Raw genomic sequence first — 57,671 nt, forward strand, 5'->3', positions numbered from 1 at the left:
GGCGCAGCGGACGGGACTCGAACCCGCGACCCCCGGCGTGACAGGCCGGTATTCTAACCGACTGAACTACCGCTGCGTATCGCTCGGACTTGCGTCCGTTTGAAACTTTTAAAACCTGTGACTGAAGAGCTTCGGTGCTTTTCAATCGCAAACCAGGCGAACCTGATTTGTACAAATATGGCGCAGCGGACGGGACTCGAACCCGCGACCCCCGGCGTGACAGGCCGGTATTCTAACCGACTGAACTACCGCCCTTTGCTTCGTTGAGGCCGCGAAATTTACGCACCTATCGAAGCTAAGTCAAGGACAAGATTGGTTTTTTTCAAAACAAGCAAAAATAGTGGCCTGGCCTTAATCGCCATAGATCATCTTCTTGCTCATGCCGCCATCCACCACAAACTCCTGACCCGTGACAAAACCGGAGTTGCGCGACAACAACCAGGCAACCATCGCGGCAACGTCCTCCACAACCCCTGCCCTGCCAGCAGGGTGCTGAGCGTGATCGGCGTCCGTCAACGGCGCTGCACGCCTTACAGATGGATCACGGGCGTCGATCCAGCCCGGGCTGACAGCATTGACCCTGATTTGCGGGCCAAGGCTGATGGCCAGCGCATGGGTCAATGCCAGCAACCCGCCCTTGCTTGCCACGTAAGCCTCGGTATCAGGCTCCGACTGGCGCGCACGGGTGGAAGCCAGGTTGACGATCGCCCCGCAATGGGCACGCAGATACGGCGCACAATGCTTGGCCAGCAACATCGGCCCGGTGAGATTGACCGCCAGCACGCGGTTCCAGTGCTCCAGATCGAGGCTTTCCAGGGGCGTGTTGTGCGGGTCCGCAATCGCGGCGTTGCACACCAGCCCGTCCAGCCGTCCGAACTGCCCCAGCACTTGCGCGACACACTGGATGACATCGTCTTCAACCGACACATCCATGCGCACAAACCAGGCACTGTCGCCCAGCGCCTTGGCCACTTTTGTGCCCCGGGCGCGGTCAATGTCGCTGAGCACCACTTGCCAGCCTTCACTGACCAGCCAGGCTGCAATGCCCAGGCCAATGCCCCGCGCAGCACCGGTGACCAGTGCTACACGGCCATTGCCGCTTACCGGCGCCTCGAGCATCCAGTCGGTCACAGCGCGGCCAGGCCTCGTGCGAGGTCGGCTTGCAGGTCACTGACATCTTCCAGGCCTACGGCGATGCGGATCAGGCTGTCACGAATACCGGCCGCTTCACGCTCTTGCGGTGCCAGGCGACCATGGGAAGTGGTCGCCGGATGAGTAATCGTGGTTTTGCTGTCACCCAGGTTGGCAGTGATCGAGATCAGACGTGTCGCGTCGATAAAGCGCCACGCGCCTTCTTTGCCGCCCTTGACCTCAAAACTGACCACGGCACCAAAGCCGCGCTGCTGGCGCAGGGCCAATTCGTACTGTGGATGGCTCTTGAGACCGGCGTAGTGAACCTTCTCTACGCCATCCTGCTGCTCCAGCCACTCGGCCAGGGCCTGGGCACTGGCGCAGTGAGCGCGCATGCGCAGGTTGAGGGTCTCCAGACCCTTGAGGAAGATCCACGCGTTGAACGGGCTCAGAGTCGGCCCGGCGGTACGCAGGAAACCGACGATTTCTTTCATCAGCTCGCCACGACCGGCCACTACCCCACCCATGCAACGACCCTGGCCATCGATGAACTTGGTTGCCGAATGCACCACGATGTCTGCACCCAGCTTCAGCGGCTGTTGCAAGGCTGGCGTGCAAAAACAGTTGTCGACCACCAGCAAGGCACCCTTGGCGTGGGCGATTTCAGCCAGCGCGGCGATATCGACCAGCTCGGCCAGCGGGTTGGACGGCGACTCGACAAACAGCAGCTTGGTGTTGGGCTTGATCGCCGCGTCCCAGCCAGCCAGTTCGGCCAACGGCACGTAATCGACCTGCACGCCAAAGCGCTTGAAGTACTTCTCAAACAGGCTAATGGTCGAACCGAACACACTGCGCGAGACCAGGATATGGTCGCCGGCGCTGCACAGGCTCATCACCACCGACAGAATGGCTGCCATGCCCGTCGCCGTGGCTACAGCCTGCTCGGCACCTTCAAGGGCGGCGATGCGCTCTTCGAAAGCACGAACGGTGGGGTTGGTGTAACGCGAATAAACATTGCCTGCCACCTCGCCCGAGAACCGCGCTGCCGCGTCTGCCGCTGTGCGGAACACGTAGCTGGAGGTCAGGAACATTGCATCACCGTGCTCACCTTCCGGCGTACGGTGCTGGCCAGCACGCACCGCCAGGGTGTCGAACGCTACGCCCTCAAGGTCGCTGTCCAGCCGACCCGCATCCCAATCCTGACTCATGCTGCCCACTCCTTGCTCTACTTTGTATTGGATAAACGCAAACCGGCCCATCAGGGCCGGTTTGGTGAACACTTAGTTGTTGTACAAGCCTATCGTCGCACCGACGCCCTGGGCAATCACCTTGGAAGCATCGTTGCGCGCACGCTCGATTCGCTCCAGGTAGTTGTCGTCAATATCGCCGGTGACGTACTTGCCGTCAAACACTGCACAATCGAACGCATCGATCTTGATCTTGCCACCACCGACAGCGTCGATCAGGTCAGGCAGGTCCTGATAGATCAGCCAGTCGGCGCCGATCAGCTCGGCCACTTCCTGGGTGCTGCGGTTATGGGCGATCAGTTCGTGAGCGCTTGGCATGTCGATGCCATACACGTTCGGGTAACGAACCGCCGGGGCCGCCGAGCAGAAGTAAACGTTCTTGGCGCCGGCTTCGCGGGCCATCTGAATGATCTGCTTGCAGGTGGTACCGCGCACGATCGAGTCATCCACCAGCATCACGTTCTTGCCGCGGAACTCGAGTTCGATGGCGTTGAGCTTCTGGCGCACGGATTTTTTACGTGCAGCCTGGCCCGGCATGATGAAGGTACGACCGATGTAACGGTTTTTCACGAAGCCTTCGCGGAACTTGACGCCCAGGTGGTTGGCCAGTTCCAGTGCAGCGCAGCGGCTGGTGTCCGGAATCGGGATCACCACGTCGATATCGTGCTCAGGACGCTCACGCAGGATCTTCTCGGCGAGTTTCTCGCCCATGCGCAGACGGGCCTTGTACACCGACACACCGTCGATGATCGAGTCCGGGCGCGCCAGATACACGTGCTCGAAGATGCACGGGGTCAGTTTCGGGTTTACCGCACACTGACGGGTATGCAGCTTGCCGTCTTCAGTGATGTAAACCGCTTCACCCGGCGCCAGATCGCGGATCAGGGTAAAGCCCAGTACATCCAGGGAAACGCTCTCGGAGGCGATCATGTACTCGACGCCTTCGTCGGTATGACGCTGACCGAAGACAATCGGACGAATGCCGTTCGGGTCGCGGAAACCGACGATGCCATAACCGGTGATCATCGCAACCACGGCGTAACCGCCACGGCAACGGTTGTGCACGTCAGTCACGGCAGCAAACACGTCTTCTTCAGTCGGCTGTAATTTGCCGCGCTGCGCCAGTTCGTGAGCGAAAACGTTAAGCAACACTTCCGAATCGGAGTTGGTGTTGACGTGACGCAAATCAGATTCGTAAATCTCCTTGGCCAGCTGTTCAACGTTGGTCAGGTTGCCGTTATGCGCCAGGGTGATGCCATACGGCGAGTTGACATAAAACGGCTGGGCTTCAGCTGAAGTCGAGCTGCCAGCGGTTGGATAGCGCACGTGGCCAATGCCCACGTTGCCGACCAGGCGCTGCATATGACGCTGATGAAAGACGTCACGAACCAGCCCGTTGTCCTTGCGCAGAAATAACCGGCCATTATGGCTGGTCACAATACCGGCAGCATCCTGGCCGCGGTGCTGGAGGACGGTTAGCGCGTCATACAGCGCCTGATTGACGTTCGACTTACCGACGATACCGACGATGCCACACATGCGACGCAACCCCTACTTAATGGATCTGAACTGAACACCACTCACTTGGGCTGGGTAGCCGGCAAGAGATGCTCCTTGAACGGAATGTCAGCGGGTACGCTGATTCCGCTGGCCAGCCACTGACTGCTCCACCCCAGAATGAGGTTTTTGGACCAGTCGGCAACCAATAGAAATTGTGGCACGAGCCGTGACTCCTGCCACCATGAGTCCTGCTGTACCGGCCCCAGGCTCAACAGCCCGACCGCAGTGACCACCAGCAATGCGCCACGCGCAGCACCGAAGGCCATGCCGAGAAAACGATCGGTCCCGGACAGGCCGGTGACGCGAATCAGTTCGCCGATAAGAAAATTGATCATTGCGCCTACCAGCAAGGTGGCCACAAACATGATGGTGCACCCTGCGATAACGCGGGCGGAAGGTGTTTCGATGTATCCGGAGAGGTATTGCGACAGCGAACCGCCGAACATCCAGGCAACGACCCCGGCAATGATCCAGGTGCACAGCGACAATGCTTCTTTTACGAAGCCGCGCTTCAAGCTGATCAAAGCGGAGATGGCGATGATTGCAACGATCGCCCAGTCAACCCAGGTAAATGGCACAGTTCAGCCTACGGATAGATGAGGCGGCGCATTTTAGCAGAGCGCCGCCGCTCAGGTAAGGCGATTTATCCGTGCTTGTGCAATCAGATTGAACCTTTTTACGCTGTCAGCCACGTTCAGGCTGGAAGCGCACCACAAAACCCTTGAGGTTTTGCTGCTTGCCAAGCAAATCGCGCAGGCGATCGGCCTCTGCACGCTCAAGCAATGGGCCGACAAAAACCCGGTTCATCCCGCCGGAAGATCGCACATAAGCGTTATAGCCTTGATTGCGAAGGGTTTTTTGCAGGTTATCAGCACTGGCCCGATTGGACAGGCTCACCAGTTGCACCGACCAGCTGATTGGCAAGCCATTGGGGTCGACACGCTTTTGCGTGGTGTCCAGCTTGGCCGGTGCCTGGGCAACGGTTTGCGCCGGCGTGACAGCCGGAGGCTTGGGCGCAGCCACTGCAGGCTTTGCCACGACCGGTGCGACCGGGGCTGGTGCCTGCTGCTCGACAACCGGCTGCTCAACCGGAGCCGGTTCCTCAGGGATCACCTGAGGCTCAGGCACGGCAACCGGCTCGACCTTGACCTGCGGCATTACCGGCATCTCAGGGGCGCTCGGTGCATCCACCTCAATCTGACGCAGTTCGTCCTGTCGGGAGAACAGCATCGGCAGAAAAATAACCGCCAGCGCCACCAGCACCAGGGCACCCACCATCCTTTGTTTGTACGCCTTATCCAGCAAAGCCATTTGCAGCCTCCTGCGTGGCACGCCGCTCCAACCACTCGAGCGCTTCGGCAACACAATAAAATGATCCGAACAACAGGATTTCGTCGTCAGTCGTGGCCCGTTCGCACTGTGCCTCAAGCGCTTGCTCCACGCTGGCATAAGCCGAAACAGCCGCCCCAAAACCCTGCAGCGCGGCCTCGACTTCAGCGCCCGGGCGCGTGCGCGGGGTATCCAGCGGCGCAACTGCCCAATGCGCGACCGAGCCCGTCAGTTGTGACACTACGCCATCCAGGTCCTTGTCGGCCAGCAAACCGAACACCGCCAGGCGCTTGCCTGCCACCGGCCGCTGCGCCAGGCGCCGCGCCAGATACTCGGCGGCATGGGGGTTGTGCCCTACATCCAGCAGTGTATGCAAGGGCTTGCCCTTCCAGCTGAACTGGCGACGATCCAGGCGCCCCGTGATGCGAGTACCTGCCAGCGCCGCGACAATGCGCTCCGGCTGCCAGGGCAGATCGGTCAACGCATAGGCCTGCACGGCCAGCGCCGCGTTTTCCATCGGCAGATCCAGCAGCGGAATATCGCGCAGCTCGATCAATTGCCCCCGGGCATCCTGACCACGCCAATGCCAGACCTGATCGGTACTGGCCAGATCAAAGTCACGACCGCGCAGAAACAGCGGGCAACCTAGCTCTGCAGCCTTGTCGAGCAATGTATGCGGCGGGTTCAGATCGCCACACAGGGCCGGCTTGCCGGCACGGAAAATCCCGGCCTTTTCAAAGCCCACGGATTCGCGGGTGTTGCCCAGATACTCAATATGATCGACACCGATACTGGTCACCAGCGCCAGGTCGGCATCCACCAGATTGACCGCATCCAGGCGCCCGCCCAGGCCGACTTCCAGCACCACGGCATCCAGCTGGGCACGCTCGAACAACCAGAAGGCTGCCAGCGTACCCATTTCAAAATATGTAAGGGATGTCTCGCCGCGCCCTGCATCCAGGGCCGCAAAGGCCTCGCAAAGCAGCTCGTCCGAGACTTCAACACCCTCAATTTGTACGCGCTCGTTATAGCGCAGCAGGTGGGGCGAACTGTAAACCCCCACCTTGAGCCCTTGCGCCTGCAGCAACGAAGCCACAAACGCACAGGTCGAGCCCTTGCCATTGGTACCCGTAACCGTCACCACCCGAGGCGCAGGCTTTTGCAGCCCCAAGCGGTTCGTTACCTCGCGTGCGCGATCCAGACCCATATCGATGGCCGATGGATGCAACTGCTCAAGATAGGCGAGCCACTCGCCAAGGGTGCGCTGGGTCATAGGTTCGCAGGTGCCGGCGGAACAACGATGGTTTCAACAGGCGCGGCCACGAACACCGGAGTCGGCAAGCCCATCATTTGCGCCAGCAGGTTGCCCAGGCGCGGACGCAGCTCCTGACGTGCAACGATCAGGTCGATGGCGCCGTGCTCCAGCAGGAACTCGCTGCGCTGGAAACCTTCCGGCAGTTTTTCGCGAACGGTCTGCTCGATAACACGCGGACCGGCAAAACCGATCAGCGCCTTAGGCTCAGCCACGATCACGTCACCCAGCATCGCCAGGCTGGCCGAAACACCGCCGTATACCGGGTCGGTCAGTACCGAGATGAAAGGGATGCCTTCTTCACGCAGACGCGCCAGTACCGCCGAGGTCTTGGCCATTTGCATCAGGGAGATCAGGGCTTCCTGCATCCGCGCACCGCCCGAGGCTGCGAAGCAGATCATCGGGCAGCGGTGTTCAAGGGCGTAATTGGCCGCACGCACGAAGCGCTCGCCAACAATGGCACCCATAGAGCCACCCATGAAGGAGAACTCGAAGGCCGACACCACCACCGGCATGCCCAGCAAGGTACCGCTCATGGAGATCAGGGCGTCTTTTTCGCCGGTCTGCTTTTGCGCGCCGACCAGACGGTCCTTGTACTTCTTGCTGTCACGGAACTTGAGACGGTCAACCGGCTCCAGGTCTGCACCCAGTTCGGCACGGCCGTCGGCGTCCAGGAAGATATCAATGCGGGCGCGGGCGCCGATACGCATGTGGTGATTGCATTTCGGGCAAACGTCCAGGGTCTTTTCCAGCTCCGGACGATAAAGCACAGCGTCGCAGGACGGGCATTTGTGCCACAGGCCTTCAGGTACCGAGCTCTTTTTGACCTCGGAACGCATGATCGAAGGAATCAGCTTGTCTACCAACCAGTTGCTCATGCTTTCTTTCTCCAGTACCGGTGGCCAGAACAGTTCAGTTCAGGCCCCGTGTATGCCCTTGAGCTAAATTAATCAGGTGTGTGGCGATAATTGCCGGAACCGCGGTCCGCACTCGGCAAACCAGCAAAACCCTGCAACCCTCAGCCTTACCGACAGCACGCACCAGAGCGGCCGCCACTTAAATTTCTGCCCGTCTTCTCACCGGGCCCGCCTGCTTCGCAGAGCGGTATTGATGGACGGCGGCAGAGTGCCAGCCGTCACATCCGCATCAGTTTGCCGTGCGCACTGCCCGCATAAAGGCACGAATCCTGTCGTGATCCTTGATGCCCTTGCTCTTTTCAACGCCGCCACTGACATCCACGGCGTAGGGCTGCACCCGGGCGATGGCGCCTGCAACGTTGTCGGGCGTCAGGCCGCCGGCCAGGATAATCGGCTTGTGCAAACCCTGAGGTATCAAAGACCAGTCAAATGCCTGACCAGTTCCACCCGGTACACCTTCAACATAGGCATCGAGCAAAATACCGCTGGCCCCTGCATAGGCCTTGCAGGCACCGGCGATGTCATCACCGGCCTTGACCCGCAACGCCTTGATATAAGGACGGTGATAGCCTTCGCACTGCTCCGGGGTTTCATCGCCATGAAACTGCAGCAGATCCAGCGGCACGGCATCCAGGGTTTCGTTCAGCTCACAGGCGCTGGCATTGACGAACAACCCCACCGAAGTCACGAAAGGCGGCAAGGCGGCAATAATGGCCCGCGCCTGCGCGGCCGTGACTGAGCGCGGGCTCTTGGCGTAGAACACGAAGCCTATGGCGTCAGCCCCGGCCTCGACCGCAGCCAGTGCATCTTCTATGCGGGTAATACCGCAGATCTTGCTGCGAACAACGGACATCTCGATAACACCCCGAACGCGAAAGCCCCGGATGGTAACAAATGCTTATCCGGGCGTCAGCCGTCCAGGCCGCTAAAACCGGTCAAGAAATGTGGACCAATGTAACGTTCCGGCAACTGGAACTCGTCGCGGTATTCAACTTGCACCAGATACAGGCCGTAGGGATGGGCCGTCACACCGCCCGAGCGCCGCTCGCGGCTCTCCAGCACTTCCTTGATCCACTCCACCGGCCGCTCGCCCGTGCCGATAGTCATCAGCACCCCGGCGATATTGCGCACCATATGATGCAGAAAGGCACTGGCACGAATATCCAGCACAATCATGTTGCCGTGACGGGTCACGCGCAGATGGTGCATTTCCTTGATCGGGGATTTGGCCTGGCACTGTCCGGCGCGAAAGGCACTGAAATCATGCACGCCCAACAGGTGTCGAGCTGCCTCGGCCATACGCTCGACATCCAGCGGGCGGTGGTTCCAGGTGATTTCCTGATTCAGATGGGCCGGCCGGATCTGATCGTTGTAGATCACATAGCGGTAGCGCCGGGCGATGGCCTTGAAGCGGGCATGGAAGTGCGCGGGCATGACCTGGGCCCAGGTGACGCTGATGTCATGGGGCAAATTGATATTGGCGCCCATGACCCAGGCTTTCAGGGAGCGCTCGGCCCGGGTGTCAAAATGCACCACCTGCCCGCAGGCATGCACACCGGCATCCGTACGCCCGGCGCACATCAGGGAGACCGGTGAGGCGGCCACTTTGGACAGGGCGTTTTCCAGGGTTTCCTGGACGGTCAGCACACCATTGGCCTGGCGCTGCCAGCCGCTGTAGCGCGAACCTTTGTATTCCACCCCAAGGGCGATTCGGTAAAAACCTTCCGCGGCCATTTCAGCGGCCGGGTTATCTATATTTGCCAAGGACTTGCAGCCTGCTCATAAACGCAAAGGCGGCCATTATAGGGCGCACCCGGCAAGACGCCATGAAACATTTCACCGGAACGTCAGACAAACCAGGCTTCGTATCAGCTGCCAAAGGACATTTCAACTGTGGGAGCGAGCCAGCTCGCGAAGGTCGTTCGCGAGCTGGCTCGCTCCCACAGGGAGGGTTGACCGGCAACAGAGTATCTAAAGGAGTTTCACTCAGGTCAGGCGTGCCATCATTTCCAGGGCTTCGGCCTGCTGCTGTGGATTACCCTCCTCCATGACCTCGGTCAGAATATCCCGCGCACCTTCGTCGTCACCCATATCGATATAGGCCTGGGCCAGATCGAGTTTGGTGGCCGTTTCATCGGCGCCAGAGAGGAAGTCGAATTCCGGCTCATCATCGGCAAAGGGCTGTTCCAGCGATGATTGCTCAAGGCTTTGCGACAGGCGATGCAACTCGGCATTGACCTTGTCGAGCTCAAGGGCAAAGCTGTCCGCCGCCACAGCGGGTGGAGCGCTTTCTTCAGCCAGGGACAGGTCAAAGTCCGCCGGCAGGTCCAGATCAAAGTCCGACGCCCCTTCGTGAGCTGCCTGAACCTGAGCCTGCTGTTCAAGCACCGCTTCGAAACTGTCTGCCGCCGGCTTGTCGAGCCCTGCAGGTTCTGGCGTCACCACCGCAGGGGAAGCCGCTTCCAGTTCATCAAGGCTCAGATCAAAATCGTGATCGAACGCTGCAGGTGCAGGTGCAGCAGGCTCCGGCTGAGGTTCGACCTCGCGATCGTCGCGCATCATGTCCTGGACAAATTGCGCTTGCAGCTGGGTGGCCACCGCTGCGGTAGCAATGCCGGCCGCTGCCGCCACCGCCATGCCAGGATAACGATTTTTGAGCTGCTCGACCTGAGCGTGATTCTTGCCATTGGCTACCAGTTGGCGCTCTTGAGCGATAAAAGCGTCACGATCACCCAGTTCGGCGTAAACCCGCATCAACTCAAGACGCAAATCACTGCGCTGGGGCTCCCGATCGATCGCAGCCTTGAGCAATACAACGGCCTCGCTCAACTGACGCTGCTCAATCAACCGCTCGGCCTGATCCAGCACATCAGCCGCAGGCTTGGCCAGGGTAACCGGCGCGACCACCGGAGCTACTGCCTCCACGACCGGTGCAGGTGCAGGTGCAGGATCGATACTGCGCGACGGCGTTTCAAGCCCCTCAAAACTGCTTTGCGGCAGATCCAGATCGGCTGCAAACCCGGACTCATTTTCAAGATCCCGAGCCATTCGCGCATGTTTTTGCGCTTCTTGCAGCGCCTTGCGCCGACGCACGAGCAACAACAGCAAGAGCAGCAACAAGACCGCCCCGCCGCCGACAAGCCCCAGTAATAGCGGGCTGTTCAGCAGGTCCTGAATGTTTCGCTCATGGCCTTGCGTCGCCCCGGTGTCTTCAGGACTTGGTGCCACTGCAGTGGCCGGCGCACCTTCGATTGCCGGCGCAATATCGGCTTCAGGCGCATCAGCGGCCTGCACGCCGGCCAACGCAACTGCCGGGTCGACAGGCGCACCTTTGCCGGCCTCCAGCCTGGCCAGTTGATCGTTCTTCAATTCAATCAAACGCTGCAGCTTGTCCAACTGGCTTTGCAGGTCTTTCATCCGGTCTTGCAGCTCGGCATTTTCACGACGGCTGCTGTCCAGACCTTCCTGAGTCATCGCCAGCTGGTCAGCCAGTTTTTTCGCATCCCCGGCAGCACCCTTGCCTGCCTGAGCGGAAACCAGACTCAAGGCATCCTGATGCACAGCCTTGGCGGCAGGCGCCGGTACAGGCTTGCGACCGGTTGCATCGAGTTGCTGGGCCAACGGTACGGTGCGACGGCCACTGCGCCAGTCGGCATTTTGCGACGCCACTTCGTTGATGGCCCTGGCCTGGGGCAATTGCACACTTTGCGAGGCATCTGGCAGGCGCAGCACCTGGCCGGTTTTAAGCCGGTTGATATTGCCGTTGATAAACGCATCAGGGTTCAGGGCCTGAATTGCCAGCATGGTCTGCTGCACCGAGCCGCCGTTGCGCGCCTTGGCGGCGATCTCCCACAGTGTGTCACGGGACGTGGTGGTGTACTGCACGGGCGCAGCAGGCGCAGACGTTGATGCCGCCGACGCGGCCTGCGGCGAGAACCGGGCGGGATCGAGCAACACGCTGTAGTCGCGCATCAAGCGGCCGTTGGGCCACATCACCTGCACCAGGAAGTTCACAAAAGGTTCGGACAGCGGCTGGCTGGAGGTGACGCGCAATACGCTCTTGCCATCGGCGTTGATGATCGGGGTAAAGCGCAAATCATCCAGAAACGCCGGGCGCGGAACTCCGGCCTTGCTGAACTCCTGTTCGGGGGCAAGGCTTGGCACCACTTGCGCAGCAGTCAGGTCCTTGACATCGAGCAGCTCGATTTCTGCCAGCAGCGGCTGGTTCTGCGCCGACTTGAGCGTCAGCTCCCCAAGCTCAAGCGCCTGCGCCATACCGGATGACAGCGCCGAAGCGGCAGCGATTGCCAACACCAATTTGCGAACCTGAACCATAGCCTCTTCCTTATTGGTACAGGCCTCGTCCCACGAGACCTGTATAGCAGCCAAGTATCTTTTACAGTTGGTCTTTTATCAACAACTCAGCCAACTGCACGGCGTTCAATGCGCCACCCTTGCGTACGTTATCTGACGTCAGCCACAGATTAAGTTCAGATGTGTCGTCCACACCGTGACGCACTCGACCGACATACACCACATCCTGACCTACGGCATCGCCAACAGCAGTCGGGTAGTCACCGGCTTCCACCAGCTCGATACCCTCACCTGCCTCGAGGGCGGCATTGACTTCAACCAGATCCACCGGCCCGGCCAGTTGCAGGGACACGCTGAAGCTGTCACCAAAAAATACCGGCACTTGCACACTGCTGGCCGATACCTTCAGCGTAGGCATAGCCAGAACTTCGCGCAGCTCATTGACCAAACGTTTTTCCAGCGGCACATGGCCCTGTGCGTCCGGCGTGCCGACCTGGGCCAGGACGTTGAAGGCCATCTGACGATCAAAGAAGCTGGTTTCCAGCGGATGCAGGTTCAGCAGCGCGGTGGTTTGGCGTGCCAGCTCCGAGACCGCTTCACGGCCTTGAGCGGAAACTGCCATGCAGGCCGTCACATTGACCCGCTGAATTTCCAGCACTCTTAGCAAAGGCGCCAGCACCACGGCCAGTGCGGTGGCCGAAGGACTCGGGCTGCTGACTTGCAGTGGCTTTTTCAAGGTTGCCAGCACCTGCGCGTTGGCTTCAGGTACCACCTGCGGCGCCTGTGCAGACGGCAAAGCCCCGGACAGGTCGACCACCATGCAGCCGGCTGCACTGGCTTTGGCAGCAAAACTCAAGGTCACGGCAGGGCCTGCGGCAAAGAATGCCAGCTGTACGCTGCTGAAATCGAACGTGTCGACATCGCGCACCCTGACGTTTTTACCGCGAAAAGGCACCGAATGCCCGTCAGATTCACTGCTGGCCAGCAAGTGCAACTTGCCAACCGGAAAATCACGCTCTTCGAGCATTTGTACGATGGTTTCGCCGACAGTGCCGGTGGCGCCAACGACGGCGATATCAAAGGACTGGTTCATGTATCTACCTCAGGCGAAACGTGGGGAGCGGCACTGTACCGGGCACAACCCCGACAGGCAACGCGCCCGGCCGATTTGATGGATGATGACAATTCGTAGCAGCTGATCATCCAATAAAAAGCCCGCGCCTCTTGCGAGACGCGGGCTTGAACCTGCCGGTGGCGAATTAACGCTCCAGCAAAATCCGCAGCATGCGGCGCAGCGGTTCTGCCGCGCCCCACAGCAACTGGTCGCCCACGGTAAAGGCACCGAGGAACTGCGAACCCATGTTCAGCTTGCGCAGACGGCCAACCGGTACATTCAGGGTGCCGGTAACCTTCGTCGGGCTCAGTTCCTGGATGCTGGCTTCACGCTGGTTTGGCACCAGCTTGACCCAGGGATTGTGCTGGCTGATCAAACCTTCGATATCGGCGATAGGCACATCTTTGTTCAGCTTGATGGTCAAGGCCTGGCTGTGGCAACGCATCGCACCGATACGTACGCAGATACCGTCCACCGGAACCGGGTTCTTGAAGCGACCCAGGATCTTGTTGGTTTCTGCCTGCGCTTTCCACTCTTCACGGCTTTGACCGTTCGGCAGCTCTTTGTCGATCCACGGGATCAGGCTGCCGGCCAATGGCACACCGAAGTTTTCGGTCGGGTAGGCATCGCTGCGCATAGCCTCGGCCACACGACGGTCGATATCGAGGATGGCGCTGGCCGGGTCGGCCAGTTGATCGGCGACCGCCGCATGGGTGGTGCCCATCTGCTTGATCAACTCGCGCATGTTCTGCGCACCGGCGCCCGAAGCCGCCTGGTAGGTCATGGCGCTCATCCACTCTACCAGACCGGCTTCGAACAGACCGCCCAGACCCATCAGCATCAGGCTGACAGTGCAGTTGCCGCCGATATAGTTTTTGGTGCCGGCATCCAGCTGCTGGTCGATGACCTTGCGGTTGACCGGGTCCAGAATAATGACCGCATCATCCTGCATGCGCAGGGTCGACGCTGCATCGATCCAGTAACCTTGCCAGCCCGCCTCACGCAGCTTGGGGAACACCTCGCTGGTGTAGTCGCCGCCCTGGCAGGTCAGGATTACATCGAGGGTTTTCAGCTCTTCAATGTTGTAAGCATCCTTGAGCGGGGCAATATCCTTGCCCACGGACGGACCTTGTCCACCGACATTGGAAGTGGTGAAAAACACCGGTTCGATCAGATCGAAATCCTGCTCTTCCAGCATCCGCTGCATGAGCACGGAACCAACCATACCGCGCCAACCGACCAGACCTACACGTTTCATCGCAACTACACCTTTAACAAAAAGTGGGGTCGTTACTTCCACCAACAGGAAGTAACGGGCCCGAGAGATTACAGATTCTGCAGCGCCGCGACTACTGCATTGCCCATTTCCTGTGTTCCGACCCGGGTGCAACCCGTCGACCAGATATCACCGGTACGCAAACCCTGGTCCAGAACCAGGCTTACGGCCTGCTCGATGGCATCGGCAGCAGCGGTCTGGTTGAAGCTGTAACGCAGCATCATCGACACCGACAAAATGGTCGCCAGCGGGTTGGCAATGCCCTGCCCCGCGATGTCCGGCGCCGAACCGTGGCAAGGCTCGTACATGCCCTTGTTGTGGGTGTCCAGGGATGCCGATGGCAGCATGCCGATAGAGCCGGTGAGCATCGAAGCCTGGTCGGACAGGATGTCACCGAACATGTTTTCGGTGACGATCACGTCAAATTGCTTGGGTGCGCGCACCAGTTGCATGGCCGCGTTGTCGACGTACATATGGCTCAGCTCGACGTCCGGGTAGTCCTTGGCCACTTGCTCGACCACTTCACGCCACAGCTGGCTGGACGCCAGCACGTTGGCCTTGTCCACCGAGCAGAGCTTTTTGCCACGCACGCGGGCCATGTCGAAACCGACGCGGGCAATGCGGCGGATTTCGCTTTCGCTGTACGGCAGGGTGTCATAAGCCTGACGCTCACCGTTTTCCAGCTCGCGGGTGCCACGGGGGGCGCCGAAGTAGATACCACCGGTCAATTCGCGAACGATGAGGATATCCAGTCCGGAAACGATTTCCGGCTTGAGGCTCGATGCATCAGCCAGTTGCGGGTACAGGATTGCCGGGCGCAGGTTGCCGAACAGGCCCAGTTGCGCACGGATTTTCAGCAGGCCGCGCTCGGGGCGAATGTCGCGCTCGATCTTGTCCCATTTCGGGCCACCCACGGCGCCCAGCAAGACAGCGTCGGCCGCACGGGCGCGCTCAAGGGTCTCGTCGGCCAACGGTACGCCATGCTTGTCGATGGCTGCGCCGCCGATCAGGTCGTGGGTCAGCTCCAGGCCCAGGTTGAACTTGTCACTGGCCAGCTCCAGCACCTTGACCGCTTCGGCCATGATTTCCGGACCAATACCGTCGCCAGGGAGAATCAGAATCTGCTTGCTCATGGGTTCCTCTTTCTTGTCTGTTGATGCCCCCGCAGGCGCACCCGGAAATATTCAGGTTACTTCTCGGCCCACAGCACCAGCACATCGGTGCTGAACGAACCATCGGCTTCAATTTCAAAATAATCGCGTACTTCGGCGCCCATCGACTGCTGCAACTGGCGGATGGCCGCGCTCATAACCTGTGGCGTACGCATGCGCTCGATCCAGGAGCTGAACTCTAAACGCAAACGCTGACGCTGTGTGCTGCGCACGTGCAAACCGGCTTCGCTGACCTGACGCAGCCATTCGGCGCTCGAATAGTCGCGCACATGGCTGGTGTCGCGCAGCACTTCGACACTTTGCAGGTAGGTGTCGAATAACGGGCTGCCGGGTGAGATCACATCGATAAATGCCGCTACGCCACCCGGCTTGAGCACCCGGCGCACTTCGCGCAGGGCAACGCCCAGATCGCTCCAGTGATGGGCCGAGTAACGGCTGAGCACATAGTCGAACTCGCCATCGGCAAACGGCAAACGCTCTGCCGCGCCGCAAACGGTGCTGATATTGCCCAGCCCGCGATCGCTGGCGGCAGCACTGACCACATCGAGCATTTGTTGCGACAGGTCGTATGCCACCACGTCCTTGACCAGTGCAGCCACATGAAAGCTTACATGGCCCGCGCCACACCCCAGGTCCAGCACCCGCGCTTCAACTTTACCCGCCAGCTCGGCCTTGAGCAGACCGAACTCGGTGCCTTGCGCATGCACGGCGCTGCTCAGATAGGCCGACGCCTGTTCGCCGAACTGCTTTTGTACGACCTGGGTGTGCTGGGCGGTACTGGTCATTAAAACTTCCTTTTAGCGTCAAGACTTGGGTTGTCCACACTGCCGTCATCGCGGGCAAGCCCGCTCCCACATTTGAAATGCATTCCCCTGTGGGTGCCGGGCTTGCCCGCAAAGAGGCCATTCAAGCGTCGCGAAACAACCACGGCTGGCTCGCACGGTGCTTGCTTTCAAACGCGGCAATTGCATCGCCGTCCTGCAAGGTCAGGCCGATATCGTCCAGGCCGTTGAGCAGGCAATGCTTGCGAAACGCATCGATTTCAAAGCCCAGCACCTTGCCATCCGGGCGGGTCACAGTTTGTGCCTCGAGGTCGATCTTGAGCTGGTAACCCGGCTCGGCTTCAACCTGGGCAAACAGCTCATCGACTTCGGCGTCGCTCAGGATGATCGGCAACAAACCGTTCTTGAAGCTGTTATTGAAGAAGATATCGGCGTAGCTCGGCGCGATGATGCTGCGAAAACCGTACTCTTCCAGCGCCCACGGCGCGTGCTCACGGCTGGAGCCGCAACCGAAGTTTTCCCGGGCCAGCAACACACTGGCGCCCTGGTAACGCTCGGCGTTAAGCACAAAATCCTTGTTCAGCGGGCGCTTGGAGTTGTCCTGGTAGGGCTGACCCACATCCAGATAACGCCACTCGTCAAACAGGTTAGGGCCAAAGCCGGTACGCTTGATCGACTTCAGGAATTGCTTGGGAATGATCTGGTCGGTATCGACGTTGGCACGATCCAAAGGCGCGACCAGACCGGTGTGCTGAGTAAAAGCCTTCATGCTGCGCTCCCCTGGATCAATTCACGGACATCAATAAAACGACCATTCACGGCGGCGGCAGCGGCCATGGCCGGGCTGACCAGGTGAGTACGGCCACCGGCGCCCTGACGGCCTTCAAAGTTGCGGTTGGAGGTCGAAGCACAATGCTCGCCCGACTCAAGGCGGTCCGGATTCATCGCCAGGCACATCGAACAACCCGGCTCACGCCATTCAAAACCGGCCTCGATAAAGATCTTGTCCAGACCTTCAGCCTCGGCCTGGGCTTTAACCAGACCCGAGCCCGGCACCACAATCGCCTGCTTGATGGTGGACGCCACCTTGCGCCCCTTGGCAATCACTGCCGCAGCACGCAAGTCTTCGATCCGCGAGTTGGTGCACGAGCCGATAAATACGCGATCGAGCTGGATATCGGTGATCGCCTGGTTGGCGGTCAGGCCCATGTACTTCAATGCACGTTCGATCGAGCCACGCTTGACCAGGTCGGCTTCCTGTGCCGGATCCGGCACGTTCTGATCAACCGCCAGGACCATCTCGGGCGAAGTGCCCCAGCTGACTTGCGGCTTGATCTGCGTAGCGTCCAGTTCAACCACGGTGTCGAACTGCGCATCGCTGTCGGACACCAGGTCTTTCCAGGCTTCGACCGCCAGGTCCCATTCAGCGCCTTTAGGCGAAAACGGACGGCCCTTTACATAATCGACAGTTTTCTGATCGGCGGCCACCAGGCCTACACGGGCACCGGCTTCGATGGACATGTTGCAGATGGTCATGCGGCCTTCGACGGACAAGTCACGAATCGCGCTGCCGGCGAATTCGATGGCATGACCATTGCCGCCCGCGGTGCCGATCTTGCCGATCACGGCCAGTACGATGTCCTTGGCGGTTACGCCGAACGGCAATTGCCCTTCGACCGACACCAGCATGTTCTTCATTTTTTTGGCGACAAGGCACTGGGTGGCGAGCACATGCTCGACCTCGGAAGTGCCGATACCGTGGGCCAATGCACCGAAGGCGCCGTGAGTCGAGGTGTGCGAGTCACCGCAGACCACGGTCATGCCCGGCAAGGTCGCGCCCTGCTCCGGGCCGATCACATGGACGATACCCTGACGCACGTCGTTCATCTTGAATTCGGTAATGCCGTATTCGTCACAGTTGTCATCCAGGGTTTGCACCTGCAGACGGGAAACCTGATCGGCAATCGCTTCGATCCCGCCTTTACGCTCCGGCGTGGTCGGTACGTTGTGGTCCGGGGTGGCGATGTTGGCATCGATACGCCAAGGCTTGCGCCCGGCCAGCCGCAGGCCTTCAAAGGCTTGCGGCGAGGTCACTTCGTGAATGATGTGACGGTCGATGTAGATCAGCGCCGAGCCATCGTCACGCTGCTTGACCAAATGCGAATCCCAGAGCTTGTCGTAGAGCGTTTTGCCGGCCATCAGACGGTTTCCTCATCAGCTACTTTTCTGTGCCAATAACCACTTGGCTTGTGAGGTCGATCCTATGGGGTTACAGTGAATAACTCAAATTCATAATTTTTATGCTTTGGATAACCAACAGGAATTCGAATAGATGGATCTCGCGAATCTCAATGCGTTTATTGCAATTGCTGAAACCGGCAGTTTTTCCGGGGCCGCCGAACGGCTGTTCCTGACCCAGCCAGCCATCAGCAAACGCATTGCCAGCATCGAGCAGCAACTCAAGCTCAGGCTGTTCGACCGGCTGGGCCGTGAGGTCAGCCTCACCGAAGCCGGCCGGGCCTTGCTGCCGCGCGCTTACCAGATCCTCAACGTACTGGATGACACGCGCCGGGCACTCAACAACCTCAATGGCGAAGTCAGCGGGCGCCTGACCCTGGCTACCAGCCATCATATCGGTCTGCACCGCCTGCCACCTTTACTGCGCGAGTTCACCCGCACTTACCCCAAGGTCGCGCTGGATATTCAGTTTCTCGATTCCGAAGTGGCCTACGACGAGATTCTGCATGGCCGCGCAGAACTGGCTGTAATCACCCTCGCGCCGGAGCCTCATTCACTGATTCGTGCCGTGCCGGTCTGGGATGACCCGCTGGATTTCGTGGTGGCCCCGGAGCACCGCCTGACCCGGCAAAAAACCGTAAGCATGGCCGATATTGCACGCCATCCAGCGGTGTTTCCCGGCGGCAATACCTTTACCCATCATATTGTCCATCGCCTGTTTGAAGCCCAGGGCCTGACGCCCAACATCGCCATGAGCACCAATTACCTGGAGACCATCAAGATGATGGTGTCCATCGGCCTGGCCTGGAGCGTGTTGCCGCGCACCATGCTGGATGAGCAGGTGGCATCGATTGCCCTGCCCGGCATCCAGCTGACCCGCCAGCTGGGGTATATCCTGCATACCGAACGCACCTTGTCCAATGCGGCCCATGCCTTTATGACCCTGCTCGATGCCCAGGTAGATGCCCTGCCCGCACAAACGGACGACGCCCAAACCGTACACCGGTGAAATAATCCCGCGCATTTGGCCCGATAAAACAATAAGGACCCGCCATGCAAACTCCTGAAATTTTCATCCTCAGCGCCCGGCGCACGGCCATCGGCACCTTTGGCGGCTCGCTCAAGGACGTGCCCCTGGCCGAGCTGGCCAGCACTGCGGTCAAGGCCGCGTTGCACAGCAGCCAGGTCGACCCCGGGCGCATCGGTCATGTGGTGATGGGCAACGTGATTCCCACCGAGCCCCAGGATGCCTATCTGGCGCGGGTTGCGGCGATCAATGCCGGGATCCCCAAGGAAACCCCGGCCTACAACGTCAACCGCCTGTGCGGTTCGGGCTTGCAGGCGATCATTTCTGCCGCCCATACCCTGATGCTCGGCGACGCCGACTTCGCCATTGGCGCCGGGGCCGAAGCCATGAGCCGCGGCCCCTACCTGATGCCCGCCGCCCGCTGGGGTGCGCGCATGGGCGATACGCCAATGCTCGACTACATGCTGGGTATTTTGCACGACCCGTTCCACGGCATTCATATGGGTGTAACGGCCGAGAATATCGCCCAACGCAACAGCATCAGCCGCCAGGCCCAGGACGCCCTGGCGCTTGAAGACCAGCAACGCGCCGCCCGGGCTATCGAGCAAGGTTACTTCGACAGCCAGATCGCCACCGTCGAGGTACGCAGCCGCAAAGGCAGTGTGATGTTCAGCCAGGACGAGCACCCGCGGGCCACTACCCTGGAGCAGTTGGCGCTGATGAAACCGGCCTTCAAGAAAGACGGCAGCGTGACTGCAGGCAATGCATCGGGGCTCAATGATGGGGCGGCGGCGCTGGTGCTGGCCACTGGCGCGGCAGTACTGGCGGGCAATCTTGCGCCGATGGCGCGGCTGGTGGCCTACGCCCATGCAGGGGTTGAACCCGAGCTGATGGGGTTGGGGCCGATACCGGCAACGCGGCTGGCATTGAAGCGGGCTGGCTTGAAGATCGGTGACATGGACGTGATCGAAGCCAACATTGCCTTCGCCGCCCAGGCGTGTGCCGTGATGCAGGAACTGGATATGGACCCGGCCAGGGTCAACCCCAACGGTTCGGGCATCGCCCTGGGCCACCCGGTGGGGGCCACGGGCGCGATCATCGCGACCAAGGCCATCCATGAACTGCATCGGACACAGGGTCGTTATGCCCTGGCGACCATGTGCATTGGCGGCGGCCAGGGCATAGCGGTGATTTTCGAACGGGTGTGAAACACGACCAAAACTCGTAGCAACTGCCGCCGAACGCAGCCTGGTTCCTTCGGCAGCCGCTACGAGCCCAACGGTTATTTACCGGCTGTCAACGTGGAGTAGCTGGTGATCAGGTTGCGATAGTCCGGGATATGGTTGGAGAACAGCGCGCCCAGGCCTTCAATGTCATTGCGCCAGTCGCGATGCAGCTCACAGGCCAGACCAAACCAGGTCATCAGTTGCGCACCCGAGGATGACATGCGATCCCAGGCCGAATGGCGGGTGATTTCGTTGAACGTACCCGACGCATCCGTCACCACAAACACCTCATAGCCTTCAGCCAGTGCCGACAGTGCCGGGAATGCCACGCAGACCTCAGTGACCACCCCTGCGATGATCAGTTGCTTTTTACCTGTTGCCTTGACCGCCTTGACAAAATCCTCGTTGTCCCAGGCATTGATCTGCCCCGGGCGGGCGATATAGGGCGCTTGCGGGAACAGCGCCTTCAACTCGGGCACCAGCGGGCCGTTGGGTCCGGTTTCGAAGCTGGTGGTCAAAATGGTCGGCAACTTGAAGTACTTGGCCAGATCAGCCAGCGCCAGCACGTTGTTCTTGAATTTGTCCGGTTCGATATCCCGCACCAGCGACAGCAAACCCGCCTGATGGTCCACCAACAAAACGGCGGCATTGTCCTTGTCCAAACGCTTGTAAGAAGTTGTCACAGGGTTTACCTCTCTGGGATAAGACAGAAAAGGCCAGGCCATGACCCTCATGGCCTGGCATTGCGCTTCGGTGCAGCATTGCTACGCGGGCATGCGGCCAAACTTGCCCGACTGGAAGTCCACAAACGCCTGATGGATTTCGGCGTCGGTGTTCATCACAAACGGCCCATGGCCCACGATCGGTTCGTCGATCGGCTCGCCGCTGAGGACCAGCAGCACGGCGTCGTTATTGGCTTCAAGGCGGATGCTCGAGCCATCACGCTCAAACAGCGCAAGCTGCCCTTCACGCACCACGTCCTGACCGTTGACCTCGACCGCACCATGCAGCACTACCAGCGCAGTGTTGCGGCCCGGGTGCAGATCCAGCGTAGTCGACTTGCCCGCATTCAAGCGGATATCCCACACGTCGATCGGCGTAAAGGTATGGGCCGGGCCGCGTTTGCCATCGAACTCACCGGCAATCAGGCGCAAACGGCCGGCATCGTCCTTGAGCGCCAGGTCGGGGATGTCACGGTCGACGATGCCCTGATACCCCGGCGCGGCCATTTTGTCCTTTGCAGGCAGGTTGACCCATAGCTGCACCATCTCCAGCGGGCCGCCACTGCGGGCAAACGCCTCGGAATGGAACTCCTCGTGCAGGATGCCGGACGCTGCGGTCATCCACTGCACATCACCCGGGCCGATCACCCCGCCGTTGCCGGTGGAGTCACGGTGTTCCACTTCGCCCTTGTAGACGATGGTCACCGTTTCAAAACCACGGTGCGGGTGCTGGCCTACACCACGACGCTCTGTAGTAGGCGTGAACTCGGCTGGCCCGGCGTAATCCAGAAGCAGAAACGGGCTGATGTGTTTGCCCATGCTGTCGTAGGAAAACATCGTGCGAACCGGAAAACCATCGCCGACCCAATGAGGGCGGGGGGCCTGATAAACACCAAGAATTTTTTTCATGTTGCACCTCCTGTAAATCATGGCAACAACTATAGATTCGTCGCACGCATAAGACTAGACAGGTTTTTTGGTACTGATCGTTCTATGGATGGAACAATTATTCCGCCCTGCATCAGCGGGTCAAGCCTGTAATGGCCGGAGCAAAACCAACTAAATCAGAAACTTGTTTCTGGTTTATCAATCGTGCTGCGTCTAATAACTATTCCTATTAACAAGAATGAAATTTCTTACTTCGGAGCCTAGGCACGCGATGCAACGACCCAACTTGAGCCGGACCCCTCTTTCGATCGCCACCCAACGCCGGACGGTACGTCACACCTTGCTGTCCAGTGCCCTGATGGCCTCGGTCATGCTGGGGGCATCCCTTGCCAGCGCGGCGCCGGTGGCCCTGAACATTCCGTCGCAAGCCCTGGCCAGCGCGCTGAATGAACTGGGCAAGCAGGCCAACCTGCAGATCCTCTACAGCCCGGATCAGGTGCAAGGCATCAAGTCGCGTCCAGTGAGCGGTTCGCTGGAGCCGGTCAAGGCACTGGAGTCCCTGCTGCAGGGCAGCGGCATCTCGTATCAGCTCAACGGCGACACGGTGATTTTGAGCGCCCCCCAAGGCAAAGGTCTGGAACTGGGTGCAACCACTGTCACAGGCCAGGGCCTGGGCGACTCGCTGACCACCGAAGACACCCATTCCTATACCACCGGCGCCAGCAACAGCTCGACCAAACTGCCGCTGTCGATTCGCGAAACCCCGCAGACCGTCACGGTAGTCACCCGCCAACTGATGGACGATCAAGCCGCACAGAGCATCGGCGATGTACTGCGCAACGCGCCGGGCATTTCCACCCAGGCCTACGACAGCGACCGCATGGAGTACTCGGCCCGCGGCTATGCCATCACCAACTTTCAGTACGACGGGGTCAACACCCTGTATGACGGCGTGTTCGATGAAGGTGCGACCAAGGTCGATATGGCCCTGTATGACCGCGTCGATATCGTCAAGGGCGCCACCGGCCTGTTGTCCGGCTCGGGCGAGCCGTCGGCCACGGTCAACCTGATTCGCAAAAAACCGACCCGCGACTTCAAGGCATCGGTCACTGCCAGCGCGGGCTCGTGGGACAACTATCGCACCGAAGGTGATATCTCCGGGCCGTTGAATGACGATGGCAGCGTGCGCGGGCGAATGGTGGCGGTTTACCAGGATGCCGACTCGTACCGCGACCACTACTCACGTAAAAATGACGTGTTCTACGGCATCATCCAGGCCGACCTCACCCCCGACACCCTGTTCACCTTCGGCATGGACTACCAGAATATCAAGCCTCGCGGCTCGTCCTGGACCGGCAACCCGTATTACTTCTCCAACTACACCAAAACCGACTTCAGCCGCTCGTTCAACCCGGCCACCGACTGGAGCCGCCGCGACGTCCAGATCCAGTCCACCTTCGCCTCCCTGGAGCACCGTTTCGCCAATGACTGGAAAGTCAAAGGCACCCTCACCCAGCAAACCAACGACCACGACACCCTGCTGGGTTCGGCCAGCGGCGGGATGCCAGATCCGGTCACGGGTGACGGCATGTTCTTCTACTGGGGCCAGTGGGAAGGCCATCGCGTCCAGAACACCTTCGATATCAATGCGACCGGCCCGTTTACCCTGTTTGGCCGCGAACATGAACTGGTAGTGGGCGCAACCTCCCAGACCTCCCGCCAGACCGGCGCGACCTTCGACGGCAGCGAATTCCGTGAGCTGTCGAGCAGCATTTTTGACTGGAACGGCAAATACCCGAGACCGGACTTCCCGAAAAACGGCAAATACGAAACCAACCAAAATCAAAACAGCGCCTATATCGCCGCACGCTTCAAGCCGGCAGACGACTGGTCGATTATCCTTGGCAGCCGCGTAAGTGATTTCCAGTACAACAGCACCTACAAGTACTACGAGCAGACCAGCACGTTCCAGGACAACAAGACCACGGCAAAACAGCACGGCGAGGTGACGCCCTACGCCGGGGTTGTCTACGACATCAACGACAACTATTCGGTGTACGGCAGCTACACCTCGATCTACAAACCTCTTACCGAGCAGAGCAGTTCCGGTGCCACCCTGGCCCCCACAGAAGGCAACAGCTATGAACTCGGTTTGAAGGGCGAGTACTTTGATGGCCGCTTGAATGCCAGTGCGGCCGTGTTCCGTACCGAGCAAAAAAATGTACCGATTCAGGTCGGCACCAACGCCAACACCAACCTGGGCATCTATGAATCCCTTGATGGTGCGACCACCAACGGCATCGAGCTGGAACTGGCCGGTGAACTGATGCCGGACTGGAACCTGATCGCCGGCTACACCTACGCCCGCACCCGCTCTGATGATGGCGAACGTGTCTACGGCTACCCGCTGGAAACCACCAAGCCGGAAAACGTGGCGCGTCTGTTCACCACTTACCGCCTGCCGGGGGTGCTGAACAAAGTCACCGTGGGCGGTGGCGTGAACTGGCAAAGCCCGTTCTACGGCAAGATCTACAACGATGCCAAGGGCGACTACGACATCATCGAGCAGCACAGCTACGCGCTGGTCAACCTGATGACCCGCTACGAGTACAACGAACACCTGACGTTTAACCTCAACGCCAACAACGTGTTCGATAAAAAGTACCTGTCGGGGCTGGGTAACTTCAACACCACCTACTATGGCGAACCACGCAGCCTGATGCTGACGTCCAAGTACACCTTCTAAGTCAGCAGCGGCAACGAGCCTGCTCGCGAAGGCCAAGCGCATCGCGAGCAGACCGTGTCAGGCACTCACGGCTTTTTTCAGCGCCACCGGTTGCAAGTCAAAACGCTCCGCCAGAAACGGCGTGACCTCCAGCGGCAGCGGCTCTTGCCGCACCAGTGCGTCGAGCATGACACCAGTGATCGCCGAAGTCAGGATGCCGGTACGGAAATGCCCGCAGGCATTCAAATACCCCTCAATCCCCTTCATGGGCCCCAGGATCGGCAGCTCATCGGGGGAGCCTGGCCGCAACCCGGCCCAGGTACGCTTCAGGTTGGCGTCCTTGAGTTCGGGAATACAGCGCATCGCTCCCTGTACCAGCCCGGTGATTTCAGGGAAGGTGGTGGTCACGTCGAAGCCTTTGTCTTCGGTAGTGCTGCCAATCAGGATTTCGCCGTTGTCCTTTTGCGCCAGGTAGCAATCACTGGTGGTCAGGCAGCCGTTCAGCAACTTGGGCATGCGCTCGGTCAATACAATCTGCCCCTTGACCGGGGCCACAGGGATACTCAAGTCAGTGGCCATCACGCTGAGTTCTGCCGCCCAGGCGCCAGCGGCATTAATCAGGGTTTTGCAGTGGAACGCGCCCTGGCTGTCGGTGCGCACGCCGGTCACCTTGCTGCCCTGACGCATGACCTCGATGACGTTGGTGTTGAAGTACAGATCGACTCCATTTTGCCGGGCCCCTTCGGTGTAGGCATCGGTCAACCGGAACGGGCTCACCTGGTGATCGCACAAAAACTCCAGCGCACCTTGCGCATCGTAACTGACGCTCGGCTCCGCCTCGCGCAGGGCCGCCTGGTCGAGCCAGCGCACCTCATCGGCCAGATGCGGGATATTGGCGACAATATGCTCGGCATAGAGCCGGTCTTCATCGTCATAAATCACGTACTTGAGCCCGGTGCGCTCGAACTTGAAATCCATCCCGTGGTTTTCCAGCAGTTCCTTGTGCAAGCCGGGGTACAAGGCATTGGATTGCAGGGCAAAGTCGAAAAAACACGCTGGCAGGATATGCGCGGTACTGGCGTCGACAATCACGGCCGAACCCTGGGCTTCACGCTTGCGTTCGGCAGACATCATGCGAAAAAAAATCACCCCGCAGCCCAGCCCCACGGACTCGCCGATGGCCCACAGCCCGCCTGCCGACGCGCGGCTGGCATTGCCGGGGCGCTTGCAGTCGATCAGGGCTATTTTAAGATCCTTGCGCCGGGACAGGTGATACGCACAGGAGGCGCCAATAACACCGCCACCGGCGATGACAACGTCATAGGTCTTGATCATGTCAGGCATCCTTGCTCGCGTTGATAAAAGCCGAAAACGGCACGGGTTCCAGCGGGAATCGCGGGCGCAACCAGCCCACATCCTTGCGCCCGGTGGCTTCACGCAGGCGGTCACTGCAATAACCGACACACATGCGGCCCTGGCAGTCGCCCATGCTTATGCGTGTACGCATTTTAAGGCTGGCCATGTCCTGCACGCCCTGGCTGAGCGCAAGGTCGATATCGGCGCGGGTGACATGCTCGCAACGGCATACCACCGTGTCGGCCTGGGGCAGATCGATCTGGCGCGTACCACGCCGGGTATAACGATCAATCCCGCCGCGAAAGCGCATGAGGGTGTTGAGCCTGGACAGGTACTCGCGGCGCTGTTCAAGCGCCTGCTTTGCACTCAGGACCCCACGCTGCTGCAAGATCGACAACGCGCCAATCCGCCCCGTGAGCATCGCTGCCTCGCCCCCGCGCATGCCCGTGACATCACCGGCCAGGTGGATTGATGCCTGACTGCTCTGCTGCCAGTTATCGGCTTTGGCCGCCAGATAACCGTCGACGTTGTAAGCATGATCCAGACCCATCTGCTGGCTGAGCTGAGTGCGTGGAATAAAGCCATAACCCACCGCCAGGGTGCAGGCTTTCACCGCCTGCGCCTGGCTCATGTCGGCCTGCCAGGTGTTGGAATAGGGAGCCACGATCACTTCGCTCAGTTCCCCTTCGCCAAACGCCTGCACCACACCCCAGCCGTAATGCACGGCCACGCCATGGCGCTTGAGGTAAACCAGCATGCTCAGGCCGTCGAGGAACAACTGGGGCTGGTTGAGCAGCGCCAGGCTTTCCTTGGCAATGCGGCCAAACTCGCACGCTTCATATACCCCGGCCACTTCCACACCCGCTGCGTGCAACTGGCACGCCACCAGCATCAGCAAGGGCCCGGTGCCCGCAATCAGCGTCGGCCCACGGGGTTTGACAACACCACTTTTGATCTGCAGCTGCAGGCCACCCAGCATGATCACACCCGGGGTCGTCCAACCCGGGAACGGCACGCTGCGCTCATGGCAGCCAGCGGACAGCAGCAGTTGATCGAAGCCGATTTGCTGCAATTGCTCATGCTCATCCAGCACTTGCAGGCTTTGCTGACCTTGCCCGCCGACAACGCGATGGTTGAGGCGTACATCCACTGAGTGGGCAATGACCGAAAATTCGCCGTGCAACTTGTGCAGCGCAGCCTTGTAGCGTTCTCCCAGATAGTCGAGTTCGACACCGTCGCGCAAAGGCCCGCGATAAACTACACCACCCAGCCGCGAGGCTTCTTCGAACAACGTGCTTTGCACGCCATGCTGCGCCAGCTCTATTGCCGCCGACATCCCTGCCGGTCCGCCACCGACAATCACCGTACGGGCGCTCATAGCACCAGCTCCTGGCTGGCGACGCGGTTGATCCCGGTCTCGACCTGCATACCGGGCTTTACCACGGTCTGGCAGGCGCGTCGCTTGTGCCTGCCATCAATATTCACCAGGCAGCAGTAGCACACGCCCATGCCGCAATAAGCGCCCGTCATCCGCCCGTGGTCGTTGCGCGACAGTTGCCGCACACCCACTGAGTTCAACACGCTGAGCACGGTTTCACCTTGAGCGGCATTGACTGGCTGACCATTGACCAGAATGGACATGTCGGCCTGCCTCAAGGGTTGAATATCGTACTGTCGCTTCAAGTCATCCATGTCTGTCATCCTTTTTATGTGGTGTTGCCCGGTCAATCACTGGCACCGGGTACCAGGGCCGACGACCTTAGCCTGCTCCTGAAAACAAACATTGATGCGTGCCAATAAACGTCGCGTTTCATGTGTTTTCCAGCCATTACCCTTACACTGCAAGCCCCTTGCACACTGGCGCGCTTATGGACCTCGACCTGGCCCGTACTTTCCTTGAAATTGTCCGCTACGGCAGCCTGGTGGGCGCGGCCGAAAAGCTGCACGTTACCCAGACGGCCGTGACCGCACGGGTACACAAGCTCGAAAGCCTGCTCGGCGTCACCCTGTTTACCCGCAACCGCGCCGGCGCAAAACTCACCCCCGAAGGCGAGGCCTTTGTGGTGTACGCCAACCAGTTGCTGCACACCTGGGAAGCCGCACGGCGCGATCTGCCGCGCCCCGAAGGCTTGCATCAGTTGCTGCATATCGGCGGGGAAGTCAGCCTGTGCAACCCGCTGATCCTCAACTGGGCCAAAGCCCTGCGTCAGCACCTCACCACCCATGCCTTGCGCATACAAATCAGCGATGCCGAACAATTACTGCGTCAGATCGAGATGGGCCTGCTGGATGCTGCACTGGTCTATCAGCCCGCCTACTGGCCCGGTGTGCAAGTGGAGCAGTTGCTGGAGGAAAAACTGATCCAGATCCGCCGCCCCGAACAACCTGAACCTTATGTATACGTAGAATGGGGTGAGGGTTTTCGCCGCCAGCATGACGCCGCCCTGCCCGACAGGGCGCGAGCGGCCATCAGCTTCAACCTGGGCCCGGTGGCCTTGCATTACATCCTCGACAACGGCGGCAGCGGCTACTTCCGCACCCGTGTGGTCGAGCGCTATCTGGACAGCGGTGCCCTGGAACGGGTGCCCAAGGCCCCGGAATTCAGCTACCCCACCTACCTGGTGTACTCCCGCGAGCGTGACTGCGCAGCCTTGCAACAGGGCATCGCGCTGCTGCGCGAAATCGTCAGACAGGACAGCGACTGGTCACAGCCCCGGGAGCCGGAAATTTAAGTCGCCAGGCTCCGGATGAAAGCTTTCAGCTTTGTGTCATATCCCTTAGTCTGCGAGCGTTGAATCACCCATAAAAACAATACAGGTGGCACATGACCGACCTAACCCGGGCCAACGAAAGCTGGCTGACATCGCCGACCCATCAACAGTGGCTGCGCGATCAGGGCCAGGCGCTGGTGGATTTCGCCAAGGCCGCCCGCGTGCCCTGCGGCTTCGCCGCGCTCGACCCGTTTGGTCGCCGCCCGGACAACGCCCCGGCAGACACCATCACCACCGCACGCATGGTGCACAGTTTTGCCCTGGCCCATATTCAAGGCCTGCCCGGTTGCGCGCCGCTGATCGACCACGGCCTGGCCGCACTGGCCGGGCCGCTGCGTGATGCCGTGCATGGCGGCTGGTTTGCCCGCCCCGGCGCGCAGGACGGCAACACGCGCAAAGCGGCCTATCTGCATGCCTTTGTCGCGCTGGCCGCCAGCTCTGCAGCGGTGGCCGGGCGCGGTGGTGCGGCCGAGTTGCTGGGCGATGCGGTGGCCATTCTTGAAGGCAATTTCTGGTCCGAGGCAGAAGGCGCCCTGCTGGAAAGCTTTGCTGGCGACTGGAGTGACTGCGAGGCCTATCGCGGAGCCAACAGCAATATGCACGGTGTCGAAGCTTTTCTGGCCCTGGCCGATGTCCTCGATGAAGACCTGTGGCTCGATCGCGCCCTGTCGATTGCCGAAAAGCTTGTTCACCAGCATGCAGCGCAATCCGGCTACCTGCCCGTGGAGCATTTCGACAGCCAGTGGCAGCCATTGCCCGATTACAACCGGGACAACCCGGCAGACGGTTTTCGCCCGTTCGGCAAAACGCCCGGCCACGCCTTCGAATGGGCGCGCCTGCTGTTGCACCTCGAGGCGGCCCGCAAGCAACGCGGCCTGGCGGCGCCCGAATGGCTGCTGGAAGACGCGCGGCGGTTATTCGCCAGTGCATGCCAGTTCGGCTGGAACGTCGATGGTGACTGCGGAATCGTCTACACCGTGGACTGGAACCACCAGCCGCTGGTGCGTGAGCGTCTGCACTGGACCCTGGCCGAAGCCTCGGCAGCTGCGGCGGCGTTGTTGCAACGCAGCGGTGAGCATGAATACGAAGTCTGGTATCAACAGTTCTGGGACTATATCGACCTGTACATGATCGACCGCCAGAACGGCAGCTGGCATCACGAACTGGGGATCGACAACCTGCCTTCGCAAAACATCTGGCCGGGCAAGCCGGACCTTTACCATGCTTACCAGGCCACGCTGCTGCCCCGTTTGCCGTTGGCTATCAGCCTGGCCAGCGCGCTCAAGCTGCGGCGCTGAGCAATCCCGCCCCCGTGCAGAGCGCTCCCTCACCAATCGTATTTAACCTCCAGCGACGCCGTGCGCTGCTGGCCGTAGTAGCAGCCAAAGCTGTAGTTGCACGAAGATACGTACTCTCGATCAAACAGGTTCTGCACGTTCAGCCGGGTACTGACACCCTTGAAGCTCGCATCCAGGGCCGCCAGGTCATAGCTGAGCGTTGCGTCATACACCACAAACGACGGCGTCTTGAAAGTGTTGTCCGAGTCGCCGAAGTTTTTCCCGGTATAACGTGCACCGCCGCCCAGGGTCACGCCCGCCAGGGCCTGTCCGGTGAAGTGGTAGTCGGCCCACACGCTGGCTGCCCAGGGTGCCTGTGCCTCGCTGCGGTTGCCTTCATTGCCATAGTTGGACTTGGTGTAGAACACGTCCAGATACGACAGCGAGGCGATCAGGTCGATGTTGCTGAAACTGCTTTTGCCTTCAAGTTCGATCCCCCGCGACCGGACCTCGCCTTCCTGGATTTGATACTCCTGGTACTGCAAGTCACCGGTCAGGACGTTTTGCTGGGTGATTTCAAATACCGAGGCGCTGAGCAAAGTGCTCTCATCGGGCTGGTATTTGACCCCCACTTCATATTGCTTGCCCGTCATGGGCACGAACGCCTTGCCACCTCGGGCCGGTGCCGCAGTGCCCACGGAAGGCAGAAAGGATTCGGTGTAACTGATATACGGCGCCAGACCAAACGAAGTGACATAGGTCAGGCCCACACGCCCGGTGAACTTGCTATCGCTCTGGATCTCGTGGGAGTTGGCCAGCAAGTCATTGTTGTCGACCTTGGCCCAATCCTGGCGACCGCCAATGGTCAGGATAAAGTTGTTCAGTTTGATCTGGTCCTGCACATAAAAACCGGTCTGCTTGACCCTGTTATCCCATTTGGTAGTCAGGGTCGGCACACCCGTGGTGCGGTAGTTGGTGGGGTTGTAGAGGTCAATCACCTCGCTGCCGGACAGGTTGTAGCCCTGGAACTTGCGGGTGAAGTCACGGTAGTCGAGCCCCACCAGCAGGGTGTGCTGCACAGGCCCGGTGGTGAAGTCACTTTGCAGGTGGTTGTCGAAAGTATAAGAGCTGTTTTGCTGGCGCCAGTCGAGCTTGGTGCGGCTGGCATGGGTATCGGTGGCGCCGTCCGGGGCGGTGACGAAACGGTTCAGGTAAAAGCCCTTGTAACGGTCATTGACGTCGATGTAGCTCAGGCTCTGGCGATAGGTCATGACCTCGTTGAAGGCATGGGAAAACTGGTAGCCGAGCACATATTGATCGCGCTTGTAGTCGTTCCATTTCGAGTCGCCCGAGAAGAAGTCTCGATCTATCTTGTTGCCTTGGGAGTTGCGGTACAGACTGCCCACGGCCGGCAAGGACTGGTAGTCGGCCAGGGCATCGTCCCGTTGCACTTGCGCGTAGACCGTCAGTTCATTGCGGTCATCCGGCGCCCAGGTGAGACTGGGCGCCAGCAGCATGCGGGAATCTTCCGTGTAGTCGATTTGCTCGCTGCCGGTGTTGCCGACGCCGATCAGCCGATAGCTCAGGGTTTTGCCTTCATCCAGCGGGCCGGTGGTATCGAAGGCCAGGTTGTAACGGTCAAAGCTGCCGGTGCCGACCTTGATTTGATGCCTGGCCTCGGTGCTCGGGCGCTTGGCCACCATATTGATCATGCCCCCCGGCTGGTTTTGCCCGTACAGAACGGAGGACGGCCCCTTGAGCACTTCGATACGCTCCAGGGTGTAGGGGTCGATCTGCGGGGTGCCGCCCAGGCTGCCCGCCGAAGGCAGATAGGCGCCATCAAGGTAGAGCAGGGTCGGGGCAAAACCGCGGCTGGTGATTTCATCGGCAATGGTGTTGCGGTCGGTATAGCCGTTGGTGCTGAGCCCCGGGGTGTAGCGCAGGGCCTGGGTCAGATCGTGGGCGCCCTGCACTTCAACCTGATCAGCAGTGACCACGTTGATGGTTTGCGGAATCTCGAGGATCGGTGTGTCGGTCTTGGTGGCGGTGGCCGAACGGGTGGCGACAAAGCCGTCAACATGGCCACGACCATCCTCACCCAGACGCGCAGACACGTTGGTTGCGCCCAGATTCAGTACCCCGTCACCGGCATTGGGGTAGACACTCAAGGCACCGCTACCGGTCAACCCCAGGCCCAGCCCGCTGCCCGCCAGCGCGCGTTCGGCGGCCTGTTGCGGGGTGTACATGCCATTGACCGGCGCGGAGGTTTTACCCTGCAACAAGGCCGGAGCCACCGACAGGGTCAGGTTGCTGTCGCGGGCAATGCGGCTCAGGGTCACGCCCAGGGGCGCGGCAGGCAAGTCAAAAAAACGCGTGGCATTTTGCTCGCCAGACAGGGTTTCGGCCACCGCGCTCAGCGGGTAACCGCCAATGCTCAGGGTGATGGCCAGCGCCAGCAGGCAGGTTTTGGGATGGGCGTACGGCATGGGGCATCCTTTCTCGTTGCAAGGTAGGCAGTTGTAACCTTGACCAACGAGAAAGCCTTTCCCCTCACCTTATCTGCAATTAATTCGCATTCATTGGTTTTTACTGGCGCACATCGATCAGGGTCAGCCACGGCCCATAGCGCGTGATCTTGATCGGCAAGGTTTGCGCCAGCGTATTCAGGGTGTGTGCGGTGTTGTCCAGCGGGAATACACCGAATACCCGCACCCGCGCGGCTTCCGGGCTGATACGCAGCATGCCGGTCTGGTAGGGCCGCAGCGCCTCGACCAGGGCTGACAGAGGTTCGTCGTGCAGCTCGACCCGGCCCGCGAGCCAGTCGGGCTGGCTACGGGATGTCGGGGTTTGCGGGTTTATCCGGGTGGCGGTAAATGACGCCGCCCGACCGGTTTCGAGGTGGAGTTGCTGACCGCCCAGGGTGTGCAACTGCACGCTGTGCTGTTGCACGCTGGCCAGGCTTTCAGTGCTGCCCTGGCGCACCATAAAGCGCGTGCCAAGGGCTTGCACCTGGCCCTGGGCAGTGCTCACCACAAAAGGACGCTGGGCGTCGGCTGCCACATCCACCTGCAACTCGCCTTCACGCAGGTGCACCCGGCGCTGATCGCCATTGAAGTCGATATCCACCGCGCTGCGGGCGTTGAGGGTGAGCAGGCTGCCATCGGCCAGTTCGACGGTTTTGCGCTCGCCGGTGGCCGTCTGGTAATCGGCCGTCAACCCCGTCAGGGGCGTCACGCGATCCACCAGACCCGCGGCACCCAGGCCGAGCACCAACAGCAGCAGGCCGCCTTGCAGGGTCTTTTTGCCCGATGGCGATGTACCGGCCAGCAGCGCCCGACGTACCGCCTGCAATTGCCCCGGGCTGCGCCGCTCAACCGATTGCAGATCGGCTACGGGAGCCTTGAGCACCCCGGCGACCCGCTGCCACGCAGCCAGATGTGCCGGGTTTTCGGCCAGCCACGCCTTGAACACCTGACGCTCCGACGGGCAGGCCTGGCCGGACTCGAGGCGCAGCATCCAGTCAATGGCGGCACGGGTGGTCGGGTCAACCTTGGCTGTACTCATGGGCTCTCCGCCGTTTGCGACAGGCAATGAACAAAAGCGCGGCGCAAGTCGCGCTCAACGGTGGCCAGGGATACGCCCAGTTGCTCGGCAATGGCCTGCTGGGGCATACCTTCAAGACGATTGAGCAAAAAGGCGCGCTTGACCCGCGATGGCAAACCTTCGAGCAGGCAATCAATGGCTTCGATCGCCTCACGGACCAGGGCAATGTCTTCTGCAGAAGGTGCGTAGGCCAGAGGCAGCTCGGCCAGTTGGTCGAGATAGGCTTGCTCAAGCTTGCGCCGCCGCCACAGTGAGCAGAGCAAGCGCCGGGCAACGGTACTCAGGTAAGCCCGAGGCTCCTGGATACGTTCCAGTTGGCGGGCATCCCAAGCGCGCAAAAATGTGTCCTGGGCCAGATCGGCCGCATCCTGCGGGCATCGTACCTGTCGCGACAACCAGCCGCGCAGCCACGCGTGATTGTCGTGATATAGACTGGCCAGCAGCCTTTGGGGATCCACAGGACTCGACACGATAGATAACCATACTTAAATAGCAATAAGTCGCATTATCGTCGGATCAAGCATAAATGCAAGCCATGTGGGAGCGGGCTTGCCCGCGATGCAGGCGGCGCGGTTACTCAGCCTGACCGCGCTGATGCCATCGCGAGCAAGCCCGCTCCCACAAAAGCACGACCTTCAGCGCCCGCCGCCCAGGTCGAGAAAGGTGCCGGTGGTATACGACGCCTTGTCCGACAGCAGCCAAACAATGGCTTCGGCCACTTCTTCCGGCCGCCCGCCACGCCCCATGGGGATGATAGGTTCAAGCTTGCTGACCCGGCCCGGATCGCCGCTCAAGGCGTGAAAATCGGTGAAGATATAGCCCGGCCGCACCGCGTTGACCCGGATCCCCTCGCCCGCCAGTTCCTTGGACAGCCCCAGGGTGAAAGTGTCTAGCGCGCCCTTGGAGGCGGCGTAATCGACGTATTCACCGGGCGAACCCAGGCGGGCCGCCACCGACGACACGTTGACGATATTACCGCCCTGCCCGCCGTAACGTGGCGACATGCGCAGCACGGCATGCTTGGCACACAGAATGGGCCCCAGCACATTGGTTTTCAGGGTGTGCATGATGCGCAGGTCGGTCAGCTCGTCGACCCGCGATTTGAGCCCCACGGTGCCGGCGTTGTTGACCAGCGCGGTAACAGGCCCCAACTGTTCGTCAACTTCGAGAAACAGGCGAATGATTTCCTCTTCGTCGCTGACATCGGCACGCACGGCAATGGCCTTGGCGCCCATGGCGCGAACCTGCGCCAGCACCTCATGGGCCGCAGCATCATCGGTCAGGTAGTTGATGCAGATCCGATAACCCTGCTTTGCAGCCAGCAAGGCCGTGGCAGCGCCTATGCCGCGGCTGCCGCCGGTGATCACGATGACTTTATCCATAAATACGTGTTCCCCTTACACCGATCCAAATCTGGCTGTCAGAATAACCGCGAAGGCCCGGTTTTGTCAGGTCGCTGTTTTGTTGCCCGGCCCGGCGGGTTCGGCACCTTGGATATCGGCCATGAATTGCTCCGCCGGCAGCGGCTCGCCCAGCAGAAAACCTTGCAGGGCATCACAGCCAAGCGTGGTTAAAAAACTTTGCTGGGTATCGGTCTCCACCCCTTCGGCGACGATACGCAAACCCAGGGCCTGGCCCAGCGCGACAATGGCCGAGACAATCGCCGCATCGTCGCTGTCGTGCTCCAGGTCGCGCACAAAACCGCGGTCGATTTTCAGTTCATTGGCGGGCAGGCGTTTGAGGTACATCAGGCTGGAATAGCCAGTGCCAAAGTCATCGATGGACAGGTCCACGCCCATTTGCGACAACCGCTGCAACACCACCATGCTCGCATCGGCATCGCTCATGGCGGTGGTTTCGGTGATTTCCAGGGTCAGGCTGTTGGCCGGTAACCGATGACGCTCGAGCGCCGCGACCACGCTGTCAACCAGCCCTGAATAGCAGAACTGCAATGCCGACAGGTTGACCGCAATGCGCCAGTGGCTATAGCCCTGATCGAACCAGATGCGCATCTGGCGGCAGGCTTCATTGAGCACCCAGTCACCAATGGGGATGATCAGGCCGGTTTTTTCCGCCAGGTCGATAAAATTTTCCGGCAGCAGCAACCCTTGCTGCGGATGCTCCCAGCGCAACAGCGCTTCGGCCCCCACCGGCCGGCTGTTGCTGGCATCGAACTTGGGCTGGTAGTGCAGGCGAAACTGCTGCAGCTCCAGGGCCTGACGCAAGTCCTGCAGCAGCTGCAATTGCTTGCGGGCATTGGTGTTCATCGACGCGTCGAAAAAGCTGTAGCCATTTTTGCCCGCGCCCTTGGCGTGATACATCGCCGCATCGGCGTTCATCAGCAGCTCTTCGGCGGTCAGGCCATTGCCGGGGTACAGGGCGATACCGACACTGGCGGAGATCAGCAGCTCATGCTCATCGACCCGAAACGCCCTGGACAACAGACCCACCTGCCGCGCTGCCACTTGCGGTGCGTCATCAGGCTCCAGCAGACGCACCAGCAGCACAAATTCGTCGCCGCCAATACGCGCCAGGGTGTCCTGGCTGCGCAACTGCTCGCGCAGGCGCAGGGCAACTTCCCGCAGCAAACGGTCGCCCAGATGATGACCAAAGGCATCGTTGACCGGCTTGAAGCCATCGAGGTCGATAAACATCAGCGAGAAGCAGCCGCCCTGCTCCGCCACCTTGCTCATCGCCTGACCGATACGGTCAGCCAGCAGGATGCGGTTGGGCAACCCGGTCAGGGTGTCGTGCAGCGCCAGTTGGGTCAGCTCTTCGTTGGCCAGGGTCAGGGAGTCCGCCAGCGCAGCTGTACGGGCATCGAGGCGGGCATCAAAAATAGAGGTCAGCAAGGCGATGACCAATACCGCCAGGCTGGACACCAGTACCAGATTGTCCAGGCCGTTACCGCTCAGACCGTCGATGGCGGCACCGCAAAAACTGCCGATGGGAAAATTCGCCGCAGCCATACCGGTGTAATGCATGCCGACAATGGCCAGCCCCATGATTACCGCAGCACCACCGCGCATCAGCCGCACGTAAGGGGTTTGCCGGCGCAGACGAAACGCGATCGACAACGCGGCCGCCGAGGCCCCCACCGCAATCACCAGCGACAGGCCAAACAGTGCCGGGTCGTAATCGATGCCCGGTTGCATGCGCAACGCGGCCATGCCGCTGTAGTGCATGGCGCTGATGCCCGCGCCCATGATCAGGGCGCCGAACAACAACTGCAGCGCCGGCAAACGCGGCTGGCTGACCAGCCACAAGGCAAAGCCCGAAGACAGGATGGCAACCAGCAATGACCACAGAGTCAGCCCCAGGTCGTAGCCCAGCGCCAGTGGCAACTGCAACGCGAGCATGCCGATAAAGTGCATCGACCACACGCCAAAGCCCATTGCCAGTGCACCGCCGGCAATCCACAGGTACTGGGTACGGCCGCGCGCCGTGGCGATGCGACCACTCAGGTCAAGGGCGGTATAAGAGGCCAGAATGGCCACACACAGGGAAATCAGGACCAGCGCGGGGGAGTAACTAGCGGAAACCATGGGCCTACTCGTGAACAGATGCCGAACAGCGTCCATGCCCGGTAAAGAAGCGCAATTGTACTGCTTCCCTGCATTTACGCACCTATCCGCGCGACTAAATCCTTAAGCTCCATGCCCGCTCCCACAAAGAAACTGTCCCCCTGCCTTCAGCTCAGCTCAAACAACCCCGCCGCCCCCATACCGCCGCCAATGCACATGGCAACCACGACAAACCGCGCACCACGGCGGCGACCTTCGAGCAGGCTGTGACCCACCATCCGTGCACCCGACATGCCGAACGGATGACCAATGGCTATCGCCCCGCCATTGACGTTCAGGCGGTCATTGGGGATCTGCAGAAAGTCACGGCAATGCACCACCTGACAGGCGAACGCTTCGTTGATCTCCCAGAGGTCAATATCCGCAACGGTCAGGCCAAAACGCTTGAGCAACTTGGGAATCGCATACACCGGACCAATGCCCATTTCCTCCGGTGCACAACCACTCACGGCAATCCCGCGATACACGCCCAGCGCTTCGATACCGCGCTGCCTGGCTTCGGCACGGCTCATCAGCAATACCGCAGCGGCCCCATCGGAAAACTGCGAGGCGTTGCCTGCCGTGATGAACTCACCCTGTTCAATCCACTTGCCGTCTTTCCACACCGGTTTGAGGGTCGACAGGTCTTCAAGGGTGGTGGAGGGACGGTTGCACTCGTCACGGTCCGCGATCACGTCCTGATGACCGGCGGGCTTGCCTTCCTTGTCAAAGCACAGCTTGCGCGCCGCCAAGGGCACGATCTCATCGGCAAACAGGCCCTCAGCCTGGGCGGCGGCAGTACGTTGCTGGCTCTGCAACGCATACTGATCCTGTACCTCGCGGCTGATGTTGTAGCGCCGCGACACGATTTCCGCGGTTTCGAGCATCGGAATATAAGCCGTCGGCATGCACTCAAGCACGGCCTCGGACTGGGCGCGGTAGGTGTTTTTGTACTTGTTCTGGGTCAGCGACAATGACTCCACGCCACCGGCCACGGCAATCTTCATTTCGCCGGTCATGATGCCATTGGCCGCCACGCCGATACTCATCAGGCCCGAGGCGCACATGCGATCGAGCGCCATGCCCGGCACAGTATCGGGCAAACCGCCGGTGTACGCACACAGGCGGCCGATGTTGTAACTCTGAGTGCCCTGCTGGGCGGCGGCACCCATGATCACGTCTTCCACCGAACCCGGCTCGATACCCGCGCGCTCGACCACGGCACGCACCACGTGACCGCCCAGCACAGGCGCCTCGGTATCGTTGAACGAGCCACGAAAGGATTTGGTCAAGGCAGTGCGGGCGGTGGATACGATCACAACGTCATTCAAATTCATGTTCAAGGCTCACAGTTCAAGGGGGTTGAAGGTGTAGCGGCTGATGGTGTCCACCACGCAGCCGGGGCGTTCGCTGCCCTCGATTTCGACGCTCATGCGCACTACAGCCTGCACGGCCTGGCCCTGCATCTCGACCCGCACCAACTGGCCATGGCCGCGAATCCGCGAACCGACCTTGACCGGCGCAGGGAAGCGCAGCCGGTCACTGCCGTAGTTGACGCCCATGGCCAGGTTCTCGAACTGCATCAGTTGCGGCATAAACAGATTGGCCAGGGCCAGGGTCAGGTAACCATGGGCGATGCAGGCGCCAAATGGCCCGGTGGCGGCGCGCTGAGGGTCGACATGGATCCACTGGTGATCGCCCGTGGCTTCGGCAAACAGGTTGATCCGTTCCTGGGTCAGCAGCAGCCAGTCTGTGCGCCCCAGATCCATGCCCTCGGCCGCCAGCAACTGCCCGGTGCTGCTGAAAACTGTGCTCATGCTCTGTTCCTCACGCTTGTTGCGAGCTGACGGGCAGCACTTCGCCGACCATGTACGAGGCATAGTCACTGGCCAGAAACACCATGACATTGGCCACTTCCCACACTTCGGCGGCGCGGCCAAAGGCTTCGCGGCTGGTGAGCTGGTCGAGCAATTCGCTGCTGGCGGCTTTTTTCAGAAAGTCGTGCAGGGCGATCGACGGCGCCACAGCGTTGATCCGCACGCCGTTTTCGGCGGCTTCCAGGGCGCTGCAGCGGGTCAGGGCCATGACTCCGGCCTTGGCCGCAGCGTAATGGGCCTGCTCCTTTTGCGCGCGCCAGCCCAATACCGAGGCGTTGTTGACGATGGCTCCGGCGCCACGGCGCTCCATATGCGGGAGCATGGCGCGAGTCATGCGCATGGTGCCGGTCAGGGTGATATCCAGTACCGACGACCACTGCTCATCGGTCATTTCGGTCAGGCGTACCTGACCGCCAAGCCCGGCGTTGTTGATCAGCACATCGACACCGCCCAGCGCCTCCTCAGCGGCGGCGACCAGGGCTTGCACGTCGGCTTCGACGGTGACGTTGCACAGCTGCCCGTAGACCGCCTGCAAGCCGGTTTCGGCCTTGAGCCGCTCGACTGCCTCTTCGAGACGACGCGGGTGGATATCGGAAATCATCAGGGCGCGACAGCCCTCTTCCGCGCAGCGTTTGGCCGCGGCATAACCGATACCGGCGCCGGCTGCGGCAGTGATCAAAATCGACTTGCCAGCCAGTAACTGGTGGCCGGGGACATAGGGAGGTGCTTGTCTCATGGTTGAATTCTCTTGTTAAGCGGCAAATCAAAAGCCCCTCACCCTGGCCCTCTTCCAAAGGGAGGGGTTGGGGTGAGGGCCAGCGGTATCAGCTACCCCACACCCGCTGCGGTGCAGGCGCTTCGGCCAGAATCTGGCCCAGGGCAACCCCCACTTCTTCGGGTTGCCATTGCGCGCCCTTGTCGCGGGTCACCCCGGTGCGCCAGCCATCGCCCAGGGACAATCGCCCACCCTGGCTTTCGATGATCTGCCCGGTAACATCCCCCGACAGTTCGCTGCCCAGCCATACCACCAGCGGCGCGACGTTTTCCGGTGCCCATGAATCAAAGCCACCGTCTTCAGGTTTTTTCACCATGTCCGGCATCGCGCTTTCGGTCATCGAGGTCCGCGCCGCCGGCGCCAGGGCATTGGCCGTCACGCCGTAGCGCCCCAGCTCGGCTGCCTGCACCAGGGTCAGCGCGGCAATCCCGCCTTTGGCTGCGCTGTAGTTGGACTGCCCCACCGACCCCTGCAGGCCCGCGCCGGAACTGGTGTTGATGATCCGTGCCGCCACCGGCTGGCCGGCCTTGGCCAGGTCGCGCCAGCGCTTGCCGAGGATATTGGCCAGGCAAAAATGCCCCTTGAGATGCACACGCATGACCGCATCCCAGTCCTCTTCAGCGAGGCTGATAAACATGCGGTCACGCAGGATTCCGGCGTTGTTGACCAGCACATGCACTTCGCCAAACGCGGCCAGGGCGGCGTCGACGATGTGCTGTGCCGTGGCCAGGGTGGTGATGTCATCGGCATTGGCAATGGCCTGCCCACCGGCCTGGAGGATTTCTGCCACGACCTCTTCGGCGGCTTCGCGACGAATATCGTTGACCACCACATTGGCGCCCTCCCCGGCGAACGCCAGCGCGTAAGCGCGGCCCAAACCGCCGCCCGCGCCGGTAATGATGACGGTACGTTCTGCACAAATTGCCATGTCGTTGCTCCTAGAGGCGTTCAATAATCGTCACGTTGGCTTGACCGCCGCCTTCGCACATGGTCTGCAAACCGTAGCGGCCACCGCTTTGCTCAAGCTGGTTGAGCAGGCCGGTCATCAACCGTGCACCGCTTGCCCCCAACGGATGGCCGAGAGCAATTGCACCGCCGTTGGCGTTGGTCCTGGCCGGGTCGAAATCCAGCTCCTTGGCCCAGGCCATCACCACCGAGGCGAAGGCTTCGTTGATTTCAACAAGGTCAATGTCCTGCATGCCCATGCCAGCCTTTTTCAGTGCGGCACGGGTAGCGGCAATCGGGGCCCTGAGGTGCCAGATCGGGTCGTCGCCCAGCACCGACAGGTGATGGATCCGTGCCCGAGGGGTGAGGTTGTAGCGTTTGAGCGCCGCCTCGGAGACCACCAGCAAGGCAGCCGAGGCATCGCAGGTCTGGCTGGATACCGCAGCGGTGATCGACGCAAACTCGGCAAACACCGGCTCCAGTTCGGCCATTTTGGCCAGGCTGGTTTGGCGCGGTGTTTCATCGTCCCATACCCCTTCGCAGGGCACGATTTCGTTGACGAAACGGCCGGCGGCCATGGCGGCCAGCGCCCGGCGATGGCTCTCCAGGGCATAGGCTTCCATGTCCTGGCGGCTGATGTTCCAGTGGTCGGCGATACGCTGGGCAGCGTAGAACTGGTTGACCGGCTGTTTGCCAAAGCGCGCTTGCCAGCCCTTGCTGCCGGAGAACGGGTCGGCAAAGCCCAGTGGCTGCCCGGCCAACATCGCCGAGGAAATAGGGATCTGGGTCATGGTTTGCACACCACCCACGGCAATCACATCCTGGGTGCCACTCATCACCGCCTGCGCGGCGAAGTGCAGCGCCTGTTGTGACGAACCGCACTGGCGATCGATGGTGGTGCCCGGCACGTTCAGCGGCAAACCGGCGGCCAGCCAGCTGGTGCGGGCGATATCACCGGCCTGGGAGCCGATGGTGTCGACACACCCAAAAATCACGTCGTCATATTCGTCGGCCGGAATTGCGTTGCGCTCCACCAGTGCTTTGAGCACATGGGCGCCGAGGTCGATGGCATGGACGTGGGCCAGGCCGCCCTTGCGTTTGCCGGTGGGGCTGCGCAATGCATCAACAATATAGGCTTCAGGCATCGGTCAATCCTCGAAGGTGTGACCGCAGCCCAGAGGCGCCGCGCCACTCAATACATATTCGGCCACACGGGCCTTGTGCAGCGCACGGTCGCCCCAGGCACTGTCCAGTGCCCAGGCGCGCTTCATGAACATTTGCAGGTCGACTTCCCAGGTGTAACCCATCGCCCCATGCACCTGGATGCCGTGGCGGGCCGCCAGCCAGCTGGCTTCGCAACTGGCCAGGCGCGCCTGGGACACCCACACGGCGGCATTCGGTTCATTGTGTGCCAGGGCGTATGCGGCGCGGTACAGCACCGGTTTGGCGAACTCCAGCGCAGTAGCCACGTCGGCCAGATGATGCTTGACTGCCTGAAAACTGCCGATGGGCTTACCGAATTGTTTGCGCTGCGCGGCGTAGTCCACCGATAAATCCAGCATGCGCTGAGCCAGCCCGAGCAACTGCCCGGCCACCGACAGCGCGCCACGATCAAGGGTTTGCGCCCACAGCTGGCGGCCCTGTTCGCCCTGCGCCACCAGGGTGGCTGCGCCGGGTTGCCAACTGACCTGCGCCAGGCGCCGAGAGGCATCGATACTGGCGTGATTTTGCACATCCACCTGGCTACGCGGCACGGCGTGGACTTCATCGCCATGGGCCAGCAGCAGCAAGTCAGCGTGGGCGGCATCGGCCACCAGCGGATTGACCGGGTGCCCGATGGCCACCCGCAAACTGCCGTCGGCAATGCGTTCCAGCCATTCGCCGCGACGGGCTACGCCGTCATCCAGCCCGGCGATCAGCGCACTGGCCACATAAGCGGTATCACCCAGGGAATCAGGAATGGCGTAGTAACCCAGTTCCTGGGTCATCAGGGCCCAGGCCACATCGTCCATGCCCAGGCCACCGAAAGCTTCGGGGATCGACAATGCGGTCAGGCCCTGCTCGGCGATCTTGTTACGCAAATCCGGGGAGCGACCGACATCGGTTTCCCAGATTTCACGGAGCATTTCGGGGGCCGCTTCGGTCATCAGAAAACGGCTGATGGCCTCGCGAAAAGAGATCTGGTCTTCGGTAAAGGTAAAGTCCATGCCCGGCCTCACTTCGGCAGGCCGAGCATGCGCTCGGCGATAATGTTGCGCTGGATCTCGTTGGTGCCGGCGTAAATAGGCCCGGCCTGGGCGAACAAAAAGCCGTCCAGCCAGCTGTAGCCGCCCTCCGATTGACCGGTCAGCTCGCCACTGGCGCCGAGAATGCGCATGGCGGTTTCGTGCATGCGCAGATCCAGCTCCGACCAGAATATTTTGTTGGTGCTCGACTCGGCGCCAATCTGTGCCCCGCGGCTCAGGCGGCCCACGGTGTGGTACGCAGACAGGGCGTAAGCCTGGGCGTCCGACCAGGCCTTGCACACCGCCTCGCCAAGGCTCGGATCACGATCGGCGCTGGTGCGGTTGGCCTGGTACAGCTCCACCAATTTGCGCGCCGTGTATTGAAAACGGGCCGGGGAACGCAGCAGCAGACCTCGCTCGAAGCCGGCAGTGGCCATTGCCACATGCCAGCCCTGGCCTTCATCGCCAATACGGTTTTCCAGCGGGATGCGCACGTCATCAAAGAACACTTCGGCAAACGCATCCTTGCCGTTCAGGGCCTTGATCGGGCGTACGGTGACACCCGGTGCATTGAGCGGCACCATCACGAAGGACAGCCCGTGATGGCGGCTGGACGACGGATCGCTACGGAACAAGCCGAACAGCCAGTCGGCAAAAATCGCTCGTGTGGACCAGGTTTTCTGGCCGTTGAGCACGTAGCTGTCGCCATCGCGGGTGGCCTTGCTGGTGATAGCGGCCATGTCGGAACCTGCGTTCGGTTCGGACCAGCCCTGGGCCCACATGTCGGTACTGGCGGCCATGCGCGGCAGAAAACGCAGTTTTTGCGCCTCGGTGCCGAACTCCATCAGCGTCGGGCCGAGCAACAGCTGGCCGTTCTGATTGACCCGCATCGGCCCGCCGGCGCCGTAATATTCCTCTTCGAAAATCAGCCACTCGATCAGGTCGCAGCCGCGCCCGCCCAGCTCGGTGGGCCACATGACCATCGACAGACGGTTTTCGAATAATTTGGCTTCCCACTGGCGGTGTTGCTCGAAGCCCTCGCGGGTATCGTAGCTGGCCAGCGGCGTGGTCGGCAGGTTGTCCGCCAGCCATTGGCGCACCTCCTGGCGAAAAGCCTTTTGTTTGGGGGAGTAGGTCAGATCCATCGTCAGCTCCTCAGAAGTTGGCGTCGCGTTTTTCAACGAATGCGCGGCGGGTTTCGGCGGAGTCCGTGCTGTTGTAGGCCTGCAGCGTGAACCCCTGTTCCCAGCGGTATTTGTCTTCCAGGTTGCCGTCTTCGATACCGTTCAGGGCCTCCTTGGCGATGCGGATCATGTCCGGGCTTTTGCTGGCGATCTTGCGGGCAATTTGCAGCGCGGTTTCACGCAATTGCTCACGGGGCACCACGCGCTCGATAAAGCCGTATTGCTGGGCGTCAACGGCACTGATCTTGTCGCCGGTCAAAAACAGATAACGGACTTTCTGCACCGGGAACAGACGCTGCAAATGCGCCCCGCCGCCCATGGCGCCGCGATCCACTTCGGGTAAGGCAAAACTGGCGCAATCGGAGGCAACGACAATATCGGCAGCGCCGGTAATACCGATCCCGCCACCCAGCACATAGCCATGCACGGCAACAATCACCGGCACCGGATTGCGGTGAATGGCCTTGAAGGTGGCGTAGTTGCCGGCATTGACGGTCACGATACGTTCGGGGTGGGCGTCCAGTTCCTTGATATCGACCCCGGCGCAGAAGCCACGGCCCTCGGAGCGGATCACGATGACTCGCACTTGCGGGTCTTGCCCCAATGCTTCGAGAGTACGTGCCAGATCGAGCCATTCCTGGCTGTCGAGGGCATTGACCGGTGGCCGGTCGATCACCAGTTCAGCGACGCCCGCGTCGATACTGGTCTGAAATGCGGTATGGGCTGCGCTGTTCACATGTGCTCCTGGATTGGCAAAAAAACCATGGGAGCAGTATGGGAAGGCGCGCGAGGCGGATCATCGTCCGTTGAGACTAAACATAAGACACAGAGCCACAGGCGCACGCCCGTATAGCCACAAGTAAATGCCCGCGGCAGCGATCAATCATCATTAATTAATCACACCCTACGCCATAAGAACTAATGAACTTACGTTTTACTTGGATATTTCACTCAAACAACACAGCACTCTCTTATAAAAACAGATCAGCCGCCCCAGCAGAAAATAACAAAGCTCAAACAATACAACTTGTTGCCATAGCCTGCACTTACAGAAGGAACTTATACAAGCAGGATTATTCACTCAACTATCAAAGGAAGAAAGCCGCAAGATCGCAAGACCAAAGCCACTTAAACGTTCGCACTTGGCTACTTCAACCATCCTGAAATTCTAATATTCTGATCCAGCTTGACCAGCCGGGGGTCGAAAGCCCATTCCAGCCTGATGACAAACGCCAGATATCTGGACGGAATTCAAACTTAATCATCCTCGGCCGATTGGAAAACACTCTGTTTCCACAAATGCATGTTCCTTTACACCTATTATACAACAGGTAAACAAAATGTTAATAAACAAAACCGCTCTGGTTGCTGCGGCAGTAATGGTGTTCGGTGTTTCCAGTGCATGGGCTGCCGACAGTACAAGTACCCAGATTAATATCAGCGCCACTGTTCCAAGCACTGCTTTCTATGCACAAGCCTCTAGCCCGACCTTCGGTCAGGCTGAAGTAATGGGCTATGACATCGGCCAAAACAAAATCAACAGCCTTCGTGAAAACTTCACCTACAAGAGCACAGGCGGTGCATTGCGCGCGTATATCGATGGCGGGCCACGGGCGCTGTTCAACGGTAACACCGCACACAACATCCCTCTGACCACCAAATTCAACGGTGTGACCCTTACGGCTGCAGCCCTGGAGGTGGCAACCGCCCCCGCCTCCGCCGCAGGCGGTACTGCAGAGCTGGAGGTATCTGCTGGCGCCATACCAACAGGTGCCTCTGGCAATTTCAGTACCGCATTTACCGTGATGTTCGACAGCACGCCACCCACCCCCTGATCTGCCAACACCGTTGATTCATCTGGCGATACCCGCGCCCGGCCGGTTTTCGACCGGGCGCCTCTTCTGGATTGACTGTCCGTTATTAGAGTATTGCGTTTATGTTCCCGATGACTCGCATCGCGGTGACGCTGGCCTTGTTGTTCCCTGCAGCATCAATGGCAGCCGCAGAAGTCAGTACACCCCGAAGTTTGCTTGCCCAGGCCAAAGGCTTGCCGGCTGACTTCGAAGAGCACCTTTTCGATGTACCGCTGGCCGTTCAGGTCGAGCGCAACTCGCAACTGGTGGGTGAAGCCATGGTCGTACTGACCCGCGATGATCGTCTGACCCTCCTTGAGTTCACCGACTTCAACGCCAGCCAGATTCCGGCCAGTGAGCGCGACACCTGGTCGGAGTTTCTCCAGCAAGGAGTGCAACTGGGAGCCTGCACTGGCAAATGCCCCGAACAGTTAATGGCGGTTCATTACAACCTGGAAAACTCCATGGTCTCGTTGCTGACCGCCAGGGCGGAACAGGATTATCAGAAGAGCCGCTATCACGAACTGCCCAGCGGCGGCAGCGGCGGTTTGATTGTGCGCAATCAGCTAAACCTCACCGCCGGCCAGCGAGAGCAAGTTGACGGTCGTTATGGCCTGGAGGCCAGCGGCAGCATCGGCCACTGGAGCCAAACGCTCAACCTGCAACTCACACGCATGGATGGTCCGGACCAAAGTCAGCTCAAACATGCTGTCTATGAAGCCCACACCCAGCGTGAACTGGAAGGTACATTTCTGCGCCTGGGCTATTTCACTCCAGGCTCCGAAGGTTTGACCCGGCAAATTCGCACTTTTGGCGCCAGCCCCGATACCACAGTGGGCATCATGTATGGCAGTTCCGACAGCCTGGTCATCGATCAAGCCAAACCCGGCGTATACCCGGTGTATGTCACCGCCAGTCGTCCGGCAACGGCACAAATCTACCGCAACGGCCTGTTGATCAATTCCCAGCTGGTTGCCGCCGGTTTGCAGAGCCTCGATATCCGCCCCTTGCCCAGCGGTATTTACGAAGTCGAGGTTCGCCTGGTCGAAGACGGCCGAGTTAGCAGCACGTCTTCGGAGCTGATCTATAAACCGTCCAACTGGCGCAACTACGACGACCCATGGCGCTATAACCTGTTCGCCGGACGCGAAAGCAAACTGCTGAGCAACTGGGACGACCAGGCCACCGGCGACATGACCGCCGGCGCCTCGCTCAATTACCTGCTGCACCCGCGCGCCATCCTGGGTCTGTCTGCGCGCCAGGTAAAAAACAGGATGCAATGGGGCACCGCCATTGACTGGACGCTGGCCAGCAATCTCACCTTTTATGCCAATCTTTACAAGACTCAAAGCTACGGCACCGGTGTCGACTTTAACGGCCAGTACCACTACGGCCTCGGCAATGTCGTGTTCAACCACAACCGCAGCTGGCTCGACACCCGTAACACCTACGAAACCCTGCCGGACGGCACGCGCCTGCGCACAAAGTCCAGCTATGTGGGCCAGACCAGCACTACCGCCCTGTCCCTGAACCATCGCTTCGGCCTGCAAAGCACCTTGAGTGCCCGCCTCTCCCACAGCAATGGCTATAGCCGCGGCTACGGCCTGGACGTGGGCTGGGCGCAACCCACGCACCTGTTTGGCAGCGACGGTAACTGGCGTTTGTCGGTCTTTGATCGACCCGGCAGCCTCAGTTCCGGCAACAAGCGCAATCGCGGGGTCGACCTGAGCATCAGCCTGGCCCTCGGCGGCCCGGGTGAACGCTGGTCAGCCAGCCTGGGGTCACGCACCGGCCGGGACGGTGAGCGTGACAACAATGCCTCCCTCAGTTACAGCAAAAATATCGAAGGCCACGTCCTGCAAAGCGTGGCTGCCACCGCAAGTACCGATACCTACGGAGTGGGCGTCAATGGGCGGGCCACCTTCCTGACCGACAGCCTCAGCGCCGATACCTTTGTGCAACGCTCGTCTTATAACGGCTACCTAAGCGGTGGCCTTAACCTGGACAGCACCATCGCCCTGAGCGGCTTGACCATGGCCATGAGCAGTGAGCCCTCCGGGCGCGGGGCCGGAATGATCGTCGACGTCGAGTCCGATATCGCCAACATTGCCTTGCGTGCCGATGACCTCAGCGGTGGCAGCACCATGCTGCGCCCCGGCCGCAACTATATTCCCCTCACCGCGTACGAGAGCAGCTCAGTCAGTTTCGACTTTCAGGGCAACCACGTGCCCGCCGCTGCGATCCAGCCACCTCGCGCCCGTTATCACCTGAACAAGGGCGGCGTGGGCTACCGCAAGATCAACGTGGTGAATACCGTCACCGTTCTTGGCCGCTTGATTGACGCGGACGGTAACCCGCTCAAGGGTTATCACATCATCAACACCACCAGCCGCGGCATCAGTGAAGTGGACGGTTTCTTCTCAATGGAGATGAACGCCGGCACTCCCACTCTGGAAGTGCGCAAGGACGAAGCATTACTCTGCCAATTCCGTATCGACATCACCAAAACCCTCAGGCAGAACAATGTGCTGGAAATCGGCGACCTGCGTTGCCATCCCGACACGTTGGCAGAATCGGCTAATAATGTTGAGGCAGCAGGATGAAGCGGAACAATCTAGCGGACTTCAACGTAAAGTGTTTATTGAGTCTGGCACAAAGCCGCAGGCTAAATCGGATGGCAAAAACCGCTGCCGGTATTGTATTGATTTTTGTTTGTGGCCTTGTTGCCCCGCCCAATACTCACGGGGTAGAGATAACAATAAATGCAGAGTTCAAACCTGACCCCGCCTTTCCCAATCGCAATGTATTTACGAATAAAACACCGAATACCGGTCAATATTGCTATTACAACCCTGCTGACTGCGCTTCCAAAGGCGTGTTCGGCATCGCCGCCCCCGTAGTTTTCAGGTCTGCGGTGCCTGTAGTAGCCAATCACACAGATCCGCGTCAAGGTGCGATGGTGACAATCCCGGGAGCATGGCGGACATTAACCGTCAGGCACAACCAGACTCTGGAAACAGAGGAAGTGAAGATCCGTATAACCGGTTTTGGTACAGTACTGAGCATTGACCCCGACACCGTACACACCCTGGTTCCTGGTGCGACAAGCTGGGGGGACGGGCATAACAAACTGTGGTCCGGAAGTAACTGGTCGATACCGCCGTCACCCTGCACCAGAAAATCGACGCCCCTCTACACCGGTGGAAATTTTTGGTTCTTTTGGGGAGCACCGGAGGCCGATGTAACCTGTGCCAAAAAGGCACTTTACAACATCCCAAAGTTGGCATACCACTCTTTGGACTTCGCCTACGAATTAAAGACACCTGATCCATTAGGCATGTCAGCAGGTGACTATTCCGGAAACTTGGCTTACACAATAGGGCCTTACCAGGATTTCGACATGGGTGATTTGTTGATCCCTAACAGCTCCGTGCTGAATCTCAATTTTATCCTGAACGTTCAGCACACCTTAAAAGTTGATATCCCCCCGGGCGGTAATAGGGTCGAGCTGGTTCCCAAAGGCGGCTGGTATCAATGGTTGCTCATAGCTCGAGTACCGGAAACACTTGCCAGCGACCAATCCTTTAGTGTTTCCGCCAGTTCACGTTTCAAGATGCTATTGAGCTGCGAAAGAGTCATGGGCGACACCTGCGCACTCAGCAACAACGTGAGCCACAACGTGCCGATCAATATATTTGTCAGTCTGCCCGGCGGCATTACCGATTCAAACGGCGCTTCGATCACCCGTAAGCCCTTGCTTACAAGCGGCCAGGGTACTGAACTGTTCCAGCCCAGCCGATATGTGGATGGAAAAACCGGGGTACTGCACTTCGAAATCGAAAAGAAATACGTGAATGAAATGCTCGACCAGGAAGGCACCTATAAAGGAAATGTGACCGTCATCTGGGATTCGGAAGTTTAAGGCTCCCGGGTAGTAAATAGAGAAAACAGGAACTTACCATGAAACTTGCAAGTGCCATACTCAGTCTATGGGGTATCTCATTGGGTGCCATCGCGGGCCCCAGTATCAACGTCGGAACCGTCTTTGACTATATGGATGGCGATAAAAGCACCTATTTGAAGCGGGTGTATAACGGCGGCGGCAGCACCGCCTTTGTTCGCGTTTCCATACTGGAGATAGTCTACAAAGCCGACGGCACTTCAGAAGAAGTACCGCTGAAAACCCAAGGCAATGCAGCCATGCGTGATGGCCTGATCGCCAGCCCGGCACGGCTGATAATCCCTGCCAGCGGCACCCAGGGCACCCGCCTGCTGTTCAAGGGGATACGAGACCAAGAGCGGTATTTTCGCGTGCGTTTTGTGCCGGTCGTGCCGGAAAAAGAAGATGAATTTGCCCTTTCCACCGAAGAAACCGACGTCTATAAAAAGACCCTGTCGGCCGGGATCAACGTGCTCGCAGGCTATGGCACCTTCTTTGTTGTACGCCCTGAAAACGCCGGTTTTGATACCCAGATAAACGACACCGCACAACAGTACTCAGTCAAAAACAACGGCAATACCATCATGCTGCTTGATGAATTCAAAGACTGCTCCGTCCAGAACCCGCTGGAGTGCGAGCCCGTTACCAAAAACCATATCTTGCCGGGTCGCCTGTTCAGCTTTACCAAAAAAGCTGGCCGTCATTATCGCTTTATCCTGATTGAGGGCAGTAACAATAAACCCATGGAGGTTAAAGGCTGATGCATCTATCTGCGTGCAAAATCTCATGCCTGACTGTCGCGGCAAGCCTGGCACTCTGGATGCAAGCGGGGTTTGCAGCGCGCGAAGAACACATCTTTGAAGTGAGTGTCACTATTCCGACCCCGGACTTCTATATATTGCCCGTGGAGTCGCAGTTTCTAGAGCGCACACAAATAATGAAGTGGAACCTTGCCCGCGGGTATCTGGAGCCCCTGCAGGCGTCATTCGATGTACGCAGTCGCAGTGGCGCCATTACCGCACGCCTGGGCCATGAATCAATGCTGTCCAACGGAAGGGATCTGATCAGCCTGCGGGTCAAGTTCAATGGCCACGAACTTGCGCTGACCGACACAGTGGTCGTGCCCGACAACGAAGCCAAAACGGGTTACAGGGTTCCCTTACGAATCGAGGCGATCAAGCCTGAAACAGGTTTTAAGCCAGGGGCATACTTTGGCAGTGTCCAAATCATGTTTGATGGGCCGACGCCTTCTGCAGCTCAATAAACAGCACTCAGGTAATAGCATGAAGAATAAACCCTCCAGGGCCTCTGTCATTGATTACAACCCCACTCCTTTGAATAACGTACCATTCTCAATATATCGGCAAACTTGTGTATTGGCCATTTTTGTATTGACACTTGGTTTTCTTCAGCCTGTGTATGCTGCGAACGTCAATGTGCGGGCCGAGTTCAAGCCCGACCCGGCACTTCCACACCAAAATACATTCACAAACAAAACACCCAGCAATAGCCACTACTGCAGCTACGTGCCTCAAACCTGTATCAATAAAGGCATTATCAGCATTTCCGCCCCTATTTCCTTTCGCAACTCCAGCCGGATAATTGCCAACAACCCAGACCCCAGGCAAGGCATGATGATTCGGGCAAACAGTGATTGGCGTACTCTGATCGTCACCCATGCTCAAACGCTGGAAACTGAAGAGTTACAGGTTCGTATCACCGGCATTGGAACATATACATCTATCGAACCACAGAACATCCATACCTTGGTACCCAATGCAAGCAGCTGGTCGGATGGTCTCAATAAATTATGGGTGGGAGGTTATTTATGGCGGGGGGCTGGCACCTGCATTGGTGCGACGACATTCGTCGCTAACTGGTTCGGAATCCCGATCTACTGGACAACACCTGTTTCCGGAGCAACCTGTAGTAGAGCAGCACTGTACGACATCCCCAACTTCACTTATCGAACCCTGGACTTCTCTTATGAAATGAAGACGCCCAACCCACTCGGAATGTCATCGGGTGATTATAATGGTGAAATCAACTATACCGTGGGGCCTTACCAAGACATTGACATGGGAGACAATATGCTCCCCAGCGACAATATACTCACGATCAAATTCCTGCTTAATGTCCAGCACACCCTTAAAGTGGATATTCCACCCGGCGGCAATAAAGTAGAACTGACACCCAAGGGTAGTTGGCAAGAATGGATGCAAAATGGCCGCACGCCCGAGAAACTTTTTCGGGATCAGCCTTTCATGATTTCTGCCAGCTCACGTTTCAAGATGCAACTGGCCTGTGACCGGTTGGTAGGCGATACCTGCGCAATCAGCAATACCAGCAGCGGCCACTCAGTTCCAGTCGATGTTCTGGTCAGCATGCCCAATGGCATCGGCAATGATGATGACTCCTCGGTCTCTCGAGAACCCCTAAGGGCTTCAACTGGACTGCTGTTCAAGTCCACGCACTATGTCGATAACAAGCCATCCACGCTGCATTTTGAAATACAAAGGCAGCATGTCCTGCAGATGTTGTCCGAGCAAGGCAAGTATTCCGGGAATATCACGGTAGTCTGGGACTCCGAAATCTGACTCGGGCTAATCAAACGGACTAGTCCGGCTCAGGGATTGCACCCGTGCTGCGCGCTTTCATGCTGGCGCCTTGATCCGTATTTTTACGACGAGGCCCATATGGAGCTTGCCCTGACAGACGAACAGCGAATGATTCAGGCATCCGCCGAACGTTTTTTGAACCAAGTGGCCAGCTCCGCTGCGGTGCGCACGGCCATGACCAGCGATCAGGGGTACGACACCGCTACCTGGGCGCGAATGGCCAGGGAGCTGTATTGGCCCGCACTGGCGATCCCCGAGGCCTATGGAGGTCTTGGCCTGGGCTTTGTCGAAGTCAGTCTGCTCCAGGAACAGCTCGGGCGCTGCCTGCTGCCCACACCATTCTTTGCAACCTGCTGCCTGGCCACCCCTGCCCTGCTGCTCAGTCGCAATGAAGCACTCAAGGAACGCTGGCTGCCGTTGATTGCCGCCGGTGAGATTCGCGCCAGCCTCGCCTACACCAGCGCGCCTCGCTGGGACGACAGCGCCGTGCAGGTGTATGCGCAGAGCCATGCGGGGGGGTATCGCCTCAATGGCGAGTATCACTATGTGATCGATGGCAGCGATTGCCAGCTGTTGATCATTGCCGCACGCACGCCGGGCAGCGTCGGCGAAGCCGGTATCCGCCTGTTTGCACTGCCTGCCGATACTCCCGGGATTGTTTGCCAGTGGCAACCGACACTGGATCAGACCCGCCGCCTGGCTACCATCACCCTGAACGATGTAGTCGTCCACGACGATCAGTTGCTCAGCGAACCCGGGCAAGGCTGGCCGATGCTGCGCGATGTGCTGCAGATAGCCTGTGTTGGCCTGGCGGCCGAGCAGACCGGTGGCGCACAGCAGTCGCTGGACATCACTCTGGCCTATATCAGCGGCCGCGAACAATTTGGTCGCACTATCGCCAGTTTCCAGGCCATCAAGCACCGCTGTGCCGATTTGATGCTGGCCATCGAATGCGCGCGCTCGGCCAGTTACTACGCTGCCTGCATTGCCGCCGAGTGCCTGAATATCGATGGTGATCCGGGTATCCGTGAGCAACTTGGGGAAGCCGCGGCCACTGCGAAAATTTTTGCCAGCGAAGGCTTTTTCCAGTGTGCCGCCGAGTCCATCCAGTTGCACGGTGGCGTGGGTTTTACCTGGGAATACGACCCGCATCTGTATTTCAAGCGAGCCCGGGCAAGTGAGCAGATGCTCGGCACCCCGGCGTTTCATCGCGAGCAATTGGCCCGGCAGATTTTCGGAGAGTGCACATGAATATCGGTTTTAGCGCAGCAGATGAGCAGTTTCGCCAACAGGTTGCGCAGTGGATGCAGCAGCACCTGAGCGGTGACTTTGCAGCTTTGCGCTTTCGCGGTGGCCCGGGGGATGAGGACTTTGCTCCCGGGTTGCGCAAGCGCTGGGAACAGGTCTTGGCCCAAGGCCACTGGGTGGGTGCTGGCTGGGCCACCGAGCATGGCGGCCGTGGCTTGAGCATCAGCCAGCAAGTGATCTTTTTCGAAGAGTACGCAAGGGCGGGTGGCCCGGGACGTATGGGCCATATCGGCGAAGGGCTGGTAGGGCCGACGATTGCGGCCTTTGGCAGCCAGGAACAGCAGCAACGTTTTTTGCCGCCGATACTGGCGGGCCAGCACTTTTGGTGTCAGGGCTACTCCGAACCGGGTGCCGGGTCGGACCTGGCCAATATAAAGACCCGCGCCAGTTTCGATGAAGACCGCGGGCAATGGTTGATCAGCGGGCAAAAGGTCTGGACCTCACTGGCTCATGAATCGGACTGGTGCTTTGTGCTGGCACGTACCGAGCCGGGAAGTGTTGGCCATCGCGGCCTGTCGTTCTTGCTGGTGGAGATGGACCAGCCGGGTATACGGGTACAGCCGATCCGGCAATTGACCGGTACCAGTGAATTCAACGAGGTTTTTTTTGATCAGGCGCGGGCTTCGGCAGACAACCTGATCGGCCAACCGGGTGATGGCTGGAAAATCGCCATGGCGCTGCTGGGGTTTGAACGCGGGGTATCGACCCTGGGCCAGCAAATGCAGTTTCAGAATGAGTTGGACGAAGTGGTGCGTATTGCCAAGGCCAATGGTGCGGCGCAAGACCCGGTGCTGCGCCAGCGCATCGCACAGGCCTGGAGCGGCTTGCGGGTGTTGCGCTACAACTCGTTGCGCATGTTGTCCGGGGTACAGGATGGCAGCCTGCGGCCTGAAGCGACGATCTACAAACTGGCCTGGTCGACCTGGCATGTGGCCCTGGGCAAGCTGGCGATGGATGTACTGGGGCCAGAGGCCGAGTTGCTGGCCGGGGCGCCTTATGAGCTGACACGGTTGCAGGCGCTGTTTCTGTTTACCCGTGCGGATACCCTTTATGGCGGCAGTAATGAGATTCAGCGCAATATCATTGCCGAACGAGCGCTGGGGATGCCGCGGGAGGCCCGGTAGACGGGCTGAGAATCACAAGCCCTCTCATCCCGCCCCTCTCCCTCCGGGAGAGGGTTGCCGTGAGGGCCCGGGTCAAAAGGTGTACTTGCCATTGAACGACAGGTAATCCCGATCCGCCATTGTCCGTCCCTGGGCAATATCGGCCGAACTCAAATACGCCACATAAGTCAGCCCCAGCTGAAAGTTGCCCAGGTACTTGAAATCACCACCCACTGTCAGACGCTTTTCAGCACGGCCCAACCCCGAATAGGCACTGCCGTCAATGTTCTGGGTCCAGGTGGCCTTGGTGGTCAAGTCCCAGCCGTTGAATACGCTGGGGTGATCGAAATAGGCACCGATCCCCAACAGGCTTGAACCCCGTGTTTGACCGTCATACACATATTTATTGAAAGTCCCGTCCGTGCCCGCCCCGCCACCGCTAATGGTCAGGTCATCCACGCCCTGGATGCGCTGGTGCACCACCTCGGTCATCAGGGTGGTCTGCTGCGCCATAAACGTCGGCCCGATCATGTACACGGCATTCAGGTTTCCCTGCCACACCTGCCCCCGCGCCGGCGCACCGTTGCTCAGGTACACCGCCGCGCCGTCGCGATAGCTCAGATCACCGGCGAATTGCACCGAATCACCGGCTTTGGTGGTGAAACTGATGCCGGTGAGCTTGATGTTGTCAAAGTAACCCAGCTGGTAACTCGGGCCATTGCCGTTGCCACCCACTTTGTTCAGGGACGAGTAATGGGTCTGCCCGGTAAAGTCGAAGAACAGTGCCGGGACGCGGTCGTGATAACGGTAATGAAACAGCCCGACCTCGGTGTTTTGCGTCACCCGGTATCGGGTGCCCAGGCCCCACTCGCCGCTGTCGCCCGGTTTGACCGAGCCGGCGTAGCCGACTGCGGCCCCGTTGGGCAGGTTGTCGACGATGCCCGGGGCGAGCCGGAAGAACTCGGCCCCCGGGCCAAAGGTATCGCTGCCAAAGTAGTCGCCCACGGGGTTGAGCTGGGTTTCTTCCCACTTGTACTGGTAGAACCCGAGCAGGGTCAGGTCTTCGTTCACCGACCACGCGCCCGATATCTGCCCCACCGGCAAGTAGGCATCCTTGGCTTCGGTGCCGGGCACGTTGAACTTGGTCGAATCCACCGGTGCCTGGCCCTGGCTGATGTTGGGCCAGAACAGGCTCTCGCCCCAGGCCACCAGATGCCGCCCGGCCTTTAGTGACAGGTACTGGTCGTCATTGACGGTAAAGTCGCCATACACATAAGCATCCAGCAGCCGCGCCTTGCTGCCGCTGAGTTTGCGCGTGTCCAGGCTGAAGTCGTTGTAGCGTCCGGTCTTGTTCACCGTGTCCGGTGAGTCGTTGTCGTTGCGCTGGTGGTAGACCTCGTCATAGAAATGACTGCCGCGCACCACGGCGCCGAGGTTGTCGTGCTTGAGCATCAACTCGCCAAATACGCTGACCCGGTTGTTGATCAGCGAGCCGCGCTTGATGTTGCGCGTGGCATCATCGTAGTTGATGTTGTTCAGGTATTCGTGATCCGGTTTTGCGGTACGCATCGAGGCCGTGTAGTTGACGGTCAGGGAAGAGTCGAGGGTGGTGTTTTCGCCCAGCTCGAGGGTAGGTGCCGCCAGGGCCAGACCGCTCAGCCCCGACAATAAACCGGTCCCGACAACACGCGTGTATTGCTTGAACATGCCTTGCTCCTTGTTATTGTTGTTTTGCTCCGCCCGGCCACCTGCGCACAGGCAGGGCCCGTGGCAGACAGCAGGATGGCGTCAGGGCGTTACTTGCCGGCCCGACGTGCCGCTTCGGGGCCAAAATCGCCAGCAGCAAAACCGCCTTTGTTCAGCACATAGCCGTTGCGTTGTTCGTTGATCAGGTTGAAGGCCAGATAACTGCCAGCGTTCAGGTCGTGATACAGGCCAACACCGGCCTGCCAGGTTTGCGTTTCCGGGGCATAGAAGTAATTGACCATCGAGGTGCGCCACAACTCGCCGCGGTTGTCGTAGTTGTCACCCATGATCGGGAACCAGCTGTCTTCGTCGATATACAGCGTGCGCTTGCCGTACAGATGGCGGTTACCCGGCTTGAGCACACCTTCGAGCACCCACACGCGATGCAGTTCGTAACGCATGTGGTCGGGGTTGATATGACCGGGAGTGAGCATGCTCGCGTACTTCAGGTCACCGGCGTGCAGGCGCGCAGTGTTGTAAGGGATATACAGCTCTTTTTTACCGACGATGTTCCAGTTATAGCGCTGGGCCGAGCCGTTGAAGATGC

49 protein-coding genes and 2 tRNA genes (1 of these 51 running past the window's edge) are annotated in these 57,671 nt (G+C 59.8%); 13 read left to right on the plus strand and 38 right to left on the minus strand.

Going from position 1 to position 57,671, the window contains the following annotated elements:
- Nucleotides 1-2: 2 nt before the first annotated feature.
- The 18 genes from FHL07_RS22595 to leuC all read right to left on the minus strand — a co-directional run bounded on the left by FHL07_RS22595 (nucleotide 3) and on the right by leuC (nucleotide 18,353).
- Nucleotides 3-76, minus strand: a tRNA-Asp gene (locus FHL07_RS22595).
- A gap of 102 nt (nucleotides 77-178) precedes the next feature.
- Nucleotides 179-259 (minus strand) — tRNA-Asp (locus FHL07_RS22600).
- Nucleotides 260-351: 92 nt separating this feature from the next.
- Nucleotides 352-1,119 carry an SDR family oxidoreductase gene (locus tag FHL07_RS22605; protein ID WP_373557893.1) on the minus strand — a complete coding sequence of 256 codons (768 nt, stop codon included), beginning with the start codon at nucleotides 1,117-1,119 and terminating at the stop codon, nucleotides 352-354.
- 8 nt (nucleotides 1,120-1,127) lie between these two features.
- Nucleotides 1,128-2,339 (minus strand): O-succinylhomoserine sulfhydrylase, encoded by a 1,212-nt coding sequence (locus FHL07_RS22610; RefSeq protein ID WP_095027204.1) that lies wholly within the window; start codon nucleotides 2,337-2,339, stop codon nucleotides 1,128-1,130.
- A 72-nt stretch (nucleotides 2,340-2,411) separates the two neighbouring features.
- Nucleotides 2,412-3,917, minus strand: coding sequence for an amidophosphoribosyltransferase (gene purF / locus FHL07_RS22615; RefSeq protein ID WP_095002444.1), 1,506 nt, complete (start codon nucleotides 3,915-3,917; stop codon nucleotides 2,412-2,414).
- Nucleotides 3,918-3,958: 41 nt separating this feature from the next.
- The gene (locus tag FHL07_RS22620) at nucleotides 3,959-4,516 is read right to left on the minus strand and encodes a CvpA family protein (RefSeq protein WP_095002443.1); all 558 of its coding nucleotides are present in this window, start codon (nucleotides 4,514-4,516) and stop codon (nucleotides 3,959-3,961) included.
- Between the two features lie 106 nt (nucleotides 4,517-4,622).
- Nucleotides 4,623-5,249: an SPOR domain-containing protein gene (locus tag FHL07_RS22625; RefSeq protein ID WP_095002442.1), complete on the minus strand. Its 627-nt coding sequence runs from the start codon at nucleotides 5,247-5,249 to the stop codon at nucleotides 4,623-4,625.
- Nucleotides 5,233-6,540 (minus strand): bifunctional tetrahydrofolate synthase/dihydrofolate synthase, encoded by a 1,308-nt coding sequence (folC, locus tag FHL07_RS22630; protein ID WP_095027202.1) that lies wholly within the window; start codon nucleotides 6,538-6,540, stop codon nucleotides 5,233-5,235. Before folC ends, FHL07_RS22625 begins: the two co-directional genes overlap by 17 nt.
- Nucleotides 6,537-7,457, minus strand: a complete 921-nt coding sequence (gene accD, locus FHL07_RS22635) for an acetyl-CoA carboxylase, carboxyltransferase subunit beta (protein ID WP_095002440.1) — start codon at nucleotides 7,455-7,457, stop codon at nucleotides 6,537-6,539. Before accD ends, folC begins: the two co-directional genes overlap by 4 nt.
- A 268-nt stretch (nucleotides 7,458-7,725) precedes the next feature.
- Entirely contained in the window at nucleotides 7,726-8,349 is a 624-nt protein-coding gene (locus FHL07_RS22640) for a phosphoribosylanthranilate isomerase (protein WP_095027201.1), read from the minus strand.
- 56 nt (nucleotides 8,350-8,405) lie between these two features.
- Nucleotides 8,406-9,230 carry a tRNA pseudouridine(38-40) synthase TruA gene (gene truA, locus FHL07_RS22645; RefSeq protein ID WP_095002438.1) on the minus strand — a complete coding sequence of 275 codons (825 nt, stop codon included), beginning with the start codon at nucleotides 9,228-9,230 and terminating at the stop codon, nucleotides 8,406-8,408.
- 252 nt (nucleotides 9,231-9,482) lie between these two features.
- Nucleotides 9,483-11,831: a FimV/HubP family polar landmark protein gene (locus tag FHL07_RS22650; protein WP_138738931.1), complete on the minus strand. Its 2,349-nt coding sequence runs from the start codon at nucleotides 11,829-11,831 to the stop codon at nucleotides 9,483-9,485.
- A 61-nt stretch (nucleotides 11,832-11,892) separates the two neighbouring features.
- Nucleotides 11,893-12,903 carry an aspartate-semialdehyde dehydrogenase gene (locus FHL07_RS22655; protein WP_095002436.1) on the minus strand — a complete coding sequence of 337 codons (1,011 nt, stop codon included), beginning with the start codon at nucleotides 12,901-12,903 and terminating at the stop codon, nucleotides 11,893-11,895.
- Nucleotides 12,904-13,069: 166 nt separating this feature from the next.
- Nucleotides 13,070-14,182, minus strand: coding sequence for an aspartate-semialdehyde dehydrogenase (gene asd / locus FHL07_RS22660; protein ID WP_095002435.1), 1,113 nt, complete (start codon nucleotides 14,180-14,182; stop codon nucleotides 13,070-13,072).
- 68 nt (nucleotides 14,183-14,250) lie between these two features.
- The gene (gene leuB / locus FHL07_RS22665) at nucleotides 14,251-15,333 is read right to left on the minus strand and encodes a 3-isopropylmalate dehydrogenase (RefSeq protein WP_095002434.1); all 1,083 of its coding nucleotides are present in this window, start codon (nucleotides 15,331-15,333) and stop codon (nucleotides 14,251-14,253) included.
- A 56-nt stretch (nucleotides 15,334-15,389) separates the two neighbouring features.
- Entirely contained in the window at nucleotides 15,390-16,157 is a 768-nt protein-coding gene (locus tag FHL07_RS22670; protein ID WP_095024500.1) for a class I SAM-dependent methyltransferase, read from the minus strand.
- 121 nt (nucleotides 16,158-16,278) lie between these two features.
- Entirely contained in the window at nucleotides 16,279-16,923 is a 645-nt protein-coding gene (leuD, locus tag FHL07_RS22675) for a 3-isopropylmalate dehydratase small subunit (protein ID WP_095002432.1), read from the minus strand.
- Entirely contained in the window at nucleotides 16,920-18,353 is a 1,434-nt protein-coding gene (gene leuC, locus FHL07_RS22680; RefSeq protein WP_095002431.1) for a 3-isopropylmalate dehydratase large subunit, read from the minus strand. The genes leuD and leuC overlap by 4 nt, the downstream gene beginning before the upstream one ends.
- Nucleotides 18,354-18,486: 133 nt before the next feature.
- Between leuC and FHL07_RS22685 the strand changes: the two genes are divergently transcribed.
- Complete coding sequence (locus FHL07_RS22685; RefSeq protein WP_138738932.1) at nucleotides 18,487-19,401, plus strand: LysR family transcriptional regulator; 915 nt, start codon at nucleotides 18,487-18,489, stop codon at nucleotides 19,399-19,401.
- A 44-nt stretch (nucleotides 19,402-19,445) separates the two neighbouring features.
- The gene (locus tag FHL07_RS22690; protein WP_095021359.1) at nucleotides 19,446-20,627 is read left to right on the plus strand and encodes an acetyl-CoA C-acyltransferase family protein; all 1,182 of its coding nucleotides are present in this window, start codon (nucleotides 19,446-19,448) and stop codon (nucleotides 20,625-20,627) included.
- A 74-nt stretch (nucleotides 20,628-20,701) separates the two neighbouring features.
- On the opposite strand, the gene ycaC is transcribed toward FHL07_RS22690, so the two are convergent.
- Both ycaC and FHL07_RS22700 read right to left on the minus strand, forming a co-directional pair.
- On the minus strand, nucleotides 20,702-21,328 hold the full coding sequence (gene ycaC, locus FHL07_RS22695) for an isochorismate family cysteine hydrolase YcaC (RefSeq protein ID WP_095002456.1): 627 nt from the start codon (nucleotides 21,326-21,328) through the stop codon (nucleotides 20,702-20,704).
- 81 nt (nucleotides 21,329-21,409) lie between these two features.
- A complete protein-coding gene (locus FHL07_RS22700) occupies nucleotides 21,410-22,276 on the minus strand; it encodes a pirin family protein (RefSeq protein ID WP_095025095.1) in 867 nt (288 codons plus the stop codon).
- Nucleotides 22,277-22,526: 250 nt separating this feature from the next.
- Between FHL07_RS22700 and FHL07_RS22705 the strand changes: the two genes are divergently transcribed.
- Nucleotides 22,527-25,001: a TonB-dependent siderophore receptor gene (locus FHL07_RS22705; RefSeq protein WP_095024497.1), complete on the plus strand. Its 2,475-nt coding sequence runs from the start codon at nucleotides 22,527-22,529 to the stop codon at nucleotides 24,999-25,001.
- A 57-nt stretch (nucleotides 25,002-25,058) separates the two neighbouring features.
- Here FHL07_RS22705 and hcnC read toward each other — a convergent pair whose 3' ends face one another.
- From hcnC to hcnA, 3 genes are read right to left on the minus strand one after another with little or no spacing between them, the layout of a single operon-like run.
- Nucleotides 25,059-26,315, minus strand: a complete 1,257-nt coding sequence (hcnC, locus tag FHL07_RS22710) for a cyanide-forming glycine dehydrogenase subunit HcnC (protein WP_138738933.1) — start codon at nucleotides 26,313-26,315, stop codon at nucleotides 25,059-25,061.
- A gap of 1 nt (nucleotide 26,316) precedes the next feature.
- The gene (hcnB, locus tag FHL07_RS22715; RefSeq protein WP_095027197.1) at nucleotides 26,317-27,714 is read right to left on the minus strand and encodes a cyanide-forming glycine dehydrogenase subunit HcnB; all 1,398 of its coding nucleotides are present in this window, start codon (nucleotides 27,712-27,714) and stop codon (nucleotides 26,317-26,319) included.
- The gene (gene hcnA / locus FHL07_RS22720) at nucleotides 27,711-28,028 is read right to left on the minus strand and encodes a cyanide-forming glycine dehydrogenase subunit HcnA (RefSeq protein ID WP_095002425.1); all 318 of its coding nucleotides are present in this window, start codon (nucleotides 28,026-28,028) and stop codon (nucleotides 27,711-27,713) included. The genes hcnB and hcnA overlap by 4 nt, the downstream gene beginning before the upstream one ends.
- 176 nt (nucleotides 28,029-28,204) lie before the next feature.
- On the opposite strand from hcnA, the gene FHL07_RS22725 reads away from it, so the two are divergent.
- Both FHL07_RS22725 and FHL07_RS22730 read left to right on the plus strand, forming a co-directional pair.
- The gene (locus tag FHL07_RS22725; RefSeq protein ID WP_095002424.1) at nucleotides 28,205-29,068 is read left to right on the plus strand and encodes a LysR family transcriptional regulator; all 864 of its coding nucleotides are present in this window, start codon (nucleotides 28,205-28,207) and stop codon (nucleotides 29,066-29,068) included.
- Nucleotides 29,069-29,160: 92 nt separating this feature from the next.
- Nucleotides 29,161-30,405 carry a D-mannose isomerase gene (locus FHL07_RS22730; protein WP_095002423.1) on the plus strand — a complete coding sequence of 415 codons (1,245 nt, stop codon included), beginning with the start codon at nucleotides 29,161-29,163 and terminating at the stop codon, nucleotides 30,403-30,405.
- Nucleotides 30,406-30,434: 29 nt separating this feature from the next.
- Here FHL07_RS22730 and FHL07_RS22735 read toward each other — a convergent pair whose 3' ends face one another.
- The 13 genes from FHL07_RS22735 to FHL07_RS22800 form a co-directional block, all read right to left on the minus strand.
- Complete coding sequence (locus FHL07_RS22735; protein ID WP_138738934.1) at nucleotides 30,435-32,870, minus strand: TonB-dependent siderophore receptor; 2,436 nt, start codon at nucleotides 32,868-32,870, stop codon at nucleotides 30,435-30,437.
- A gap of 100 nt (nucleotides 32,871-32,970) precedes the next feature.
- Nucleotides 32,971-33,948: a FecR family protein gene (locus FHL07_RS22740; protein WP_138738935.1), complete on the minus strand. Its 978-nt coding sequence runs from the start codon at nucleotides 33,946-33,948 to the stop codon at nucleotides 32,971-32,973.
- Nucleotides 33,945-34,445, minus strand: a complete 501-nt coding sequence (locus FHL07_RS22745) for a sigma-70 family RNA polymerase sigma factor (RefSeq protein WP_095002420.1) — start codon at nucleotides 34,443-34,445, stop codon at nucleotides 33,945-33,947. The genes FHL07_RS22740 and FHL07_RS22745 overlap by 4 nt, the downstream gene beginning before the upstream one ends.
- 177 nt (nucleotides 34,446-34,622) lie before the next feature.
- Nucleotides 34,623-35,369 carry an SDR family oxidoreductase gene (locus FHL07_RS22755; protein WP_095002419.1) on the minus strand — a complete coding sequence of 249 codons (747 nt, stop codon included), beginning with the start codon at nucleotides 35,367-35,369 and terminating at the stop codon, nucleotides 34,623-34,625.
- A 66-nt stretch (nucleotides 35,370-35,435) separates the two neighbouring features.
- Complete coding sequence (locus FHL07_RS22760; protein ID WP_095002418.1) at nucleotides 35,436-37,532, minus strand: putative bifunctional diguanylate cyclase/phosphodiesterase; 2,097 nt, start codon at nucleotides 37,530-37,532, stop codon at nucleotides 35,436-35,438.
- A gap of 146 nt (nucleotides 37,533-37,678) precedes the next feature.
- Complete coding sequence (locus FHL07_RS22765; RefSeq protein ID WP_095002417.1) at nucleotides 37,679-38,887, minus strand: acetyl-CoA C-acyltransferase; 1,209 nt, start codon at nucleotides 38,885-38,887, stop codon at nucleotides 37,679-37,681.
- Between the two features lie 9 nt (nucleotides 38,888-38,896).
- Nucleotides 38,897-39,367, minus strand: a complete 471-nt coding sequence (locus FHL07_RS22770; RefSeq protein WP_138738936.1) for a MaoC family dehydratase — start codon at nucleotides 39,365-39,367, stop codon at nucleotides 38,897-38,899.
- A 10-nt stretch (nucleotides 39,368-39,377) separates the two neighbouring features.
- Entirely contained in the window at nucleotides 39,378-40,163 is a 786-nt protein-coding gene (locus FHL07_RS22775; RefSeq protein ID WP_088377109.1) for an SDR family oxidoreductase, read from the minus strand.
- 88 nt (nucleotides 40,164-40,251) lie between these two features.
- The gene (locus FHL07_RS22780) at nucleotides 40,252-41,130 is read right to left on the minus strand and encodes an SDR family oxidoreductase (protein ID WP_095002414.1); all 879 of its coding nucleotides are present in this window, start codon (nucleotides 41,128-41,130) and stop codon (nucleotides 40,252-40,254) included.
- Between the two features lie 10 nt (nucleotides 41,131-41,140).
- Nucleotides 41,141-42,292 carry an acetyl-CoA C-acetyltransferase gene (locus FHL07_RS22785; RefSeq protein ID WP_138738937.1) on the minus strand — a complete coding sequence of 384 codons (1,152 nt, stop codon included), beginning with the start codon at nucleotides 42,290-42,292 and terminating at the stop codon, nucleotides 41,141-41,143.
- 3 nt (nucleotides 42,293-42,295) lie between these two features.
- Nucleotides 42,296-43,354 carry an acyl-CoA dehydrogenase family protein gene (locus FHL07_RS22790; RefSeq protein WP_095002412.1) on the minus strand — a complete coding sequence of 353 codons (1,059 nt, stop codon included), beginning with the start codon at nucleotides 43,352-43,354 and terminating at the stop codon, nucleotides 42,296-42,298.
- An 8-nt stretch (nucleotides 43,355-43,362) separates the two neighbouring features.
- A complete protein-coding gene (locus FHL07_RS22795) occupies nucleotides 43,363-44,517 on the minus strand; it encodes an acyl-CoA dehydrogenase family protein (protein WP_095018869.1) in 1,155 nt (384 codons plus the stop codon).
- Between the two features lie 10 nt (nucleotides 44,518-44,527).
- Entirely contained in the window at nucleotides 44,528-45,292 is a 765-nt protein-coding gene (locus tag FHL07_RS22800) for an enoyl-CoA hydratase family protein (protein ID WP_095002410.1), read from the minus strand.
- A gap of 604 nt (nucleotides 45,293-45,896) precedes the next feature.
- Between FHL07_RS22800 and FHL07_RS22805 the strand changes: the two genes are divergently transcribed.
- The 8 genes from FHL07_RS22805 to FHL07_RS22840 all read left to right on the plus strand — a co-directional run bounded on the left by FHL07_RS22805 (nucleotide 45,897) and on the right by FHL07_RS22840 (nucleotide 55,399).
- A complete protein-coding gene (locus FHL07_RS22805) occupies nucleotides 45,897-46,391 on the plus strand; it encodes a CS1 type fimbrial major subunit (RefSeq protein WP_232527604.1) in 495 nt (164 codons plus the stop codon).
- Between the two features lie 101 nt (nucleotides 46,392-46,492).
- Entirely contained in the window at nucleotides 46,493-49,012 is a 2,520-nt protein-coding gene (locus FHL07_RS22810) for a CS1-pili formation C-terminal domain-containing protein (RefSeq protein ID WP_138738938.1), read from the plus strand.
- 71 nt (nucleotides 49,013-49,083) lie between these two features.
- Nucleotides 49,084-50,331: a hypothetical protein gene (locus FHL07_RS22815; RefSeq protein ID WP_238705579.1), complete on the plus strand. Its 1,248-nt coding sequence runs from the start codon at nucleotides 49,084-49,086 to the stop codon at nucleotides 50,329-50,331.
- A gap of 38 nt (nucleotides 50,332-50,369) precedes the next feature.
- A complete protein-coding gene (locus FHL07_RS22820) occupies nucleotides 50,370-51,110 on the plus strand; it encodes a pilus assembly protein (RefSeq protein ID WP_095024488.1) in 741 nt (246 codons plus the stop codon).
- Nucleotides 51,110-51,613 carry a CS1 type fimbrial major subunit gene (locus tag FHL07_RS22825; RefSeq protein WP_232527606.1) on the plus strand — a complete coding sequence of 168 codons (504 nt, stop codon included), beginning with the start codon at nucleotides 51,110-51,112 and terminating at the stop codon, nucleotides 51,611-51,613. The genes FHL07_RS22820 and FHL07_RS22825 overlap by 1 nt, the downstream gene beginning before the upstream one ends.
- A 19-nt stretch (nucleotides 51,614-51,632) precedes the next feature.
- Nucleotides 51,633-52,946, plus strand: coding sequence for a hypothetical protein (locus FHL07_RS22830; RefSeq protein ID WP_130871656.1), 1,314 nt, complete (start codon nucleotides 51,633-51,635; stop codon nucleotides 52,944-52,946).
- Nucleotides 52,947-53,045: 99 nt separating this feature from the next.
- Entirely contained in the window at nucleotides 53,046-54,218 is a 1,173-nt protein-coding gene (locus FHL07_RS22835; RefSeq protein ID WP_095018863.1) for an acyl-CoA dehydrogenase family protein, read from the plus strand.
- On the plus strand, nucleotides 54,215-55,399 hold the full coding sequence (locus tag FHL07_RS22840; protein WP_095018862.1) for an acyl-CoA dehydrogenase family protein: 1,185 nt from the start codon (nucleotides 54,215-54,217) through the stop codon (nucleotides 55,397-55,399). Before FHL07_RS22835 ends, FHL07_RS22840 begins: the two co-directional genes overlap by 4 nt.
- A gap of 72 nt (nucleotides 55,400-55,471) precedes the next feature.
- On the opposite strand, the gene FHL07_RS22845 is transcribed toward FHL07_RS22840, so the two are convergent.
- Entirely contained in the window at nucleotides 55,472-57,085 is a 1,614-nt protein-coding gene (locus tag FHL07_RS22845) for a DUF1302 domain-containing protein (protein WP_138738940.1), read from the minus strand.
- Nucleotides 57,086-57,174: 89 nt separating this feature from the next.
- A protein-coding gene (locus FHL07_RS22850; RefSeq protein WP_138738941.1) for a DUF1329 domain-containing protein crosses the window boundary here: on the minus strand, nucleotides 57,175-57,671 show its final stretch. 886 nt of this gene lie beyond the right edge of the window; only the last 497 of its 1,383 coding nucleotides appear in the window; its start codon lies off the right edge, out of view; its stop codon occupies nucleotides 57,175-57,177.

This window comes from Pseudomonas sp. FSL W7-0098, from assembly GCF_005930585.1.
Lineage (GTDB): Bacteria > Pseudomonadota > Gammaproteobacteria > Pseudomonadales > Pseudomonadaceae > Aquipseudomonas > Aquipseudomonas bubulae.

Excerpts from the sequence above, each read along its gene's own strand:
- FHL07_RS22605 (WP_373557893.1), bottom strand. The coding sequence starts at position 1,119 with ATGCTCGAGGCGCCGGTAAGCGGCAATGGCCGTGTAGCACTGGTCACC.
- FHL07_RS22610 (WP_095027204.1), bottom strand. The coding sequence starts at position 2,339 with ATGAGTCAGGATTGGGATGCGGGTCGGCTGGACAGCGACCTTGAGGGC.
- purF (WP_095002444.1), bottom strand. The coding sequence starts at position 3,917 with ATGTGTGGCATCGTCGGTATCGTCGGTAAGTCGAACGTCAATCAGGCG.
- FHL07_RS22625 (WP_095002442.1), bottom strand. The coding sequence starts at position 5,249 with ATGGCTTTGCTGGATAAGGCGTACAAACAAAGGATGGTGGGTGCCCTG.
- folC (WP_095027202.1), bottom strand. The coding sequence starts at position 6,540 with ATGACCCAGCGCACCCTTGGCGAGTGGCTCGCCTATCTTGAGCAGTTG.
- accD (WP_095002440.1), bottom strand. The coding sequence starts at position 7,457 with ATGAGCAACTGGTTGGTAGACAAGCTGATTCCTTCGATCATGCGTTCC.
- FHL07_RS22640 (WP_095027201.1), bottom strand. The coding sequence starts at position 8,349 with ATGTCCGTTGTTCGCAGCAAGATCTGCGGTATTACCCGCATAGAAGAT.
- truA (WP_095002438.1), bottom strand. The coding sequence starts at position 9,230 with ATGGCCGCGGAAGGTTTTTACCGAATCGCCCTTGGGGTGGAATACAAA.
- FHL07_RS22650 (WP_138738931.1), bottom strand. The coding sequence starts at position 11,831 with ATGGTTCAGGTTCGCAAATTGGTGTTGGCAATCGCTGCCGCTTCGGCG.
- FHL07_RS22655 (WP_095002436.1), bottom strand. The coding sequence starts at position 12,903 with ATGAACCAGTCCTTTGATATCGCCGTCGTTGGCGCCACCGGCACTGTC.
- asd (WP_095002435.1), bottom strand. The coding sequence starts at position 14,182 with ATGAAACGTGTAGGTCTGGTCGGTTGGCGCGGTATGGTTGGTTCCGTG.
- leuB (WP_095002434.1), bottom strand. The coding sequence starts at position 15,333 with ATGAGCAAGCAGATTCTGATTCTCCCTGGCGACGGTATTGGTCCGGAA.
- FHL07_RS22670 (WP_095024500.1), bottom strand. The coding sequence starts at position 16,157 with ATGACCAGTACCGCCCAGCACACCCAGGTCGTACAAAAGCAGTTCGGC.
- leuD (WP_095002432.1), bottom strand. The coding sequence starts at position 16,923 with ATGAAGGCTTTTACTCAGCACACCGGTCTGGTCGCGCCTTTGGATCGT.
- leuC (WP_095002431.1), bottom strand. The coding sequence starts at position 18,353 with ATGGCCGGCAAAACGCTCTACGACAAGCTCTGGGATTCGCATTTGGTC.
- FHL07_RS22685 (WP_138738932.1), top strand. The coding sequence starts at position 18,487 with ATGGATCTCGCGAATCTCAATGCGTTTATTGCAATTGCTGAAACCGGC.
- FHL07_RS22690 (WP_095021359.1), top strand. The coding sequence starts at position 19,446 with ATGCAAACTCCTGAAATTTTCATCCTCAGCGCCCGGCGCACGGCCATC.
- FHL07_RS22700 (WP_095025095.1), bottom strand. The coding sequence starts at position 22,276 with ATGAAAAAAATTCTTGGTGTTTATCAGGCCCCCCGCCCTCATTGGGTC.
- FHL07_RS22705 (WP_095024497.1), top strand. The coding sequence starts at position 22,527 with ATGCAACGACCCAACTTGAGCCGGACCCCTCTTTCGATCGCCACCCAA.
- hcnC (WP_138738933.1), bottom strand. The coding sequence starts at position 26,315 with ATGATCAAGACCTATGACGTTGTCATCGCCGGTGGCGGTGTTATTGGC.
- hcnB (WP_095027197.1), bottom strand. The coding sequence starts at position 27,714 with ATGAGCGCCCGTACGGTGATTGTCGGTGGCGGACCGGCAGGGATGTCG.
- hcnA (WP_095002425.1), bottom strand. The coding sequence starts at position 28,028 with ATGGATGACTTGAAGCGACAGTACGATATTCAACCCTTGAGGCAGGCC.
- FHL07_RS22725 (WP_095002424.1), top strand. The coding sequence starts at position 28,205 with ATGGACCTCGACCTGGCCCGTACTTTCCTTGAAATTGTCCGCTACGGC.
- FHL07_RS22730 (WP_095002423.1), top strand. The coding sequence starts at position 29,161 with ATGACCGACCTAACCCGGGCCAACGAAAGCTGGCTGACATCGCCGACC.
- FHL07_RS22735 (WP_138738934.1), bottom strand. The coding sequence starts at position 32,870 with ATGCCGTACGCCCATCCCAAAACCTGCCTGCTGGCGCTGGCCATCACC.
- FHL07_RS22740 (WP_138738935.1), bottom strand. The coding sequence starts at position 33,948 with ATGAGTACAGCCAAGGTTGACCCGACCACCCGTGCCGCCATTGACTGG.
- FHL07_RS22755 (WP_095002419.1), bottom strand. The coding sequence starts at position 35,369 with ATGGATAAAGTCATCGTGATCACCGGCGGCAGCCGCGGCATAGGCGCT.
- FHL07_RS22760 (WP_095002418.1), bottom strand. The coding sequence starts at position 37,532 with ATGGTTTCCGCTAGTTACTCCCCCGCGCTGGTCCTGATTTCCCTGTGT.
- FHL07_RS22765 (WP_095002417.1), bottom strand. The coding sequence starts at position 38,887 with ATGAATTTGAATGACGTTGTGATCGTATCCACCGCCCGCACTGCCTTG.
- FHL07_RS22770 (WP_138738936.1), bottom strand. The coding sequence starts at position 39,367 with ATGAGCACAGTTTTCAGCAGCACCGGGCAGTTGCTGGCGGCCGAGGGC.
- FHL07_RS22775 (WP_088377109.1), bottom strand. The coding sequence starts at position 40,163 with ATGAGACAAGCACCTCCCTATGTCCCCGGCCACCAGTTACTGGCTGGC.
- FHL07_RS22780 (WP_095002414.1), bottom strand. The coding sequence starts at position 41,130 with ATGGCAATTTGTGCAGAACGTACCGTCATCATTACCGGCGCGGGCGGC.
- FHL07_RS22785 (WP_138738937.1), bottom strand. The coding sequence starts at position 42,292 with ATGCCTGAAGCCTATATTGTTGATGCATTGCGCAGCCCCACCGGCAAA.
- FHL07_RS22790 (WP_095002412.1), bottom strand. The coding sequence starts at position 43,354 with ATGGACTTTACCTTTACCGAAGACCAGATCTCTTTTCGCGAGGCCATC.
- FHL07_RS22795 (WP_095018869.1), bottom strand. The coding sequence starts at position 44,517 with ATGGATCTGACCTACTCCCCCAAACAAAAGGCTTTTCGCCAGGAGGTG.
- FHL07_RS22805 (WP_232527604.1), top strand. The coding sequence starts at position 45,897 with ATGTTAATAAACAAAACCGCTCTGGTTGCTGCGGCAGTAATGGTGTTC.
- FHL07_RS22810 (WP_138738938.1), top strand. The coding sequence starts at position 46,493 with ATGTTCCCGATGACTCGCATCGCGGTGACGCTGGCCTTGTTGTTCCCT.
- FHL07_RS22815 (WP_238705579.1), top strand. The coding sequence starts at position 49,084 with ATGGCAAAAACCGCTGCCGGTATTGTATTGATTTTTGTTTGTGGCCTT.
- FHL07_RS22820 (WP_095024488.1), top strand. The coding sequence starts at position 50,370 with ATGAAACTTGCAAGTGCCATACTCAGTCTATGGGGTATCTCATTGGGT.
- FHL07_RS22825 (WP_232527606.1), top strand. The coding sequence starts at position 51,110 with ATGCATCTATCTGCGTGCAAAATCTCATGCCTGACTGTCGCGGCAAGC.
- FHL07_RS22830 (WP_130871656.1), top strand. The coding sequence starts at position 51,633 with ATGAAGAATAAACCCTCCAGGGCCTCTGTCATTGATTACAACCCCACT.
- FHL07_RS22835 (WP_095018863.1), top strand. The coding sequence starts at position 53,046 with ATGGAGCTTGCCCTGACAGACGAACAGCGAATGATTCAGGCATCCGCC.
- FHL07_RS22840 (WP_095018862.1), top strand. The coding sequence starts at position 54,215 with ATGAATATCGGTTTTAGCGCAGCAGATGAGCAGTTTCGCCAACAGGTT.
- FHL07_RS22845 (WP_138738940.1), bottom strand. The coding sequence starts at position 57,085 with ATGTTCAAGCAATACACGCGTGTTGTCGGGACCGGTTTATTGTCGGGG.